General features: G+C 62.3%; 54 protein-coding genes and 1 pseudogene (2 of these 55 cut by a window edge). 25 read left to right on the top strand and 30 right to left on the bottom strand.

The window, feature by feature from the left end; all coding sequences use genetic code 11:
* Window positions 1-180, top strand: the 3' portion of a protein-coding gene (locus HU773_RS11700; protein ID WP_186626133.1) for an HIT family protein. Its footprint begins 315 nt before the window's first position; only the last 180 of its 495 coding nucleotides appear in the window; its start codon lies beyond the left edge, outside the window; it ends in the stop codon at window positions 178-180.
* On the opposite strand, the gene HU773_RS11695 is transcribed toward HU773_RS11700, so the two are convergent.
* Complete coding sequence (locus HU773_RS11695; RefSeq protein WP_128593766.1) at window positions 161-631, bottom strand: GNAT family N-acetyltransferase; 471 nt, start codon at window positions 629-631, stop codon at window positions 161-163. The genes HU773_RS11700 and HU773_RS11695 overlap by 20 nt on opposite strands.
* A gap of 192 nt (window positions 632-823) precedes the next feature.
* On the opposite strand from HU773_RS11695, the gene HU773_RS11690 reads away from it, so the two are divergent.
* A complete protein-coding gene (locus HU773_RS11690; RefSeq protein ID WP_057438669.1) occupies window positions 824-1,156 on the top strand; it encodes a hypothetical protein in 333 nt (110 codons plus the stop codon).
* Here the strand turns inward: HU773_RS11690 and HU773_RS11685 are convergent.
* Window positions 1,149-2,762 (bottom strand): ATP-binding response regulator, encoded by a 1,614-nt coding sequence (locus tag HU773_RS11685; RefSeq protein WP_076964888.1) that lies wholly within the window; start codon window positions 2,760-2,762, stop codon window positions 1,149-1,151. The genes HU773_RS11690 and HU773_RS11685 overlap by 8 nt on opposite strands.
* 110 nt (window positions 2,763-2,872) lie before the next feature.
* Between HU773_RS11685 and HU773_RS11680 the strand changes: the two genes are divergently transcribed.
* The 4 genes and pseudogenes from HU773_RS11680 to HU773_RS11665 all read left to right on the top strand — a co-directional run bounded on the left by HU773_RS11680 (window position 2,873) and on the right by HU773_RS11665 (window position 4,859).
* On the top strand, window positions 2,873-3,475 hold the full coding sequence (locus HU773_RS11680; protein ID WP_057438671.1) for a LuxR C-terminal-related transcriptional regulator: 603 nt from the start codon (window positions 2,873-2,875) through the stop codon (window positions 3,473-3,475).
* Window positions 3,476-3,503: 28 nt separating this feature from the next.
* Window positions 3,504-3,773 (top strand): annotated as a pseudogene (locus HU773_RS11675) (ASCH domain-containing protein); the annotation flags it as partial.
* Window positions 3,774-3,848: 75 nt separating this feature from the next.
* Window positions 3,849-4,286, top strand: a complete 438-nt coding sequence (locus HU773_RS11670; protein ID WP_076964903.1) for a GNAT family N-acetyltransferase — start codon at window positions 3,849-3,851, stop codon at window positions 4,284-4,286.
* A gap of 81 nt (window positions 4,287-4,367) precedes the next feature.
* On the top strand, window positions 4,368-4,859 hold the full coding sequence (locus tag HU773_RS11665; protein WP_057438672.1) for a GNAT family N-acetyltransferase: 492 nt from the start codon (window positions 4,368-4,370) through the stop codon (window positions 4,857-4,859).
* Window positions 4,860-4,873: 14 nt separating this feature from the next.
* Here the strand turns inward: HU773_RS11665 and HU773_RS11660 are convergent, their stop codons facing one another.
* The 3 genes from HU773_RS11660 to HU773_RS11650 all read right to left on the bottom strand — a co-directional run bounded on the left by HU773_RS11660 (window position 4,874) and on the right by HU773_RS11650 (window position 8,287).
* Window positions 4,874-6,085, bottom strand: a complete 1,212-nt coding sequence (locus HU773_RS11660) for a TPM domain-containing protein (RefSeq protein ID WP_076964887.1) — start codon at window positions 6,083-6,085, stop codon at window positions 4,874-4,876.
* Window positions 6,086-6,214: 129 nt separating this feature from the next.
* Complete coding sequence (locus HU773_RS11655) at window positions 6,215-6,592, bottom strand: type 1 fimbrial protein (protein ID WP_057959865.1); 378 nt, start codon at window positions 6,590-6,592, stop codon at window positions 6,215-6,217.
* Between the two features lie 129 nt (window positions 6,593-6,721).
* On the bottom strand, window positions 6,722-8,287 hold the full coding sequence (locus HU773_RS11650) for a L,D-transpeptidase family protein (protein WP_057959866.1): 1,566 nt from the start codon (window positions 8,285-8,287) through the stop codon (window positions 6,722-6,724).
* 37 nt (window positions 8,288-8,324) lie between these two features.
* Here HU773_RS11650 and HU773_RS11645 point away from each other — a divergent pair, with 37 nt between their 5' ends.
* Genes HU773_RS11645 through HU773_RS11635 form a run of 3 tightly spaced genes read left to right on the top strand, consistent with a single transcriptional unit; the run spans window position 8,325 to window position 10,140 of the window.
* A complete protein-coding gene (locus HU773_RS11645; protein ID WP_057438675.1) occupies window positions 8,325-9,023 on the top strand; it encodes a murein L,D-transpeptidase catalytic domain family protein in 699 nt (232 codons plus the stop codon).
* A 44-nt stretch (window positions 9,024-9,067) separates the two neighbouring features.
* Entirely contained in the window at window positions 9,068-9,817 is a 750-nt protein-coding gene (locus HU773_RS11640; protein ID WP_057959867.1) for a creatininase family protein, read from the top strand.
* A 47-nt stretch (window positions 9,818-9,864) separates the two neighbouring features.
* Window positions 9,865-10,140: a hypothetical protein gene (locus tag HU773_RS11635; RefSeq protein WP_057438677.1), complete on the top strand. Its 276-nt coding sequence runs from the start codon at window positions 9,865-9,867 to the stop codon at window positions 10,138-10,140.
* Here the strand turns inward: HU773_RS11635 and yfcF are convergent.
* Complete coding sequence (yfcF, locus tag HU773_RS11630) at window positions 10,115-10,732, bottom strand: glutathione transferase (RefSeq protein ID WP_178118167.1); 618 nt, start codon at window positions 10,730-10,732, stop codon at window positions 10,115-10,117. The genes HU773_RS11635 and yfcF overlap by 26 nt on opposite strands.
* A gap of 107 nt (window positions 10,733-10,839) precedes the next feature.
* The gene (locus HU773_RS11625; protein WP_120732583.1) at window positions 10,840-11,385 is read right to left on the bottom strand and encodes a DUF924 family protein; all 546 of its coding nucleotides are present in this window, start codon (window positions 11,383-11,385) and stop codon (window positions 10,840-10,842) included.
* Between the two features lie 134 nt (window positions 11,386-11,519).
* Between HU773_RS11625 and HU773_RS11620 the strand changes: the two genes are divergently transcribed.
* Window positions 11,520-12,683 carry an acetyltransferase domain-containing protein gene (locus HU773_RS11620; RefSeq protein WP_057959870.1) on the top strand — a complete coding sequence of 388 codons (1,164 nt, stop codon included), beginning with the start codon at window positions 11,520-11,522 and terminating at the stop codon, window positions 12,681-12,683.
* 537 nt (window positions 12,684-13,220) lie between these two features.
* On the opposite strand, the gene metE is transcribed toward HU773_RS11620, so the two are convergent.
* Window positions 13,221-15,509, bottom strand: a complete 2,289-nt coding sequence (gene metE, locus HU773_RS11615) for a 5-methyltetrahydropteroyltriglutamate--homocysteine S-methyltransferase (RefSeq protein ID WP_186626132.1) — start codon at window positions 15,507-15,509, stop codon at window positions 13,221-13,223.
* Window positions 15,510-15,628: 119 nt separating this feature from the next.
* Window positions 15,629-16,402 carry a M12 family metallopeptidase gene (locus HU773_RS11610; RefSeq protein WP_186626131.1) on the bottom strand — a complete coding sequence of 258 codons (774 nt, stop codon included), beginning with the start codon at window positions 16,400-16,402 and terminating at the stop codon, window positions 15,629-15,631.
* 285 nt (window positions 16,403-16,687) lie between these two features.
* On the opposite strand from HU773_RS11610, the gene HU773_RS11605 reads away from it, so the two are divergent.
* From HU773_RS11605 to HU773_RS11580, 6 genes are all read left to right on the top strand, one after another.
* Window positions 16,688-17,785 carry a carboxynorspermidine decarboxylase gene (locus HU773_RS11605; protein ID WP_186626130.1) on the top strand — a complete coding sequence of 366 codons (1,098 nt, stop codon included), beginning with the start codon at window positions 16,688-16,690 and terminating at the stop codon, window positions 17,783-17,785.
* Between the two features lie 29 nt (window positions 17,786-17,814).
* The gene (locus HU773_RS11600; protein ID WP_057438684.1) at window positions 17,815-19,059 is read left to right on the top strand and encodes a saccharopine dehydrogenase family protein; all 1,245 of its coding nucleotides are present in this window, start codon (window positions 17,815-17,817) and stop codon (window positions 19,057-19,059) included.
* Window positions 19,060-20,689: 1,630 nt separating this feature from the next.
* Entirely contained in the window at window positions 20,690-21,040 is a 351-nt protein-coding gene (locus HU773_RS11595; RefSeq protein ID WP_057959872.1) for a DUF6124 family protein, read from the top strand.
* Window positions 21,041-21,162: 122 nt separating this feature from the next.
* Window positions 21,163-21,669: a sigma-70 family RNA polymerase sigma factor gene (locus tag HU773_RS11590; protein WP_057438686.1), complete on the top strand. Its 507-nt coding sequence runs from the start codon at window positions 21,163-21,165 to the stop codon at window positions 21,667-21,669.
* Window positions 21,666-22,625: a FecR domain-containing protein gene (locus HU773_RS11585; protein WP_186626129.1), complete on the top strand. Its 960-nt coding sequence runs from the start codon at window positions 21,666-21,668 to the stop codon at window positions 22,623-22,625. The genes HU773_RS11590 and HU773_RS11585 overlap by 4 nt, the downstream gene beginning before the upstream one ends.
* A 100-nt stretch (window positions 22,626-22,725) precedes the next feature.
* Window positions 22,726-25,170: a TonB-dependent siderophore receptor gene (locus HU773_RS11580; protein ID WP_186626128.1), complete on the top strand. Its 2,445-nt coding sequence runs from the start codon at window positions 22,726-22,728 to the stop codon at window positions 25,168-25,170.
* Between the two features lie 72 nt (window positions 25,171-25,242).
* On the opposite strand, the gene HU773_RS11575 is transcribed toward HU773_RS11580, so the two are convergent.
* Both HU773_RS11575 and HU773_RS11570 read right to left on the bottom strand, forming a co-directional pair.
* Window positions 25,243-26,427 (bottom strand): sugar transporter, encoded by a 1,185-nt coding sequence (locus HU773_RS11575; RefSeq protein WP_057959876.1) that lies wholly within the window; start codon window positions 26,425-26,427, stop codon window positions 25,243-25,245.
* A gap of 87 nt (window positions 26,428-26,514) precedes the next feature.
* The gene (locus HU773_RS11570; RefSeq protein WP_076964780.1) at window positions 26,515-27,513 is read right to left on the bottom strand and encodes a bile acid:sodium symporter family protein; all 999 of its coding nucleotides are present in this window, start codon (window positions 27,511-27,513) and stop codon (window positions 26,515-26,517) included.
* A gap of 84 nt (window positions 27,514-27,597) precedes the next feature.
* Here HU773_RS11570 and HU773_RS11565 point away from each other — a divergent pair, with 84 nt between their 5' ends.
* Complete coding sequence (locus HU773_RS11565) at window positions 27,598-28,386, top strand: AraC family transcriptional regulator (protein WP_120732578.1); 789 nt, start codon at window positions 27,598-27,600, stop codon at window positions 28,384-28,386.
* A 547-nt stretch (window positions 28,387-28,933) separates the two neighbouring features.
* Here HU773_RS11565 and HU773_RS11560 read toward each other — a convergent pair.
* A complete protein-coding gene (locus HU773_RS11560) occupies window positions 28,934-29,962 on the bottom strand; it encodes a LacI family DNA-binding transcriptional regulator (protein ID WP_120732577.1) in 1,029 nt (342 codons plus the stop codon).
* A gap of 213 nt (window positions 29,963-30,175) precedes the next feature.
* On the opposite strand from HU773_RS11560, the gene HU773_RS11555 reads away from it, so the two are divergent.
* Window positions 30,176-31,507 (top strand): MFS transporter, encoded by a 1,332-nt coding sequence (locus HU773_RS11555; protein WP_186626127.1) that lies wholly within the window; start codon window positions 30,176-30,178, stop codon window positions 31,505-31,507.
* A gap of 13 nt (window positions 31,508-31,520) precedes the next feature.
* Window positions 31,521-32,876 (top strand): amidase, encoded by a 1,356-nt coding sequence (locus tag HU773_RS11550; RefSeq protein WP_186626126.1) that lies wholly within the window; start codon window positions 31,521-31,523, stop codon window positions 32,874-32,876.
* Between the two features lie 42 nt (window positions 32,877-32,918).
* On the opposite strand, the gene HU773_RS11545 is transcribed toward HU773_RS11550, so the two are convergent.
* From HU773_RS11545 to HU773_RS11515, 7 genes are all read right to left on the bottom strand, one after another.
* Complete coding sequence (locus HU773_RS11545; protein ID WP_076964775.1) at window positions 32,919-34,154, bottom strand: Zn-dependent hydrolase; 1,236 nt, start codon at window positions 34,152-34,154, stop codon at window positions 32,919-32,921.
* Entirely contained in the window at window positions 34,151-34,642 is a 492-nt protein-coding gene (locus HU773_RS11540) for an L-2-amino-thiazoline-4-carboxylic acid hydrolase (RefSeq protein ID WP_057438692.1), read from the bottom strand. Before HU773_RS11540 ends, HU773_RS11545 begins: the two co-directional genes overlap by 4 nt.
* 116 nt (window positions 34,643-34,758) lie before the next feature.
* Window positions 34,759-35,898: a branched-chain amino acid ABC transporter substrate-binding protein gene (locus HU773_RS11535; RefSeq protein ID WP_057959882.1), complete on the bottom strand. Its 1,140-nt coding sequence runs from the start codon at window positions 35,896-35,898 to the stop codon at window positions 34,759-34,761.
* An 84-nt stretch (window positions 35,899-35,982) separates the two neighbouring features.
* The gene (locus HU773_RS11530; RefSeq protein ID WP_186626125.1) at window positions 35,983-36,699 is read right to left on the bottom strand and encodes an ABC transporter ATP-binding protein; all 717 of its coding nucleotides are present in this window, start codon (window positions 36,697-36,699) and stop codon (window positions 35,983-35,985) included.
* Window positions 36,692-37,465 carry an ABC transporter ATP-binding protein gene (locus HU773_RS11525; protein WP_029292970.1) on the bottom strand — a complete coding sequence of 258 codons (774 nt, stop codon included), beginning with the start codon at window positions 37,463-37,465 and terminating at the stop codon, window positions 36,692-36,694. The genes HU773_RS11530 and HU773_RS11525 overlap by 8 nt, the downstream gene beginning before the upstream one ends.
* Entirely contained in the window at window positions 37,462-38,562 is a 1,101-nt protein-coding gene (locus tag HU773_RS11520) for an ABC transporter permease subunit (RefSeq protein ID WP_186626124.1), read from the bottom strand. The genes HU773_RS11525 and HU773_RS11520 overlap by 4 nt, the downstream gene beginning before the upstream one ends.
* Window positions 38,559-39,506 carry a branched-chain amino acid ABC transporter permease gene (locus HU773_RS11515; protein WP_057438696.1) on the bottom strand — a complete coding sequence of 316 codons (948 nt, stop codon included), beginning with the start codon at window positions 39,504-39,506 and terminating at the stop codon, window positions 38,559-38,561. Before HU773_RS11515 ends, HU773_RS11520 begins: the two co-directional genes overlap by 4 nt.
* A 198-nt stretch (window positions 39,507-39,704) precedes the next feature.
* Here HU773_RS11515 and HU773_RS11510 point away from each other — a divergent pair, with 198 nt between their 5' ends.
* The 4 genes from HU773_RS11510 (at window position 39,705) to HU773_RS11495 (ending at window position 42,383) form a co-directional block, all read left to right on the top strand.
* Entirely contained in the window at window positions 39,705-40,610 is a 906-nt protein-coding gene (locus tag HU773_RS11510; protein WP_057959883.1) for a LysR substrate-binding domain-containing protein, read from the top strand.
* A 229-nt stretch (window positions 40,611-40,839) separates the two neighbouring features.
* Window positions 40,840-41,292, top strand: a complete 453-nt coding sequence (locus HU773_RS11505) for a thiol-disulfide oxidoreductase DCC family protein (RefSeq protein WP_057959884.1) — start codon at window positions 40,840-40,842, stop codon at window positions 41,290-41,292.
* 67 nt (window positions 41,293-41,359) lie between these two features.
* Window positions 41,360-41,788 (top strand): hypothetical protein, encoded by a 429-nt coding sequence (locus HU773_RS11500; RefSeq protein ID WP_057959888.1) that lies wholly within the window; start codon window positions 41,360-41,362, stop codon window positions 41,786-41,788.
* A 151-nt stretch (window positions 41,789-41,939) separates the two neighbouring features.
* Window positions 41,940-42,383: a hypothetical protein gene (locus HU773_RS11495; RefSeq protein WP_186626123.1), complete on the top strand. Its 444-nt coding sequence runs from the start codon at window positions 41,940-41,942 to the stop codon at window positions 42,381-42,383.
* 104 nt (window positions 42,384-42,487) lie between these two features.
* On the opposite strand, the gene HU773_RS11490 is transcribed toward HU773_RS11495, so the two are convergent.
* The 11 genes from HU773_RS11490 to HU773_RS11440 all read right to left on the bottom strand — a co-directional run bounded on the left by HU773_RS11490 (window position 42,488) and on the right by HU773_RS11440 (window position 54,063).
* Window positions 42,488-43,465 (bottom strand): LysR substrate-binding domain-containing protein, encoded by a 978-nt coding sequence (locus tag HU773_RS11490; RefSeq protein WP_186626122.1) that lies wholly within the window; start codon window positions 43,463-43,465, stop codon window positions 42,488-42,490.
* A gap of 51 nt (window positions 43,466-43,516) precedes the next feature.
* A complete protein-coding gene (locus HU773_RS11485) occupies window positions 43,517-44,446 on the bottom strand; it encodes a peptidylprolyl isomerase (protein ID WP_169990490.1) in 930 nt (309 codons plus the stop codon).
* Window positions 44,443-44,919 (bottom strand): YbjN domain-containing protein, encoded by a 477-nt coding sequence (locus tag HU773_RS11480; RefSeq protein WP_057959892.1) that lies wholly within the window; start codon window positions 44,917-44,919, stop codon window positions 44,443-44,445. The genes HU773_RS11485 and HU773_RS11480 overlap by 4 nt, the downstream gene beginning before the upstream one ends.
* A gap of 22 nt (window positions 44,920-44,941) precedes the next feature.
* Complete coding sequence (locus tag HU773_RS11475) at window positions 44,942-45,568, bottom strand: hypothetical protein (RefSeq protein WP_057438705.1); 627 nt, start codon at window positions 45,566-45,568, stop codon at window positions 44,942-44,944.
* A gap of 17 nt (window positions 45,569-45,585) precedes the next feature.
* Entirely contained in the window at window positions 45,586-47,277 is a 1,692-nt protein-coding gene (locus HU773_RS11470; protein ID WP_057959893.1) for a putative porin, read from the bottom strand.
* Between the two features lie 40 nt (window positions 47,278-47,317).
* On the bottom strand, window positions 47,318-48,022 hold the full coding sequence (locus HU773_RS11465) for an energy transducer TonB family protein (RefSeq protein ID WP_169990487.1): 705 nt from the start codon (window positions 48,020-48,022) through the stop codon (window positions 47,318-47,320).
* Entirely contained in the window at window positions 48,019-48,438 is a 420-nt protein-coding gene (locus HU773_RS11460; protein ID WP_128593771.1) for an ExbD/TolR family protein, read from the bottom strand. Before HU773_RS11460 ends, HU773_RS11465 begins: the two co-directional genes overlap by 4 nt.
* Window positions 48,439-48,449: 11 nt before the next feature.
* Window positions 48,450-50,249 carry a DUF2341 domain-containing protein gene (locus HU773_RS11455; protein ID WP_186626121.1) on the bottom strand — a complete coding sequence of 600 codons (1,800 nt, stop codon included), beginning with the start codon at window positions 50,247-50,249 and terminating at the stop codon, window positions 48,450-48,452.
* Window positions 50,250-50,274: 25 nt separating this feature from the next.
* On the bottom strand, window positions 50,275-51,864 hold the full coding sequence (locus HU773_RS11450) for a ShlB/FhaC/HecB family hemolysin secretion/activation protein (RefSeq protein ID WP_057438710.1): 1,590 nt from the start codon (window positions 51,862-51,864) through the stop codon (window positions 50,275-50,277).
* Window positions 51,865-51,926: 62 nt separating this feature from the next.
* Window positions 51,927-52,529 carry a transposase gene (locus HU773_RS11445; protein ID WP_057438711.1) on the bottom strand — a complete coding sequence of 201 codons (603 nt, stop codon included), beginning with the start codon at window positions 52,527-52,529 and terminating at the stop codon, window positions 51,927-51,929.
* A gap of 1,054 nt (window positions 52,530-53,583) precedes the next feature.
* Window positions 53,584-54,063, bottom strand: coding sequence for an Lrp/AsnC family transcriptional regulator (locus tag HU773_RS11440; RefSeq protein WP_057959148.1), 480 nt, complete (start codon window positions 54,061-54,063; stop codon window positions 53,584-53,586).
* A gap of 160 nt (window positions 54,064-54,223) precedes the next feature.
* Here HU773_RS11440 and HU773_RS11435 point away from each other — a divergent pair, with 160 nt between their 5' ends.
* Together HU773_RS11435 and HU773_RS11430 are read left to right on the top strand one after the other, a co-directional pair.
* Window positions 54,224-56,038 (top strand): tyrosinase family protein, encoded by a 1,815-nt coding sequence (locus tag HU773_RS11435; RefSeq protein WP_057959147.1) that lies wholly within the window; start codon window positions 54,224-54,226, stop codon window positions 56,036-56,038.
* On the top strand, window positions 56,035-57,031 hold the 5' portion of the coding sequence (locus HU773_RS11430) for a DUF8225 domain-containing protein (RefSeq protein WP_057959146.1). It continues 737 nt past the right edge of the window; 997 of the gene's 1,734 nt are visible here — the first part of the coding sequence; its start codon is at window positions 56,035-56,037; its stop codon lies off the right edge, out of view. Before HU773_RS11435 ends, HU773_RS11430 begins: the two co-directional genes overlap by 4 nt.

Genomic DNA, 57,031 nt, shown 5'->3' with positions numbered 1-57,031 from the left:
CGGGTGCTGCAAGACTTCGGCACTGGCAGCGACGGGCAAGCGGCGACGGATGGGGCCGAACTCACCCTGTTTATCTGGCGCGAGTTCGGTGAGAACCCGACGCCACCCGCGACGGCCGGGCTCACGGTGCCGGACGTGATCGAGCGGCTGCGGGCGGCGTTCAAACAGTCAGGCGCTTGACCATCGGGATACACGCCAGCTCCAGCCCCGAAGGCGAATGATAGATGGACTGTTCGCAGCCTTCATAACCACGCCTGCGATAGAACTGCGCGGCATTCAACGTCGCGTCCAGCACCACCTCCTCAATCCCCAACTCCAGCGCCACTTGCTCCAGGTGCTCAAGCATCTGCCGGCCAAAACCGCGCCCGATAGAACCGGGCAGCACAAACAGCGCTCCCACTTCCCGGTGCGCCGGGTCAAGCATGCCCGTGGCGACCGGCTCGCCATCGACGCAGCCCAGGTAAAACGGCTTGGCCATTAGCGCGGTATAGCCGTCCTCGGCCGCGCCACGGGTCCAGGTCAGCATCTGTTCGGCGGTGTAGGCGCCGATGCATTGGCCGCGGATCGCCTGACGGCGAATGTCGAAGGCGATGGGGCCATCGTCGTCGGTGGCGCGTCTGATTTGCAGCATGCGAATCTCCCTGAATTAACTCTGTTTGCCGTGACCTCAAGGTGCCATTAGCACACTTGTGCTAATCGACCCCGCAGGCCCCCGGCGCTATATTCCCCGGTACTCCAATGCTCCCCGCCAGCACGTCGAACCCGCCGTGCAAGGGATCGTTGTGCGTTGAAAACACTAAAACAACCCCAAGGAAGACACGCCATGAAACTGCACTCCCCTGTCGCCCGCCTTGCCCTGTTGGGCGCCCTGATGCTCGGTGTTGCCGGTTGCAGCAATATCAAGCCCACCGAAGACCACCTCAAGACCCTCTCGGAAACCAACCTCGGCGAGCCGGTCAAGCGTGTCTCCAATGTCCGCAGCGACTCCATGACCACCTATTACATCGCCAGCACCGCCTCCGGTGACTACAACTGCTCCGTGCCCAGCGGTGCCAGCGGCGGGATGTTTGCAGTGGCCAGCTTTGGCATGATGAAACCCGCCGCCTACTGCCAACCCAAGGGCGCCCGGGGTAACGGGTTGACGCCGTTTAACTAGTAACCGGCCCCTGGCTGAGGTCGCGCAGGGTGCCCCGTAGTTCAGCGGGGCGCACTGGCTTGGACAAAATGGCGATCTGCCGGTCGTGCAGCGCCGCCTGGATCTTCTCCACCTCATGCCCGGTCAGAATCAGCGCCGGCACCGCCACGCCACGCTGTGCACGCAACCGGTCGATGCACTCGATACCGGTGGCGTGATTGCCCAGGTCATAGTCGGCGACGATGATGTCGCAATCGCTGACCAGGTTATGCCCGCTCGACTCCGCCTGCACCTGGCAGCCCCAACGCTCCAGCAATGCCTGGGTGGCCAGCAGCACGTTGTGGTCATCTTCCACCAGGCACACTTTCAAGCCGGTCAACAGCCCCGCCTGGCGTGCATCGTCGCGCACCGGGGGTTGATGGGGCGCGGTCGCCAGGTGCAACCCGCGCAGGCTGACGGACGTGCCATGGCCCACCCGGGAGCGCAGCACCACGTCCATGTCCATCAACTGCCCCAGACGCTTGACGATGGACAAGCCCAGGCCGACCCCTTCGACGTCCTTGTCGCGCAGGTGGCGGACGCGATAGAACTCCTCGAAGACCCGCGGCAGATGCTCCTCGGCAATCCCCCGGCCCTGGTCGTGAATCTCCACCCGCACCTCGCCGCCGCGCTGGCGCACGCCGATCAGTACCGGGCGCTGGCCGCCGTACTTGAAGCAATTGGAGAGCACGTTCTGCACCATCGTTGCCAACAGCGCCGGATCCACCCGCACCCAGTGGGCGCAGGGGCGCAGGCGCAGTTCTACGCCGGCCCAGCGTGCGGCTTCGGCGTTTTGCCGCAGCAGGTCGGCCAGCCACTCACCCAGATGCACCACCTGGTATTTGGGCAGCAGCCGGCCGTTATCCAGGGTGTAGAGATCGAGAATGGAGCGGAACAACTGCGAGACGTTGAGCAGCGAACGGTCGATATTGTCCACCAGCCGCCGCTCCTCATCGCCCAACCGCGCTTCACGCAGGCACGCCGTAAACAGGCCGATGGAGTGGATGGGCTGGCGCAGATCATGGCTGGCCTGGGCGAGGAAGCGCGACTTTTCCAGGTTGGCGGCGGTGGCCTCTTCAGACGCCTTGCGCGTGCGCTCCAGCAGCAGGTGGGCGTAGACCGGGATCACCGTGCTGGTAATCATCAGCATCAGCACCATAAAGGGCTGCGCCTGCCACAACGGGGTCAGCCGATACACAATCAGCAGCGCCAGCAACGCCAGGCCCGTGGCAATCGCCAGGTAGCGCGAGCCATAGCGCATGCCATTGCCCAGGTTGACCCAGACCATCACCGCATACAGCGGCAATGCCGCCTCGCCGCCGACTACCAGGCCGAACGAGGTGCCGGTGTAGTCGTGGATCATCCCGAAAACCCGTCGCGCCGGGTAATGCCCGGGCCAGCGTGCAATCACCTGACGCAGCACAACCGAGACCAGCAGAAACAGGCAAATATAAATAATCACCGGCACATAGCGGTCCATCGACTGCCCCGGCAAAAAGCCCAGCAGGCTGATGTACACAATGGCGCAGACGGCCACCACAATACGCAGGTTGGCTTGGTCCAGTTCGGCGTCTTTCACGAACTTCATGGGCAACGTCCTTGTACGGTCATCGTCTAAACTGTGCCCCCAGCAGGCAGGCGCTGAGCAGAGTGGTAAAGTAGCACGCCACACAACCTGGCCCCAGGGAGGAGCACACCATGACATGCCGGATCATCATCGCCGACGACCATCCCATGTTTCGCGAAGGCATGCTGCGCACCGTGCAACGCCTGCTGCCCGAGGCCCGCGTGGAACAGGCCGGCGATCTGGATACAGTGCTGCACCTGCTCAAGAGCGGCAGCGAAGTCGACACCCTGATCCTCGATTTGCGCTTCCCCGGCCTGACCTGTATCAGCCAGTTGGGCGAGCTGCGCCAGCAACTGCGGCGCACCACGCTAATCGTGGTGTCGATGGTCGATGACCCGGGGTTGATCGAACAGGTGATGGCGCTGGGCGCCGATGGTTTTATCGGCAAGAACATCGCCCCCGAAGAAATCGGCCAGGCCCTGCTCGCCATCCGCCAGGGCGAGGTGCTGGTCAAGTTCGCCCCCTCGGGGCTGTTGCCCCTGGACACCAACACCCTGACCGCGCGCCAGCAGGAGGTGTTGCGACTGATCGCCCAAGGCAAGACCAACAAGGAAATCGCCAAGGCCCTGGATATTTCGCCGTTTACCGTACGCATCCATGTGTCGGGGTTGTTGAGAAGTCTGAACGTGCCATCGCGGGCAGCGGCGGCAGTGAAGTACAACACCCCTCTTTAGGAGCAGCACCATCAAAGCCCTCTCCATCGTGCGCCCCAGCGGCAGCCGCATCGCCGCAGGCGAAAAAACCCTGGAAATACGCCGCTGGCAGCCACAACTGGAGCCGTCCCAGGACCTGCTGATTGTCGAGAACGGGCGCTTCCTGCATACCGATGGCGATGAAGATGAAACCGGCGTGGCCGTCGCCATCGTACGGGTAAAAGCAGTGCGTGCGTTCACCCCCGAGGACGTGCCAGCGGCCTGCGCCAGCTATTTCGAGGAAGGCTGGCTCGCCTGGGAACTGAGTGATGTACGGCCGCTCACCCGCCCCTTCACCGCCCTGGCGGCACGCGGGATCTACGACGTTGAATTCATGGATAACGGCGAGAACTGCATGAACAGCCCTATCAGAGTCGCCACCCCGGCAGATATCGACGCCATCTTCGACATTCGCACCAGCGTCAGGGAAAACCACCTGTCCCACGAGCAGTTGGCAGAAATGGGCATCACCCCCGATGCCATCCAACTAGCCATGCAGCAAGCGCCCTGCGTCTGGGTCGCCGAGGTGCAAGGTGTAGCGGTCGGGTTTGCCATGGCCGATATCGACGACGGCTGTGTATTTGCCGCCTTCATCCGCCCCGAATTCGAAGGCCGCGGGCTGGGCCGCAAACTGATGGAGCAGGCCGAAGCCTTGTTGTTCCAGCACCATCGACAGATCTGGCTGGAAACCGCCCAAGCGAGCCGGGCCAGTGGGTTTTACCAGCGCCTGGGCTGGGTGGAGGTTGAGCAATTGGCGGACGGGGATATTCGGATGGAGAAGCACCGGCAATAAGCCTGCCGCTGGGATTTTCGCCAGCGCACCGACCCCGCTATCATGCAGCCCCTCGTTCAATCGCCCAGCCCAGGAATCCCCATGCCCGCCCTCACCTTGCGCAACGCCACGCCGGCAGACGCCGCCCGCTGCTACGAGATCGAAATCAGCGCCTATGAGGGCGATGAAGCCGCGACCCTGGAGAAGATCGCCACGCGTATCGCCCTGTACCCGCAAGGCTTCCTGATTCTGGAAGCGGACGGTCAGGTAGTGGGCTTTATCAACGGCGGTTGCGCCCATGATGTGGTGATGTCGGATGAGGCCTTCAAGGAGTTGGTGGGGCACTCAGCGGATGCGCCGAATGTAGTGATCATGTCGGTGGTGGTGGACCCGGCGCACCAGGGCAAGGGCTACGCCACGCAATTGATGACAGCCTTTGTGCAGCGCATGCGCGGGATGGGCAAACAGACCATCCACTTGATGTGTAAGGAGCAGCATGTGCCGCTGTACACGCGCATGGGTTACCAGTATGTGCAGCCCTCGGCGTCAGACCACGGCGGGATGGCTTGGCATGAAATGGTGATGACGCTCTGAGCCGGCACGGGGCCTCACCAGCTCCCTGAGGCCCCACCACCGCCGCTGGAACCGCCGCCACCGGAAAACCCGCCACCGGAGCTTGAACTTGAACTGGAGCTGGAGCTTGAACGGTCGCTGGAACCGGAGCTCGACCCGCCCGTGCCCTGACCATAAATGAACAACGCCGCGAACGAGCTGATGGGCCAGGCGAACAACCAGCCATCAAGCCCCATCTCCAGCATGTACCCCGCCGCGCCATACACCCCCAGCACCATCACCGATTGCACGCAAAAACCCAGCCGACTGTGTTTCCAGGCGGCTTTCATCACCGCGAACAGGATCAGGTACAGGCCCAGCACCGCCAGCGCGGCCAGCGGCCATGCCAGCCAGTTCATAAAGGACACTTCAGTCAGGTAGTGATCCACCAACCCCAGGCCGATGCTGTAGGTCATCAGCCCCACTACGCAATAAAACACCGCCTTGGCCTGCCATAACGCGCCGAACAGGGCCGCGCTGATCGACATACAAAACGGCAGCGCCAGCACATAGATCGGCCAGGCCTTGCCATTGATCGCGGCCAGTGCCGTCAGCAACACAGTCAGCACCAGGCCGGCAATCAGGCCGCGGCGCCAATGCAGCTTGCCCGAGGCCAGCAGCACCCCGCCGACGGCCCCCAGAATCAGCGCCAGCAACACCGCAGTTTCATCCACTGTTTCCCGGGTCTGGTCTACTGCCGGCAAGTCCCCCCCCTCGACCAGCACGGTCAGGGCGTCCACGGCGCGCTGCACACCGCCAGCGTAATCGCCCTGGCGAAACGCCGGGTTCAGTTGCTCCTCGATAATCCGGTCGCTCAACAGGTCCGTGACCACCCCCTCCAGGCCGTAACCGACTTCGATCCGCACAGTGCGGTCGTCCTTGACCACCAGCAGCAAAATACCGTCGTCGATGCCCTTGCGCCCCAATTTCCAGGCGCGAAACAGTTGGGTGGTGAATGTTTCGAGGTCAGCATCGCCCGTACTCGGCAGCAGCATCACGGCGATTTGCGCGCCTTTGCGTTGTTCGAGGTCTGCCAGTTGCTCAGTCAGACGCTGCTGGGTCGAGGTATCCAGGGTATGGGTCAGGTCGATCACCCGCTGGTTCAGCGGCACATTCTCCAATGCCGGAGGCGCCGTTTGCGCCACGGCCAGCGTGGTGAACACCATGACCAGCAGGCCCAAGACCGATTGCCGTATAAACTGCCCCATAGTTTGTTACCTGACGTTTCATCCTGAAGACGCCGACTTTACCTGATCAACCCGCGTTGAATCTCCAGGCTGACGGGAAAAGTTCGTGGCAACACGCCCCTGCGAGCCGGACCTTCGACATCGCGACAATCAGGGATAACTCAGCGTCACCAGGTAAGCCCCTGAACGCAACGGTTTGCCTGCCGCATCGCTCAAGTTGTATTGCCGATCGAAGTAACGACCATCGCGCGTTTCAGTCACCATCTTGACCTTGACCACCGAGTGGTCCAAGGCACTGACGGTACGCACCGGCTCGACACCCTGGGCGCTGACGTTGCTTGCGGGTACAAACTGCGGGCAACCACTCAGGGCCAATGTCGCCCCCGCCCCATCGCCCGTAGTGCATGTTGCCTCGACGATGCTGCCGCGGAAATGGATAACACCGTGGCTCACGGGCGCCGCCTGGGCAGTGCCACTGACGAGCGCGAAAAACAGGCTGATACCGACTGCCAAACGTTGACTGCTCATATTGAACGCTCCTGGGTATGTACCCATCACGTCGGCAAGCTTGGTCGGTTTCTTGAGTGTTTGAGAAATGCCTGATGGTTAATTTTTCAAGGATGCCAACCGGGTCTCATATTGCGCCTCGCTGCGCACCTACAGGACCGCGCCCAGAGCCTTCAACAGCACGCCATCGCGGCCATAGATATCCGGCGCGTACAGCAACGCCCCCTGGCTATCCACCTGCACCGTCCAGTACCCCAGCAACACCGGGACCGGCGTAGCCAGGCGGAACTCATGGGTCAGCCCGGTCGCCAGCAATTCCTCGGTCCGCGCTTTTTCTGCCGGGTTCACCAGCAGATCGCGCAGCAGCATCGGCTGCTCCACCCGCACACACCCCGAGCTGAACGCCCGTGGCCCCTTGCTGAACAACGGTTGGCTGGGCGTATCGTGCAGGTACACGGAGAATGGATTGGGGAAGCGCATGACGATCTTGCCCAGCGGGTTGCGCGGGCCGGCGTCCTGGCGCAGGAGGATGTTGCCGGGGTGCGACCAGTCCACCTGCTCGGGCGACAGGGCGCGGCCTTCACTGTCGAGCACTTTGAGGTTCTGTTGGCGCAGGTACTCCGGGTTCAGGCGGATGGCCGGCAGTTTGTCCTCGCGCATGATGGTCGGCGGGATGGTCCAGGTGGGGTTGAGGGTCAGGCGTGTGATGCGCGACTTGAGCAGCGGCGTCTGCCGTTCGGCGCGGCCCACCTGCAGGCGGGTCTGCCACACGGGCACACCACCCTGGTAGACACTCAACTGGGCCGCCGCGACGTTGACCAGAATGCCATCCGGCTCCAGGTCCTGGGCCAGCCAGCGAAAACGTTCGAGGTTGACCCGCAGTTGCTCGCGGCGCACCGCCGGGCTGACGTTAAGCTCGGCCACCGTGCCCGGGCCGATCACCCCGTCGGCTTGCAGCGAATGGCTGGCCTGGAAGCGCTTCACCGCCGCCACCAGCTCATTGCCGTATTGATTGCCCTTGGGCACGCTCGCCAACTGGCCGCCACTGACCAGGCGTCGGGCCAGGGCCGGTACCCGTGGGTCTTCGCCGCCGGGACGCAGCAATGGGCCGTCGGCAATCACACCCCACTGCGGCAAGGGTTGCAGGCGTTGGGTGGCATAGGCCGCGCGCAGGCTACGATACAGATCGGCTGCGGGCCGGGCCTGGTCGAACGCCGCCGGCATATCCGCAAGCCCCGCGTTGGCCAGGGCCAGCACCGCAACGGCCGGATCCTCAGTTGGCGGCTGGGAATGCCACAGCGGCTCGTAATGGGCCTGCTGCAAACGGCCATAGTGCAAGTCATGCAGGGCCTGCAGGTAGTGCTGGCTGGTTGCGAAGTCGGTACACAGCACATTGCTGGTGGTTGCCACGTCGGGCAGCCGGTAGTGCGCCGGATCGAGGCCGTCGTCGGCCAGCAACAGCAACTGGCCCTGCAGGGCCGTTCGGCGATCGTCCACCGACCACAGGGCAGCATTGCCTTGTTGCTGGTAAAAAGCCTGCAGCCGCAGCTCGGCCGGTGTATCCAGTTGGGTCGCCAAATCGGGGCAAACACTCGACAACTGCCCAAGTGCCAGCTGTACTGGGTTTGGCGGCTCGACTGGCAGTTCATCGGCCATGGCGACCAATGGTGCTACGAGCAAGCAAAGGCTCAAGTAACATGCGTGTTTTTTGAACAATGGCTTAGCTCCAATCTACGGCGGAGATGCTTGATAAATGCTGAATATTTACTGCCGACTCGGCCTGATCGCCGCCACCCTGGGCGCGTTCTGTACGGGTGCCTTCGCAGAGAATGCCAAACCTCATACCTTGTATAACAGCCTGGCGCGCTCGGCTCCAGAACTCAATCCCACTGTACTTAAAAGTGCCCTCAGCGCGATGCAGTGTGCTGTCAATAACGGCCAGGAACGCTCTGAACGCCTGGCCGTGATCGACTACTCGCAACCTTCGACCGCCCGTCGCCTGTGGATTTTCGATCTGCGGCAAAAAAAACTGGTGCTACGCGACCTGGTAGCCCACGGGCAAAAATCCGGGGAAAACTTCGCCACCCAGTTCTCCAACAGCGAAGGCAGCCATCAATCCAGCCTCGGGTTGTTCCGCACCCAGGAGAGCTACCAGGGCACCCATGGCTACTCGCTGCGCATGGACGGCCTGGAGCCGGGGTTCAATGACCAGGCCCGCGACCGTGCCATCGTGATCCACGCCGCCGACTACGTCAGCCCCTTGTGGAGCAAGCGTGAAGGCCGCATCGGCCGCAGCCAGGGCTGCCCCGCCGTGCGTCCGCAGGTGGCGCGCCAGGTGGTGGACAAACTCAAGGATGGCCAGTTCATGTTTTCCTGGTACCCCGACCAGCGCTGGCTGAAATCCTCGCCCTACCTCAATTGCAAGCCGCGCCAGATCGCCAGCGCCGGTTGAGGTAGTATCTGGAAGGCCGAGCCTGACCAGAGAGAGAACCTCCAATGCTTTTGCACCAGTCAACGTGGATCGAGATAAGCCAATTTCTCGACCGTAGCCGCACCGTGGTGATTCCTATCGGTTCCAATGAACAACATGGCCCCACCGGCCTGTTGGGCACCGATTGGATGTGCCCGGAAATCATTGCCCATCACGCGCAAAAAGACGCCGATATCCTGGTCGGCCCGACCTTCAATATCGGCATGGCCCAGCATCACCTTGGGTTCCCCGGCACCATCTCCCTGCGCCCGTCGACGTTTATCGCCGCCATCGGTGACTGGACCCGCTCCCTGGCGGCCCACGGCTTCGAGAAAATCCTGTTTCTCAATGGCCACGGCGGCAATATCGCCACCATCGAAGCCGCCTTTTCCGAACTGTACGCCGAGGCCAGCTTCGCCCGTCGCCCTGCCGGCTTTGCCTTGAAGCTGTGCAACTGGTGGGACCTGGAAGGTGTTGGCGAACTGGCGCGCGCGCAGTTCCCGACGGGGCATGGCACCCATGCCACCCCTTCCGAGATTGCGATTACCCAATGGGCTTATCCGGACTTGATCAAGACCGCCGACTATTCACCACAGATCGCGTCTTCCGGCCCGATCCGCGAGGCCCAGGATTTCCGCGCCCGCCACCCGGATGGTCGGATGGGTTCCGACCCGGCCCTGGCAACGCCTGAGAAAGGTGCTGAACTGGTGGTGCTGGCCGCCAAGGGCCTGGTGTCCGCAGTGGAGGCTTTCAGCCGCGAAGCCATGCCACACTGACGGTTGCGACACCGGCACACAATAAAATCTATAAGAAGGACCTCTCCATGAAACCCCATCAGAAGACCTTTGATCGCATCCGCAACGCCGTCCTGCCAGAGTATCGCGAGCGCGTTGCCGACTATTTGATCGAGTACGAAAACGTCCTGCAGGACCCGACTGCCGATGCCGATCAGGCCAGCGCCGCCGCCCAGCAGTTGCGCGGCTACATACGCGGCCTGAACACCACCCGGGTGCTCGGCATGGAAGACTGGGAAGACCTCGACCGCCGAGTCGCGCAGGAATGGCCGCTGGGCGCTACAACGCCGGACGTGCCTGGTTGACCCAGGCCTGTACCGATGGCCGCTGCCACTGACGCTGGGCATATGCCACCAACCGCGCGGGCACCGGATCGCCATTGAGGATCAGCCGGTTGAGCATCACGGCCAGGTCCACATCGGCAATCGACCATTGGCCAAACAGGTAGTCGTCGCCCTCGGCCAACCATTGCTGCGCCGCCGCAATCAGCTTGTCGGCCGCCATCTGGGCCTGGGTTGATAACGGGCCATACTGGACCCCGCAAAACACCACCAGTGTGGAGCGTTCCTGGCGGATCGCCAGCAGGTCGCTGCGCAACCATGCCTGAATCTGCCGTGCCCGCGCACGTTGGCGCGGCTCCCTGGGATACACCGGCACCTGCGGGAACACATCCTCCAGGTACTCGGTAATCGCCGACGACTCGGACAAGGCAAACCCAGCCTGCTCCAGGGTCGGCACCCGCTGGGTCACGGACAGCCCGGTAAACACCGGCGACTGCTGCTCCAGCGCGTCAAGGTCGAGGGGGCGCACCTCGAACGGTAGGCCTTTTTCCCGCAGGGTCACAAACACCGACATTGCATACGGGCTGGTGAACAGGGCATCGACGTATAAGCGCATCGGCAGGTCAGTCACGGTGGCATCTCCTTGGGTGAGCAGCCACGCTACGAGATGTGCGGCGATAAATACAATGTCGCTTTTTTATCGGCCCATTCCCGCGAGGAATACTAGCCAGAAAATCCGCCGCCCGTGAGGAACGCCTGCTCCTGCTCAGTCGTCACCCGGCCCAACGCCGCGTTGCGGTGCGGAAAGCGACCGAATCGCTCGATGATCTCGGCGTGTTCCTTGGCCCAGTGATAGGTACTGGCGTCGAGCTGCTTGTTCAAGGCCAAAGACCGTTGTTGGTCCTCAGGGCTTTCGGAATGTTCGAAAGGCAAATAGCAAAACGCCCGCAATGCCGGATCAATCAGCCGATCCATCCCGGCGTCGATCATACGTGCGGCATAAGCCCTGGCCAGTGGATCGGTCGCGAACATATGGGCGGTACCCCGGAAGGTATTGCGCGGGTATTGATCGAGCAGGATCAGCAGCGCCAGCGCGCCTTCGGGCTCGTCCATCCAGTGTTCCAGTTCGCCCCTGGCTGCCTGGAAGTGCGCCTCGTGGAAGCGGGCGCCAAACTCGGCATCGAACTGTGGATCTTTCTTGAACCAGCGTGATGGGCCCGCCGCCGTCCAGAATTGCACGACAGCCTTGATATCAACGGGGACGCTCATAAGTCACTCCAGGGTGGTCAAAGTCTGCGCCCTACCCTAGCACTTGCAGGGCCCGATTCCGACTGAGAAATCCACAGCGGCCGACCAATGTTATAAGATAACCGCCCCTACATTCCCGCCGGCGACCCTGCACCATGACCGACGCTGTTCCCGCTGCCCGTTTACGCCAACGTCTGCTCTCCATCGACGCCCTGCGCGGCCTGGTGATCCTGTTCATGTTGCTCGACCACGTGCGCGAGACGTTCCTGCTGCACCGCCAGGTCAGTGACCCGATGAACATCGACAGCACGGAGCCGGCGCTGTTTATCAGCCGCACCCTGGCCCACTTGTGTGCGCCGGTGTTTGTGTTGCTGACCGGCTTGTCGGCGTATCTGTACGGCGAAAAGTACCAAGGCCGTGGCGATGTTGCGGCGTTTCTGTTCAAGCGCGGGCTGTTCCTGGTGGTGCTGGAATTTACCCTGGTGAACTTCGCCTGGACCTTCCAACTGCCCCCCAGCGTGATCTATATGCAGGTGATCTGGGCCATCGGCGTGAGCATGATCGCCCTCGCCGCGCTGGTGTGGCTGCCCCGCCCGCTGCTGATCGGCCTGGCGCTGGTGATCATTGGCGGGCATAACCTGCTCGATGGCGTGCATTTCGCGGCGGGGTCGGCGTGGCATATTTCCTGGACGATCCTGCATGAGCGCAGCTGGATCGAGGTGAGCGACACCCTGCGCCTGCGCACGACCTACCCGGTGTTGCCGTGGATCGGGGTGATTGCCCTGGGTTACAGCCTCGGCCCGTGGTTTTCCGGGGCGATGCCGGCGGCGCGGCGTCAGCGGTATCTGTTGCTGGCGGGCATTTGCGCGCTGGTGGGCTTTGGGGTGCTGCGCGCGATCAATGGTTACGGTGAGGCGCCGTGGCACAACTATGACAGTCCGGTGCAGACCTGGATGAGCTTCTTCAACATCACCAAGTATCCGCCGTCATTGCTGTTCCTGGCGCTGACCCTGGGCGTGGGGCTGGTGTTGCTGCTGGCCTTTGAACGCGCCGGGCAGCGGCGCTGGATCGACATACTGGCGGTGTTCGGCGCGGCGCCGATGTTCTTCTACCTGCTGCACCTGTATGTGCTGAAGGTGTTGTACGTGATGGGTGTGGCGCTGTTTGGCCTGAATCAGGGGACGCACTTTGGGTTCGACAGCGTGGGGGCGGTGTGGCTGGTGGCGTTGTTACTGCCGCTGGCGTTGTACCTGCCCGTCCGCTGGTTTGCCCGGCTCAAGGCCCGGCGGCGGGATATAGCGTGGCTCAAATACCTCTGAGCACAAAGATCCACATGTGGGAACTGGTTTGCCTGGGATGGCGGTGGGTCAGTTGCCAGAAGTGGTGACTGGGCTGCCGCTATCGCGGGCAAGCCCGCTCCCACAGGGGATCCGCGCGTGGTAGAGAATTTGGGTATCGCCACAAATCAAATGTGGGAGCTGGCTTGCCTGCGATGGCGGTGGGTCAGTTGCCAGAAGTGGTGACTGGGCTGCCACTATCGCGGGCAAGCCCGCTCCCACAGGGGGGTCTGCGCGTGGCAGAGAGTTTTGGTGCCGCCACAAATCAAATGTGGGAGCTGGCTTGCCTGCGATGGCGGTGGGTCAGTTGTCAGAAGTAGTGACTGGACTGCCGCTATCGCGGGCAAGCCCGCTCCCACAGGGGGGTCTGCGTGTGGTAGAGAATTTGAGTACCGCCACAATTCAAATGTGGGAGCTGGCTTGCCTGCGATGGCGGTGGGTCAGTTGTCAGAAGTAGTGACTGAACTGCCGCTATCGCGGGCAAGCCCGCTCCCACAATGGGATTTGTGTCAGCCGCAGTTACGCCCATTCAGCGCGCAATTGCCGGGCAGCTGTAACCATGTGAATCAACGCCGCTTCCGTCTCCGGCCAGGCGCGGGTCTTCAGGCCGCAGTCGGGGTTGACCCATAGGCGCTCGGCCGGGATGCGCTGGGCGGCTTTGCGCAGCAGGTTGGCCATTTCCGAGGCGTCGGGCACCCGGGGTGAGTGGATGTCGTAGACCCCCGGGCCGATGTCGTTCGGGTAAGCGAAGGCTTCGAACGCATCCAGCAGTTCCATGTCCGAACGGGAAGTCTCGATGGTGATCACGTCGGCATCCATCGCCGCGATGGACTCGATCACGTCGTTGAATTCGCTGTAGCACATATGGGTATGGATCTGGGTTGCGTCACGCACACCCGAGGCGCACAGGCGGAACACTTCGGTGGCCCAGTCCAGGTAGTGCTGCCACTGGGCCCGGCGCAGGGGAAGGCCTTCACGGAACGCCGCTTCATCAATCTGTACGATCTTGATGCCCGCCGCTTCCAGGTCCACCACTTCGTCACGGATCGCCAGCGCCAGTTGCCGGGCCTGCACTTCGCGGCTCACGTCTTCGCGGGGGAATGACCACATCAGCATGGTCACCGGGCCGGTCAGCATGCCCTTCATGACCTTGTCGGTCAGGCCTTGGGCGTAGCGGATCCACTCCACGGTCATGGCTTTCGGGCGGCTCAGGTCGCCGAAGATCACCGCCGGTTTCACGCAGCGAGAGCCATAGCTCTGCACCCAGCCAAAGCGGGTAAATACATAGCCGTCCAACTGTTCGGCAAAGTACTCGACCATGTCGTTACGTTCGGCTTCACCGTGCACCAGCACGTCCAGGCCAAGGTTTTCCTGCACTTCAACGGCGTGCTTGATCTCGCTGTGCATCGCCTCGACATATTCGGCTTCGCTTAACTTGCCGGCCTTGAACGACTGGCGCGCCAGGCGGATCGACGCGGTCTGCGGGAACGAACCTATGGTGGTGGTCGGGAACAGCGGCAAGTCGAGGCCGGCGCGCTGCTGGGCGATGCGCTGGGCAAACCGCGACTGGCGCTGGCTGTCCTTGGCGGTGATAGCCGCCACGCGGGCCTGGACCGCCGGCTTGTGGATACGCGGCGAGGCCCCGCGGGCCGCTTGCACGGCGCGGCTTTGGGCCAAGGCAGCAAGCACCTTCGGCGCTTCGGGCTGGTTGATGGCCTGGGTCAGCACCGCGACTTCTTCACACTTTTGTACGGCGAAGGCCAGCCAGCTTTTCAGCTCGGCGTCGAGCTTGTCTTCACGCCCCAGATCCACCGGGCTGTGCAGCAGCGAACAGGACGGCGCCACCCACAGGCGATCACCCAGGCGTTCATGGGCGTGCTGCAAGGTAGCCAGGGCATTTTCCAGGTCGCAGCGCCAGACGTTCCGCCCGTTGACCACCCCCAAGGACAGCACCTTATAGGCCGGCAGACGGTCGAGAATCGTCGGGTACTGGTCAGGTGCACGCACCAGGTCAATGTGCAGGCCATCGACCGGCAAGTTGGCCGCCAGGCCGAGGTTTTCTTCGAGCCCGCCAAAGTAAGTGGCGACCAGTTTTTTCAGCGGGTCACGCTGGATCAGGTTGTAGGCGCGTTCAAACGCGTTTTTCCAGTCCTGGGGCAGATCCAGCACCAGGATCGGCTCGTCGATCTGCACCCATTCCACGCCCAGGTCCGCCAGGCGCTGGAAGATCTGCCCGTACAGCGGCAGCAGGCGGTCGAGCAGGTCGAGCTTGTCGAAGTCACCGCCCTTGGCCTTGCCCAGCCACAGGTACGTCAGCGGCCCGATCACCACCGGCTTGACGGTGTGCCCCAGGTCGCGGGCCTCCTGGACTTCTTCGAACAATTGGTCCCAGCCCAGGTGGAACTGCTGGTCCGCGCTGAATTCAGGCACCAGGTAGTGGTAGTTGGTGTCGAACCACTTGGTCATTTCCTGGGCGTGGGCACCGCCGCAGCAGCTGTCGCTGACGCCACGGGCCATGGCAAACAGGGTCTTGAGGGTGGCATGCCCGTCAGCCGGGCGGAAACGCTCGGGGATCACACCAAACATCAGCGAGTGGGTCAGCACCTGGTCGTACCAGGCAAAATCCCCAGCCGGCAGCAACTCGATGCCGGCCTGTTTCTGCAAGTCCCAGTGGGTCTTCCGCAATTCACGGCCGACGGCGCGCAGACCGGCTTCGTCCAGCTCACCCTTCCAAAACGCTTCCTGCGCTTTTTTCAGTTCACGATCGCGTCCAATGCGCGGAAATCCAAGGGAATGAGCGACAGCCATGACAAAAACTCCAATGTGTTGGTATGGGAGCTATTGTCGGCAGCGGGTCATAATGAGACAAACTCATTTTACTGTAGATGATCACGAATCTTGCTCATGATCGGCCTGCCCCAGGCTTTTTATGGAGACGGCTGAACGTGACGGAAGTCCCACCAACTGGCAGAAACTGGTTTTTTCTTGACCTCGGGTGGATAGAGCGAGCGGACAAAGTGGATATCACCCTCGGAGAGCTCATTGTTGTCCCCAATAGCATCTCCACTGTTGAGCCAGGATGAATTGAAACCATAATGCATGATGGATTTACGATCATAGTCAGATGACACAACATCGGAAACCAACGGCCCAAAATTCGCTTTTAGTTCTTTCTCCCCACCTTTATCCATGTAGGTTTTCTTGACTTCGGACCAATTGATATCCAAATCATTGTTTTCGTGCTGATGTTCATGTTGCAACCCCAAAACATGACCGAACTCATGCTGGATCGTACCGGCGTTATAAGCATTCGGCCCACCCTTGAGGCCGATGACCATTGTAGGTTTGTCGGGCGGTACATAGAGCGAGCGGGTACCCAAGTACGAATGCCCACCGGAAGTATCGTTGTCTGCGGCAATCCGGATATCCCCGTCGGCGGCGTCAGTGAACTCAAAGTGCAGATTGACGTGAGGCGCCCATTTATTGATGTTGGCTTTGGTAAATTCTTCTTGCGCTTTACTCATGCCCATCAGGGAAATTCTTATGACTGAGTGTTGTGGCCATAACGCCGAAGCTGACGCCACCCCACGCTTTTGCCTGGAAGACGCAGCAACCTCCCCCTTGGCAGTTTGATCGGCGTTCTCGTTGGGCAGGTAGTCCGGTGGATAGACAGATAAGTGAGCGTTCAGTTGGACAGTCAAAGTCGTAGCTCCAGCAGCGATGTATTTCCCATTCCGTCGTAATTCGGCGCTATAGGTTCCACTGGGGCCATGACAAGGGTTTACGCGTGACGATCAAGCGTGCGCCTGGCGACTAAACCACTGCCTGACCGCCTGGCCACAGGGTTATGCACCCATTTGCTGACCAATACCTGAGTGGCCTGTAGGCCCAAGCCTGCAAATTCCGCTGACTAACCTTTCGATCCTGAGCAAGTGCGGGCACAATGCCTGTCCTTTTTTGGCAGGCTCCGCCGCAGGCTCTGAAAAATGATCAAAACCCCGTATTACCTCATCGACAAACAGAAGCTTCTGGTCAACATGCAGAAGATCGCCTACGTGCGCGAGCAGTCCGGCGCCAAGGCGCTGCTGGCGCTCAAGTGCTTTGCCACCTGGTCGGTGTTCGACCTGATGCAGGAATACATGGACGGCACCACGTCCTCGTCGCTGTACGAGCTCAAGCTCGGTCGCCAGAAGTTCGAAGGTGAAGCCCACGCCTATAGCGTGGCCTGGGCCGACGATGAGATCGAGGAGATGCTCGACAACTGCGACAAGATCATCTTCAACTCCATCAGCCAGCTGCAGCGCTTTGCCGAGCGCAGCGAGGGCAAGACCCGCGGCCTGCGCGTCAACCCGCAAGTGAGCAGCTCCGACTACCTGCTGGCCGACCCGGCGCGTCCCTTCAGCCGTCTGGGCGAGTGGGATCCGGTGAAGATCGAAAGCGTGATCGAGCAGATCTCCGGCTTCATGTTCCACAACAACTGCGAGAACGGTGACTTCAACCTGTTCGACCAGATGCTGAACACCATCGAAGAACGTTTCGGCGCACTGCTGCACAAGGTCAACTGGGTCAGCCTCGGCGGCGGCATCCACTTTACCGGCGAAGGCTATGCCATCGACGCGTTCTGCCAGCGCCTCAAGGCGTTCTCGCAGAAGTACGACGTGCAGGTGTACCTGGAACCCGGCGAAGCGGCGATCACCAACAGCGCCTCCCTGGAAGTGACCGTGCTCGACACCCTGTACAACGGCAAAAACCTCGCCGTGGTCGACAGTTCCATCGAAGCCCACCTGCTGGACCTGCTGATCTATCGCCTCAATGCCAAACTGGCGCCGAGCGATGGCGAACACACCTACATGGTGTGCGGCAAGTCGTGCCTGGCCGGTGATATCTTCGGCGAATATCAATTTGATCAGCCGCTGGCCATCGGCGATCGACTGTCGTTCATCGACACGGCAGGCTACACCATGGTCAAGAAAAACTGGTTCAACGGCCTGAAAATGCCGTCCATCGTAGTGAAACAACTCGACGGTACAGTCGAAGTGGTTCGTGAATTTGGTTACGACGACTACCTGTCCAGCCTTTCGTAAAGCGGACAGATAAAGGAGAGATAAAGCAATTGAAAAAGAACGTTCTTATCATTGGTGCAGGAGGTGTCGCCAAGGTGGTGGCCCACAAGTGCGCGCAGCACAACGACGAACTCGGTCGTATTGCTATCGCGTCGCGCAACATCTCCAAATGCCAGGCCATCATCGACAGCGTCAAGGCCAAGGGTAGCCTCAAGGTACCCGCGCAGATCCAGGCCTTTGCCCTGAACGCCCTGGACGTGGAAGCGACCAAGGCACTGATCCGCGAAACCGAATCGCAGATCGTCATCAACGTCGGCTCCGCCTTCCTCAACATGTCGGTACTGCGTGCCTGCATCGATACCGGCGTGGCTTACCTCGACACCGCCATCCACGAAGAGCCGGGCAAGGTCTGCGAGACCCCGCCGTGGTACGGCAACTACGAGTGGAACCACCTGGAGGAATGCAAGCAGAAGAACATCACTGCGATCCTCGGTGTGGGTTTTGACCCAGGAGTGGTCAACGCCTATGCGGCGCTGGCGCAACAACAGCATTTTGACCGCATTGATTCGATCGACATTCTCGACGTCAATGCCGGCAGCCACGGCAAATATTTCGCCACCAATTTCGACCCGGAAATCAACTTCCGCGAATTCACCGGGCAGGTGTGGAGCTGGCAGAACAGCCAGTGGACCAGCAACACCATGTTCGAAGTAAAACGTACCGACGACCTGCCGGTAGTGGGTTCACAGAACCTGTACCTGACCGGCCACGATGAAGTGCACTCGTTGTCGAAAAACCTCGACGTGCCCAACGTGCGGTTCTGGATGAGCTTTGGCGAACACTACATCAATGTGTTCACCGTACTGAACAACCTCGGCCTGCTCTCCGAGAAACCGGTCACCACCGCCGAAGGCCTGGAAGTGGTGCCTTTGAAACTGGTCAAGGCCGTGCTGCCTGACCCGTCCTCGTTGGCACCGGGCTACACCGGCAAGACCTGCATCGGCGACCTGGTCAAGGGCACCAAGGATGGCCAGCCACGCGAGCTGTTCATCTACAACGTGGCCGACCACGAAGACGCCTTTGCCGAAACCGAAAGCCAGGGCATCTCCTACACCGCCGGCGTACCACCGGTAGCCGCTGCGCTGCTGGTGGCCCGTGGCGAGTGGGACGTGCAACGCATGGCCAACGTTGAAGAACTGCCAGCCGAGCCGTTCCTCAAGGCACTGGACGTGATGGGCCTGCCGACCCGTATCAAGGACGAAAAAGGCGACCGCGCCTGGGATGCTATCGCCTGATAGCGTCTTGATTGACGGATCGCTCCCACGTCCTGTGGGAGCGATCAAAAACATTGCCCGGATCGTTGCATGGGCGGATATCAATGTTGCCAGTGCCTAAGCTATCGCAGGCAAGCCAGCTCCCACAGGGGTTATCAGTGTTTGCGGGATCTGCGCACCTTAACGTGGGCGTCCTACAGCGAACACGCAATGCCATCTGGCCCAAAACAATGTGGGAGCTGTCGAGCCCCAGCGAGGCTGCGATGGCGGCGGGATTGCTGGTATTGATGCTGGCTGACCCACCGCTATCGTAGCCTCGCTAAAGCTCGACAACTCCCACAGGGTTTGTCGGTGTTTGCGGGATCTGCGCACCTTAACGCGGGCGTCCTACAGCGAACTCGCAATGCCATCTGGCCCAAAACAATGTGGGAGCTGTCGAGCCCCAGCGAGGCTGCGATGGCGGCGGTACTGCTGGCATTGATATTGGTTGACCAACCGCTATCGTAGCCTCGCTAAAGCTCGACACCTCCCACAGGGTTTATCGGTGTTTGCAGGATCTGCGCACCTTAACGTGGGCGTCCTACAGCGAACTCGTTATGCCAGCTGGCCCAAATTAATGTGGGAGCTGTCGAGCCCCAGCGAGGCTGCGATGGCGGCAGTATTGCTGGCATTGATGCTGGCTGACCCACCGCCATCGTAGCCTCGCTAAAGCTCGACAACACCCACAGGGTTTATCGGTGTTTGCGAGATCTACGCACCTTAACGCTGGCGTCCTACAGCGAACACGCAATGCCAACTGGCCCAAATTAATGTGGGAGCTGTCGAGCCCCAGCGAGGCTGCGATGGCGGCAGTATTGCTGGCATTGATGTTGGCTGACCTACCGCTATCGTAGCCTCGCTAAAGCTCGACAACTCCCACAGGGTTTGTCGGTGTTTGCGAGATCTGCGCACATTAACGTGGGCGTCCTACAGCGAACTCGCAATGCCAGCTGGCCCAAATTAATGTGGGAGCTGTCGAGCCCCAGCGAGGCTGCGATGGCGGCAGTATTGCTGGCATTGATATTGGCTGACCCACCGCTATCGTAGCCTCGCTAAAGCTCGACAACTCCCACAGGGTTTATTGGTGTTTGCGGGATGTGCGCACCTTAACGCTGGCGTCCTACAGCGAACACGCAATGCCAACTGGCCCAAATTAATGTGGGAGCTGTCGAGCCCCAGCGAGGCTGCGATGGCGGCAGTATTGCTGGCATTGATGTTGGCTGACCCACCGCTATCGTAGCCTCGCTAAAGCTCGACAACTCCCACAGGGTTTATTGGTGTTTGCGGGATGTGCGCACCTTAACGCTGGCGCACCAGATGCTTCCTACATCCGTTTCAGGTTGTCCCTCGGAAAGGTGCTGACTAACCTTCCCGTTGCCGCTGCCAAATCAGCGACCGGATTTGACCGTCCGACCAAACCAGTACGCTACAGCACCCCAGACCTATTTCAGGCGTTTTTCTTATGTCTGATGTATCGTGTCGCGGCAGCTGTGCGCGGGATACCTTCGGGTATGCCGGAATCACTGGTTTCCGGTCGGTCAACCCGCGTACAGCTGCCACCCTACTCGTTTGACCGCGAACGGTGGCAGCTCCACCTACCAGGAGCTTCACCATGATCAAACACAGCCCCAACCCCCCACCCAGCTACGATGCCAGTCTTCTGCGCGATGCGGCGGATCGTGCGATCAACCACTATCTGCACCCCGAGCCCCCCACCCCAACCGCTCAACCCAGCGACCCGGCGTCAGCAGCATTGTTTACCGTGCGCACCGACCTGGACGCCGAAACCCTGCTGATCAATGCCTCGCAAGACCTGGCGTCGATCAACGTGATCGCCACGCACCTGGCCTTTGAAGTCGACGGTACGCACCGCAGCGTGGCGCTGGGCCTTTGCCGGATGCTCGAAGGCGTGCAGCTAATGGTCGACCAGGCGCTGGATGGCTGCGCACAACCGGCCCTGTAGAGCTGGAATGCCGTTTTATGTAGGAGCGAGCTCGCTCCTACAACTACCGGTTGTTGCACCCCCCCTCGCACAAAAGGTAGTATTGAGAACGATTCACAATACCACCCTGAGAAAGTCGACCCGTGCAGTCACCTCCAATCCGCAAGCTGGGCTTCTTTTTCAACGACCATCACCGTTGGCTGCTGCAACATATCCAGCATCGCGTGCGTAACCATGCCGATGCCGAAGACACCGCCGCCGATACCTTCTGCCAGATGCTCGCCGCCCGGGTCGACCCCGACAGCATCGAGCAACCCCGGGCCTATCTCTCGACCATTGCACGCCGGCTGATTTTTGATCGTTACCGCCGTAGCCGTCTGGAAACCGCCTACCTGGAACGCCTGGCCGCTGCCCCCGAAGCCTTGGCGCCCTCCCCCGAAGACCAATTGCAACTGATCCAGGCCCTGGTGGCGATTGACCGTGCCCTCGACGGCTTGCCGCTGATCGTCAAGGCCACGTTCCTTTATAGCCAGCTGGACGGCATGAGTTACGTGGCGATTGCGCGCAAGTTGCAGTTGTCCGAGCGCACCGTCAGCCGCTACATGAAACAGGCCCTGCGCCAGTGCTACCTGGCCGAGCTGGCCCCGTGAGCAAGGCGCGCCTGGACCCGGTCAGCGAGCAGGCCATCGACTGGATGGTGCGCCTGCGCGCCGGCAAACCGGATGCGCGGATGCAGGAGCGCTTCAATGCCTGGCTGGCCCTGGACCCGGCTCACGCCCAGGCCTGGGCCCGTTTGCAGGAGCGCCTGGGCGGCTCGTGGAACACCCTGCGCACCCTCGAAAAACGCCTGCCCGGTGAAGCGCGGCAAGTGCTGTTGCAGCCCCATGGTTCGCGGCGTGACGTGCTGCGCGCCATCGGCGGCCTGGGACTGCTGGGCGGCGGCCTGTGGCTGGCGGCGCGCAGCCCGCTGGGCGACAACCTGTTGGCCGACCTGCACACCGCGCGCGGCCAGCGCCAGACATTCACCCTGGCCGATGGCAGCCGCCTGAGCCTGAATGCGCAGAGCGCGGTGGATGTGCAATTCGACCAACACCAGCGCCTGATCATCCTGCGCCACGGCGAACTGGTGATTCAGGTGGCGGCCGATGCGCAAAGGCCGCTGCGCGTGCGCACTGCCCAGGGCAGCATCCAGGCCCTCGGCACGCGCTTCCTGGTGAGCCAGGAGCCGCAGGCTACACGGCTGGTGGTGCTGGAACACTCGGTGCAGGCGACCCTGCGCAACGGCGTGCAGCGCACCGTGCTGGAGGGCCAAGCCGTAATGCTGCAGGCCGATCGCATCGAGCCGCTGGCCGGCAACCAGGGCTTCCGGGCCGACTGGCTCGCCGGGCACCTGAGTGTGCTGGACGACTCCCTGGTACAGGTGGTCAACGCCCTGCGCCCGTACAGCCGTGGTTTTGTGCGCGTCGATCCTCAGGTGCGCGACTTGCGCGTGCAGGGGGTGTTCCCCCTCAACGACCCGCACCGCGCCTTCGGCGCCCTGGCCGAAACCCTGCCGATCCGGGTCGATCACTACAGCCCCTGGCTGACCCTGATTCGCGCCAAATAACCCGGGCAACATTTTTTATGCAAATAACTCTTATTTGTGTCCGGTTTTCATTTTTCGTCCCACCTATCTCCTGACACGTCCACACCTTCAGGAGAATGCTGTGCTCAACCCTTGGCCCCACGCCCTTTCTGTCGCCGTTGCCCTGGCAACCCTGGCGAGCCCTGCCCTGGTGCAGGCGCAAAGCCTGTCTTTCAACCTGCCGGCCGGCCCGCTGGCGCAAACGCTGAACGCCATTGCCAGCCAGAGCGGGCGCATTGTGTCCCTGGACCCGGTGCTGGTGCAGGGCAAGCAGGCCAATGCCGTGATTGGCCAGATGCCGGCCGAACAGGCCATGGACCGTGCGTTGTCGGGCAGCGGCTTGCAGTTGCGCATCACCGAGCAAGGTAATTTCAGCGTCGAGCCTGCCACCGACACGGGCAGCGCGCTGCAATTGGGCGTGACCTCGATTGTCGAGCACAGCATCGACCCCACCACCACCGAAGGCAGCGGTTCCTACGCCGCACGCGCGGTGACAATCGGCAAGGGCACCCACACCCTCAAGGAAATCCCCCAGTCGATCACGGTGATGACCCGCAAGCAAATGGATGACCAGGACCTGGTCGACCTCAAGGACGCCGTCAACCACACCACCGGCCTGGTGGGCGTGCAAGGCGTGGGCAAAGGCATGATCATCACCTCCCGCGGCTTCCAGATCGACGACTGGCAGTACGACGGCGTGCCGATTCCGCGCAATACTTACGCCCTGGGCAACTGGGCGACCCAGGACATGATTTTCTTCGACCGCCTGGAAGTACTGCGTGGCGCCTCCGGCCTGCTGCAGGGCACCGGCAGCCCCGGTGGCGCAATCAACCTGGTGCGCAAGCGCGGGCAGACGGCGCCCACCGTGGCCCTTACCGCCAAGGCCGGCAGTTGGGACCACTACGGCCTGCAACTGGACGCCGGCGGCCCGCTGAACCAGAGCGGCACGATCCGTGGGCGGATGGTGGCTGACGAAGACCAGAGCGATTCGTTCATCGACTACGAATGGAGCAAGACCCACTCGCTGTACGGCGCCCTGGACTTCGACCTGCAGGAAGACACCACCCTGGGCCTGGCCGTCAGCCGCACCAATGCCGAGTCCCGGCCGATGCTGCGGGGCCTGCCGCGCTACAGCACGGGCAAGTCGATTGACCTGTCACGCTCCACCTTCAGCGGCTCGCGCTGGAACCACTCGCAGATCGACGTCACCACCCTGTATGCCGACCTGGAGCATCGCTTCAACGACGACTGGAAGTTCAAGGTCGGCGCGGTGCGCATGAGCGAAGAAAACACCTCCACCCACCAGCGCGTGCAGAGTACCGGCAACGGCATCAACGCCGACGGCACCGGGTTGACCTATGCCGATTGGTACACCGATTTCGACGGCACCAAGATCGGCCTGGACACCCACCTCACCGGGCGTTTCGAAGCACTGTCCATGGCCCAGGAAATTACGCTGGGCGGCAACTATTCCAAATACACGTCCAACGACATCATTGCCCGGACCTTCAATAAAAGCACCGACAACATCTTCGACATCGACAACAACCGCCCCGAAATCAGCTACGAGGGTCTGATGAACACCCCCGGCGGCAGTGCAACACCGAGCAAATACGACATCCGCCAAAAAGGCCTGTATGGCAGTTGGCGCGTCAAGCCCATCGACCCGTTGACCCTGGTACTCGGCGCCCGTGTCAGTTGGTATGACTACAGCTATACCTCCTCGGGCATCAAGGCGGTGACCCACGCCACCACCGTCAACGACCCCAGCACCACCAACGAAACCGGCGAAGTCACGCCCTACGCCGGGATCGTCTACGACCTGAGCCGCGAGTGGGCGGTGTACGCCAGCTACACCGACGTGTTCGAGCCACAGACCCAGCGCAACCTCAGCGGTGCGGTGGTCAAGCCGGTGATTGGCAGCAACTACGAAGTCGGGCTCAAGGGCGAACTGCTGGACGGGCGGGTCAATACCTCCCTGGCGCTGTTCCGCTACGACCAGGAAAACCGTGCGATCACCGACTACTCCCTGGGTGAAATCTGCGGCGGCACGTACTGCGCCACAGGCTCAGGCAAAGTCCGCAGCCAGGGCCTGGAAGCTGAAATCAGCGGTGAAGTGTTGAGCGGCCTGCAACTGTTTGCCGGCTATACCTACAACACCACCAAGTACCTTGAGGACCGGGATAACAAGGGCAAGGTATTCAGCCAGTGGACGCCCAAGCATATGTTGCGGGTGTGGGGCGACTACCAGTTCAGTGGCGACTGGAGCAAGGTCAGCGCCGGGTTGGGCTTTACCACCCAGAGCCATACCCTGGGGTATGAGTACAACTATGACGTGGCGGGCTACACGGTCTGGAACGCGCGGCTGGCGTATCAGATGACGCCGGAGGTGGGCTTGGCGGTCAATGCCAACAACCTGCTCGACAAGACCTACTACGCCTCCGGGTACAACCAGTTGAATGGCAACAACTTCTACGGTGATCCGCGCAATGTGATGTTCAGTGTGAAGTACACGCCGCAGTTCTGATGGGCTGACACAGCGATGGCGTTCCTGTGGACGCCATCGCTGGCGGGCTGGCTGCTGCGGACGCCGCTCACCTTATTCGCGTGGTCCACCCTGCCCAAACCGATAGATCGACAGGCAGTACAACCCCAGCGCCGCCACCGCCAGCAAGCCCCCCGCCGCGCCGATCCAGGCAAAGCCAAAATGCCCGCCGACCCAACTGCCCAGCAGCGCGCCGCCGCCGATGCCGATGTTGTAGATCCCGGAAAACATCGCCATCGCCACATCGGTCGCGTCCGGTGCCAGCACCAAGACCTTGGACTGCAGCGCCAAGCCAAAAGCCATGATCGCCATGCCCCAGAACACGCTCAGCACCACCAGGTACGAAACGTCACCACTCAACGGCAACAACAGCCCCAGGCACAGCGCCAGCACCGACACAGCCACCAGCAGAAAGCGGTAAGGGTTGAAACGGTGCAGCAAGCTGAACAGTAACGACCCCATGATCCCCGCCCCGCCAAACACCAGCAGCACCAGGGTCACCGCATTGCCCCCCAGGCCCGCGACGCGTTCGACGAAGGGTTCGATATAGCTATAGGCGGTGAACTGGGCCGTGACCACCATGGCCGTCAACACGTACAGCGCCACCAGCGCCGGGCGCTTGAACAGCATCGGCAGGCTGCGCAGCGAGCCGGAGTTCTGGCTCGGCAACAGCGGTAAGGTGCGCGCCAGCCAGAACACCAGCACAGCGGCGAATCCGGCGATCACAATAAAGGTGGTGCGCCAGCCCATGGCCTCGCCCAGCAGACGGCCCAAAGGAATGCCCAGGACCATCGCCAGTGAGGTGCCCGTGGCCAACAAGCCCAGCGCCTGCACCTGCTTGCCCGGCGGCGCCAGGCGTACCGCCAGGGAGGCGGTGATCGACCAGAACAGCGCATGGGACAAGGCAATGCCGATGCGACTGACCATCAACAAGCCAAAACTGTTGGCCACGCTGGAGAGGATATGGCTGGCGATAAACATGCCGAACAGCACAATCAGCAACTTGCGCCGCTCGACGTTGCGGGTCAGCAACATCACCGGCAGCGACGTCAATGACACCACCCAGGCATAGATGGTGAGCATCAGGCCGACCCGGGCGATCGGCATGTCGAAGCTGGCGCCGATGGCACTGAGCAGGCCGACCGGGACGAACTCAGTGGTGTTGAACACAAAGGCCGCCAGCGCAAGGGCGATGACCGGCTGCCAGTTGGCTTGAGGTGTGGTGGTGGAAGTACTCATCGACAGGTCGTTTTACTCAGTTGCGCGCCGATCCTGACGGCCCGATGCCTGCCCTTGAGCGGCGCCGAAAAATAGTAACACGATGGCTCAGGGATCGACTTGCGCCATGATCTCGGGAATCGACTCCGGGCGCTTGGCATAGCGCTGGGCCAGTACCGCGCAGACCATCAACTGGATCTGGTGGAACAGCATCAGCGGCAGGATCAGCACGCCCATGGTGCTGCCGGCAAACAACACCTGGGCCATTGGCACCCCGGTGGCCAGGCTTTTTTTCGAGCCGCAGAACAGGATGGTGATGCGGTCTTCCTGGTTAAAACCGAACGCCTTGCCCAAGAGCGCGGAAGCCATCAGCACCAGCGCCAGCAGGATGCAGCAGGCCACCACCAGGCCGCCCAGCTCCCACAGGGGGATCTGGTGCCAGATGCCTTCGTTGACCGCCTCGCTGAAGGCGCCGTAGACCACCAGCAGGATCGAACCCTGATCGACGAATTTCAGCCAGTTTTTATTGCGCCCGACCCACGCACCGATCCAGCGTCGGGCGATCTGCCCGGCAATAAACGGCAGCAGCAATTGCACGCTGATCTTGAGAATCGCATCCACCGTGGAGCCGCCGTCGCCATGCACATTGAGCAACAAGGCCACCAGCAACGGCGTAAGGAAGATACCGAACAGGCTGGACGCCGCCGCGCTGCAAATCGCCGCCGGGATATTGCCCCGGGCCAGGGAAGTGAAGGCAATCGCGGACTGCACCGTGGCCGGTAGCGCGCATAAGTAGAGCATGCCCATGTACAGGTCTTTGCCGATCATCGGCGACAACAGCGGCTTGAGCGCCAGGCCCAGCAGCGGGAACAGCACGAAGGTCAGGCTGAACACCAGCAGATGCAAACGCCAGTGCCCGGCACCGGCGACGATGGCCTGGCGCGACAGCTTGGCGCCATGCAGGAAAAACAGCAGCGCGATGGCCAGGTTAGTCACCCAGCCAAACGCCACGGCGGCCTGGCCGCTGACCGGCAACAAGGAGGCGAGGACCACCGTGGCAATCAGGATCAGGGTGAAGTTATCGGGTAAAAACCGGGGGCGTTTCATTAGCTGTTCTTCCAGGGGTTGCCAGGGCGTCGTGGCGACTCTAACGTAACGGCTGCCTACCGACTAACGCCAATGAGCCAGTAAATGCCGCCAAAAGGACATGAAAAGGCCGTTCGCCGCAGCATCCCCGGGCTCGCCAGCCTGCCGCGCCCGGTGTATGGCCGCACCGAATCCCTGCCCAACCGCGCCCTGACCCGCCGCCATAGCCACCCGTGGGTGCAGTTGTCGTACGCGATCTGCGGGGTACTGGAAATCCACACCAGTGCCGGGCGCTTTGTCGCCCCGCCACAGCGCGCGGTGTGGATCCCGGCGGGGGTGCCCCACCGCGTGTTCAGCTCGCCCCACACCGAAATGCGCAGCCTGTACCTGGACTGCAGCGTGACGAGCTGGGCCGTGGAACGTTGCCAGGTCCTGGCGGTAAGCGACCTGCTGCGCGAGTTGATCCGCCGTTTCAGCGAACTGCCGGTGGAATATGCCGAAGACGGCCCGGACGGGCGCCTGGCCCAGGTGCTGCTGGACCAGTTGGCCGCCGCGCCGCAGGTTGACCTGATGCTGCCCCTGCCTGTGGACAGCCGGCTGCGACAGATCTATCGCAGCTTGAGCCTGCACCCGGAACAGGCGACGACCCTGGGGCAGTGGAGCCAGAAGTTAGGGGTCAGTGAGAAAACCTTGAGCCGGTTGTTCTTGCGCGATACCGGCCTGACCTATCGCGCCTGGCGCCAACGGCTGCGACTGCTCAGCGCCCTGCCCGACCTGGAACGCGGGGAACGGGTGACGGATGTAGCGCTGGGCTGTGGGTATGAATCGGTTTCGGCGTTTATCGCAGCGTTTCGCCAGCAGTTTGATGCGACGCCAGGGGAGTTTTTTCGCTGATTGAATACCGCGGCTTTTGACCGTCCACAATCCCCCTGTGGGAGCGGGCTTGCTCGCGAAGACGGTGTGTCAGTCGATAAATTCAGTGACTGAACCACCGCCTTCGCGGGCAAGCCCGCTCCCACAGGGGATCTTGGCCGGGCACAGCGTTTTGGCCACACCACCCATCAAATGTGAAAGCTGGCTTGCCTGCGATGGCGGTGTACCTGTCATCAATGAGAGTGGCTGGACCACCGCTATCGCGAGCAAGCCCGTTCCCACAGGGGATCTTGGCCGGGCACAGCGTTTTGGCCACACCACCCATCAAATGTGGGAGCTGGCTTGCCTGCGATGGCGGTGTACCTGGCATCAATGAGAGTGACTGGACCACCGCTGAATCGCGGGCAAGCCCGCTCCCACAGGGGATCTTGGCCGGGCACAGCATTTTGGCCACACCACCCGTCAAATGTGGGAGCTGGCTTGCCTGCGATGGCGGTGTACCTGTCATCAATGAGAGTGACTGGACCACCGCTGAATCGCGGGCAAGCCCGTTCCCACATTTTTGACGTCAGCGCAACAAAGACGAACTCGCCCGCACCTGCAGCTGCGGCGCCACCTTGATCGACTCGACAGCCTCGCCCTCGATGCGTTTGAGCAGCAGTTCAACCGCATGGCGGCCCATCTCTGCCAAGGGCAGGCGCACGCTGGTCAGGGGAACCATCAGTTCATTGGCCAGCGGTATGTCATTGAAGCCCACCACGGCAATGTCCTTGCCCGGCATCAAGCCCTTGTCACGCGCGGCGCCCATCAGGCCGATGGCCAGGAAGTCATTGACCGCAAAAAACGCCTGGGGCCGTGGGTTCAGGCTCAGCAGATACTCGCCCTGGCGATGCCCGGTCAGGCTGTCAAAAGGACCATTGAGCGTCCACTCCGGGCGTAGCGTGATGCCTTGCTCACGGTAATAGCGGGTAAACCCACGGGTGCGATCCGCCCCGGTCGAGGCGTGCCGCTCACCCGCCAGAATGGCCACATCGCGACAGCCCAATTGGTACAAGTGCTCGGCCGCCAACCAACCGCCCAACTCATCGTCACTGCACGCCGCCAGATGCCCGGCAATCTGCCGGCTGACCAACACGTAGGGGATGTGCTTGCGCGCCAACAGGTCGAGCAGCGGCTGGCTTTCGCCCACATGGGAGTCGCCGACGATCAGCCCGGCCACCGAGCGGCGCAAGGCGTGCTCGGCACGCGCCATCTGGCGTGGCTGCTGGTCGTCGGTATTGGAAACGAAGGTGAGGTAGCCGGCCTGTTCGGCGGCACTGTCGATGCTGTCATAAATGGTCGCCATCACCAGGTCGGTGAGCCTGGGCATGAGCACACAGATTTCCTGGCTTTTGCGCAACTTCAGGCTCGATGCCTGGGTGTTCGGCCGGTAATCCAGCTCTTTGGCCAATGCACGAATGCGCGCCACCACTTCAGCCGAGGCCGCTCGCTCGACCCCGGCCGGGTCGCCATTGAGTACCCGGGACACCGTGGACACATGCACACCCAGTGCGGTCGCCATGGATTTCAGGGTGGCTGGGCGAGATGGGCTCGGCATGGTGGAGAGGCTTCCAACTGTCTGATATTTAGCGCGCAGATTCTACCCGAACGGGCGTGTCGCAGCCGCAGGTAAATTTTTACCCAAACGTTTGACTAAAATTTTTACGAGCCTTACATTTCGCCAACCCAAACGTTTGGGCAAACAATAAAAAATACGCCGGACGCGGCCGACTTTTTGACTTCTGCCATCATTTTGAAGAGTCAGATCCCTATGAACAGCCCCGCTATTCCGTCTTTCCGCTACCAGATTTTCTTCCTGATCATGCTGATGGCACTGCTCAACTACATCGACCGCGGCGCGATTGCCTATGCGTCGGCGAGCATTCTGCCCGAGTACGGTTTCGACAAGGCCGACTGGGGCAACGTGCTGGGTTACTTCGGCTACGGCTACATCCTGGGGGCATTGGTCGGTGGCATTCTGGCCGACCGTTTTGGTGCCAAGCGCATCTGGCTGATCGCCGGCGCCACGTGGTCGATCTTTGAAATTGCCACGGCCTTTGCCGGTGACTTCGGGCTGGCGTTCCTCGGCGGCTCGGCCATGGCCGGTTTCGCCACGATCCGCGTGATGTTCGGGTTTGCCGAAGGTCCGGCGTACTCGGTGATCAACAAGAGCGTGGCCAACTGGGCCACGCCCAAGGAGCGCGGTTTTGTGGTTTCGGTCGGCCTGCTCAGCACCCCCTTGGGGGCACTGCTCACCGCACCGGTGGCCGTGGGCCTGCAAACCCTGACCGGCAGCTGGCGCAGTATGTTCGTGGTGCTGGGCGTGGCCAGTCTGGCGCTGCTGATCTATTTCATGACCCGTTTCACCAACACCCCGGATGAAAACCCGCGGGTGTCCAAGGCCGAACTCGACTTCCTGCGTAAAGAGCGCGCCGAAGCCTCTAATGCCTCGACCCCCACCACCAGCGTCGCGCCGGTCTGGCACTTCTTCAAGAACAAGGACCTGCTGCTCAATGCCGTCGGTTACTTCTCGTTTGTGTACGTGACGTTCCTGCTGCTGACCTGGACCCCCAAATACCTGCAGGATGAGTTCCACTACAACCTGTCGTCGCTGTGGTACATGGGCATGATCCCGTGGACCGGCGCCTGCTTCACCGTGCTGCTGGGCGGCAAAATATCGGACTGGCTGCTGCGCCGCACCGGCAACCTGAAAGTCGCCCGCAGTTGGCTGGCCGCGACCTGCCTGCTGCTGACAACCCTGTGTTTCATCATGGTGTCCCAGGCCCAGACCGTCTGGGGCGTGATTGCCTTGATGACGTTGGCCAACGCCTTGAACGCCCTGCCCAACTCGGTCTACTGGGCCGTGGTGATCGACACTGCGCCGTCCAATCGGGTTGGCGCCTACAGCGGCATGACGCACTTTATCGCCAACACCGCTTCGTTTATCGCCCCGATGCTCACGGGCTACCTGACCGTGCATTACGGCTATTCGTCGATGTTCGTGGCCGCCGCAGTGGCCACGGCGCTGGGCATGAGCGCAATGCTGATGGTGCGCCCAGGCGGTCGCCAGGTCGCCCCACCCTCTGTACCCGCAGCTGTTTGATGGAGTTGTTTATATGAGCCTGGTGAAGCCTACCCACGCTGGATATTTTTGCGGTCAGTCGATCATCACGCTGGCCGCGCGCCTGCGGGCTGGCAGCGTGACCAGTGTCGAGCTGACGCAAGCCGCCCTGGACAGCATCGAGCGCTTGAATCCGCGGTTAAATGCGTTCGTTCAAGTCGATGCCTGCGTCGCCCTGGCCCAGGCGCGCAAGGCCGACGCGCTGTTGGCCCAAGGCCTGGACCTGGGCCCGCTGCACGGCATGCCGGTCGCGGTCAAAGATAACATCGACACGTTTGACTACATCACCACCTACGGCTCCGCGCATTTCGAGGGTTTCCAGCCGGACCGCGATGCCCTGTGCGTACACCGGGTGCGCGAAGCCGGGGCGGTGATTATCGGCAAGACCCTGACCCACGAATTCGCCTACGGCCCGACCGGCGACCGCTCGTTGCAAGGTGCTGCACGCAACCCGTGGGATGCCCGTTGCATCACTGGCGGCTCCAGCGCCGGCAGTGCCGCGGCGGTGGCCAGCGGCATGGTGCCGCTGGCCCTAGGCACCGACACCGGCGGCTCGATCCGGATCCCTTCGGCCTTGTGCGGCACGGTCGGTTTCAAGCCCTCGTTTGCCTGCGTGCCGGTGGACGGGGTGTTCCCGCTGTCATCGAGCCTCGACCACGTAGGCCCCATCGCCAACCATGTCGAAGATGCGCGCCTGTTGTTCGAGGTGTTGGCCGGACGCGCCGGTACGCCTGCAACCCACCCGCAGCCGCTGCGGGTGGGCTGGATGACTTGCCCCAGCTTCGGCCCGGTCGACGCCGACGTGCATCAGCAGGTCTATGGGGCGGCGCAGCAGCTGTTTGGCGACGCACTGCAGGAGACCGACGAACTGCACCACCTGGCGGCGGGCATGAAAGACACCCTGCTGACACTGCAACGTGCCGAGGCCTTCGAGGTGCATGCCGAACGCATGCGGGATGCGCCGCATAAGTTTGAACAGGAGGTACGCGAGCGTCTTGAGGTATCGGAGGAAGTCAGAGGCTGGCAATACATTCGCGCACAGGCCAGCCAGGCGCGGTACAAAGCGGCGATGGCGCGCCTGTTCGAACAGTATGACTTGCTGGTTTCGCCCAGCGTGCCGATTACCGCGACCGAGGTGAATGCACGCAAGGTGCGGGTGGGCGAACAGGACATTGATGTACGCGCCGCCGTGCTCAGCTATACCAGTGCCTGGAACCTCACCGGCCTCCCCGCGCTCAGCCTGCCGGTGGGGCACGTGAGGGGCATGCCGGTGGGGTTGCAGGTGATTGGCGCCGCTGGCGCGGATGATCGGCTGTTGCAACTGATGAGCAGGCTGTTTGTGCGGGAGTGAGGGCAAGACCCCACAGGTTGAATGTGGGATCAGGTCTTCAGCCTATTCGCCTGACGAAGCCAGAATCGCCTGCAACAACACATCCGCCCCCGCTGTGGACCAGTGCGGATGGATCTCTTCCGCCTCGTTATGGCTCAAGCCATCCACACACGGCACAAAAATCATCGCCGTCGGCGCGACCTGGTTCAGGTAGCAGGCATCATGCCCGGCTCCGGAAATCATGCGCCGATGGCTATAGCCCAAGGCCTCGGCCGCAGCCTGCACCACGTCCACGCAGTCTTTGTCGAAGGCAATCGGTGCGTACTGGAAGATCTGCTTGACGCTGGCCTGCAAGCCAATCCCCTCGGCGATGCGCGCCACTGCTGCGTGCAGTTGCTGATCCTGCACGGCCAGCACCGCTTCATCGGGATGGCGGAACTCGACGCTGAAAAACACCCGCCCCGGCACCACGTTGCGTGAGTTGGGGAAGATATTGGCCATGCCCACCGTTGCCCGCCCTTCGGCGCCTTGGGCCAGGCCGATCTGGTTGACCGCCTCCACCACCCGGGCAAAACCCAGCAGTGCATCCAGGCGGTGATCCATGGGCGTGGTGCCGGCATGGGCACTGCGCCCGCTCAGCTCGACTTCATACCAACGCTGGCCCTGGGCGCCGGTGACCACACCGATGGTCAGGTCCTGGGCCTCAAGGATCGGGCCTTGCTCGATATGCAGTTCATACGCCGCATGCACCGCCTGGCCGCCCACAGGGTGCGGGCCGGCGTAGCCGATCTGTTGCAGTGCCTGGCCGATGCTTACACCAGCCTTGTCTTCGCGGGACAAGCCGTACTCCAGGTCGAACACCCCGGCATACACCCCCGAAGCAATCATCGCCGGGGCAAAGCGCGAGCCTTCTTCGTTGGTCCAGTTGACCACCTCGATCGGCCGGTCGGTCTCGATGCCCAGGTCGTTCAAGGTGCGCAGCACTTCCAGGCCGGCGAGTACGCCGTAGATGCCATCGAACTTGCCGCCCGCCGGTTGTGAGTCACCGTGGGAGCCGGTCAGCACCGGGGCCAGGTGCTCATGCCGGCCGGCGCGGCGGGCGAAGATATTGCCCATGGCGTCCACACGGATGCTGCACCCGGCCGCCGTGCACCAGGCCACGAACAGGTCGCGGCCGCGCCGGTCTTCGTCGGTCAGGGCCAGGCGCGAGACGCCGCCCTTGGGCGTGCCGCCGATCTGCGCCATTTCCATCAGCGAGTCCCACAGGCGCTCGCCGTTGACCCGGGCCAGGGCGCTCACGAGCGCGGCTCCCGGGGCTTGGCGTGGTAGCGGAAGTCACAGCTTGGCGCGCCGCCCATGATGGTCTGGGTGCGCGTCAATTCAATATTGGGGTTGTAGCCGACGATAAACAGCTCGTCGCGGTTGCACGACAACAGGTGGCCGATCTCGCCCAGGCCCATCTCATGGTACATCTCGGCATAGCGGCAGCGCTTGACGTCATAGTCGTAATGCTCGGCGTCGCTGGCGATGATCTCGACTTTCAGCGCGTCGTCCTTTTCCCACAGCACTTGCAGCTCAACGAAGCTCTTGAGGTCGGCGCCCTGCTCTTCCTGGGCGGCAAAATGCTTGCCGGCCTGGATCGCGGCGTTGCCCACCGCTTCGCCAATCACCGCTGCGGCAAAGGCCTTGCCCTGCTCGCGCACGAGGATTTCGTAGATCGGCTTGATGATCTCGGCTTCGATGCGCCGGCGGGCCAGGATGCCCAGTTCACCTTCGAGTTTGCTCATTGCGTGCCTCATTCAAATGGCTACGAAGATCCAATGTTGGTGCTCCACATGGGGGAGCTGTCTCGCCGGGTGAGACAGCTCCCACTTGGGACGCTCCTACGCTTAGATCCAGCGCGTTACTTTTTGCCGCCAGCCACGCTTACCGGCTGCCATTGATTGGCCTTGACCTGGTAAACGGTGAACGACGGGTTCTGTAGATTGCCCTGGGCATCGAACGCGAGGGTCCCGGTCACGCCCGGATAGCTGATGGCGCGTAGGACCGGCAGGTACTTCTGCGAGTCGGTGGAGTTGGCCTGTTCGATGGCGGCGATCAGCACGCCGACACCGTCATAGGCAAACGGCGCATGCAGCTCGATATTGCTCTTGAAACGCGCCTTGTAGGCGTCTTCAAAGGCCTTGCCACCCGGCATCTGTGCCACGGCCAGGCCCGGCTCCAGGGCGATTACGCCCTCGCCTTCGTTCTGCGCCAGTTGCAGGAAGGTCTGGCTGACAAAGCCGCCCGCGCCCATCAACGGAGCCTTGATCCCCAACTGCTTGATGCGTCGGGCCAGCGGTGCAGCCTGGGAGTCGACGCCGCCAAAGAAGATCAGGTCGGGGTTTTGCCCACGGATATTGGTCAGCACCGCACTGAAGTCGATGGTCTTGTCGTCCACGTATTCACGGGCAACCACCTTGGCGCCACCGGCCTCGATGGATTTGACGAACTGGTCCGCCAGGCCCTGGCCGAATGCGGTGCGGTCGTCGATCACGGCGATACGCTGCGCCTTGAGGGTCTTGAGCGCGTAGTCGCCGGCGACCTGGCCGCCGTCATCGTCATGGCCCATGATCCGGAAACTGGTGTCGAAACCTTGCTGGGTATAGGCGTGACCGGTGGCCACTGGCGCGACTTGGGCAATCCCGGCGTCATGGTAGACCCGCGCGGCCGGGATGCTGGTGCCGGTGTTCCAGTGACCGACCACGCCGACTACGCCTTCGTCCACCAGGCGCTGGGCCACGGTGACGGCGGTGCGTGGGTCGGACTGGTCGTCTTCGGAGACCAGTTTGTACGTGACCGCTTCGCCGTTGATTTTCGGATGCTTGGCGTTGGCCTGGTCAATGGCCAGTTGCGCACCGTTTTCCAGGTCTTTGCCGATCCGCGCCGACGGGCCGGTCAAGGGCCCGGCCAGGCCGATCAGGACCGTCTGGTCGGCCTGGGCCACACCGCTCAGGGCCAGGCTCAACAACAGTACGCGTTTGAAGGGGGCAGTCTTGTTCATCAGTTTTTCCTGTTTCTCATCAGGCCCTCATGGCCTGTGGGGTGGGCGAAACACGCCGGGCGTCCGGTGGCGTTTGTTATGGGGTTATTCACCGAGGTAGGCACTGCGCACCTCGGGGTGGTCGAGCAATTGCGCGCTGGCGCCACTGAGGCTGATGCGCCCGGTGTCCATCACATAGGCGCGGTCAGTCACTTGCAGCGCAAGGCGCGCATTCTGCTCTACCAGCAGCAGGGTCATGCCCTGGCGGCAGACATCATCAATCACCTGGAACAGCTTTTCGACCATGATCGGCGCCAGGCCCATGGATGGCTCGTCGAGCACCAGCAACCGCGGCTTGGACAGCAGCGCACGGGCCAGGGCGAGCATCTGCTGCTCGCCCCCGGAGAGCAAGCCGGCCGATTGCTGCAAGCGTTCTTCCAGGCGCGGGAAGTGCTCGAACAACTGGCGGATTTCCAGGTTCACCTGGTGCGGGTCGCGGCGCAGGAACGCCCCGGCCTGGAGGTTTTCCAGCACGCTCATGCGCGCAAAAATGCCGCGCCCTTCGGGCACCATGGTGATGCCCAGGGTCAGGCGCTCATGGGGCGCCAGGCTGAGGATCGAGCGCCCGGCAAAGCGGATCTGCCCCGCAGCGGCCGGCAGCAACCCGGTCAGGGCCTTGAGGCTGGAGCTTTTGCCGGCGCCATTGGCACCGATCAGCGTCACCCGTTCGCCTTCATTGATATGCAGGTCCAGGGACTTGACCGCCTCGATGGCGCCGTAGCGCACCTTCAGGCCGTCAATCTGCAACAACGCTTCAGACATGGGCGCCGGCTCCCAGGTAAGCCTGGATCACTTGCGGGTGGCGGCGCACTTCGGCAGGCGCGCCCACGGCGATCACGCGGCCGTAGTCCAGCACGCTGATGCGGTCGCACACGCCCATTACCAGCTTCACGTCATGCTCAATCAGCAGCAGGGTGTGGCCGTCGTCGCGGATCTTTTCCAGCAGGCTGCGCAGCTGCACTTTCTCGCTGGCATTCATCCCGGCAGCCGGCTCGTCGAGGGCCAGCAGGCGCGGCTCGGTGGCCAGGGCGCGGGCAATTTCCAGGCGCCGCTGATGGCCGTAGGACAGGCTGTCGGCGCGGTAGTGGGCAAACCCGGCGAGGCCGACATAAGCCAGCAGGCGATGGGCATGGGCGCGGGTCTGCGCCTCTTCCTCGCGCCCACGCGAGTGCCCGCTCAAGGCCGCCCACACGCCGTTATGGGTGCGCACATGGCGCCCGACCATGACGTTTTCCAAGGCGCTCATGGCGTTGAACAGGCGGATATTCTGGAACGTACGCGCAATGCCGGCGCGGGCCACCTGGTGCACCGCCGTGGGCTGGTACTCCTGGCCGTCGAGTTGAAAGCGCCCGGAATCCGGGGTGTACAGCCCCGTCATCACATTAAAGAAGGTGGTCTTGCCGGCGCCATTGGGCCCGATCAGGCCGTAGATTTCCCCGGCCTCGATACTCAGGCTCACGTCATCGAGCGCAGCCACGCCGCCAAACTGTTTATTGACCTTCTCGATCTGCAATAACGGATGATTCAAGGTGCACCTCCTGTGCGGCTCGGCCAGAGGCCGGCGGGTCGATACAGCATCGCCAGAATCAGCGCCAGGCCGTAAAACAGCTGGCGGATAATCTCCGGGTCCACCAGCACCTGGCCAAACAGCGCCTGCTGCAAGGGGCCCATGCTGGCGCGTAACGCTTCGGGCAGGGCTGCGAGCAACACGCAGCCCAGAATCACCCCGGGGATATGCCCCATGCCGCCGAGCACCACCATGGCCAGCACGGCGATGGACTCGTTGAGGGTGAAGGATTCCGGTGAAACAAAGCCCTGGAACGAGGCAAACAGCGCCCCGCTGATACCGCCGAACGCCGCGCCGATGGCAAATGCCAGCAGCTTCAGGCGCAAGGTATTGAGGCCCATGGCCTGGGCCGCCTCTTCATCCTCGCGGATCGCCATCCAGGCGCGGCCGATGCGCGAGCGCTCAAGGCGAATGCAGGCAAACAGGATCAGCACCACCAGCGCGGCGAACAGGTAGTAATAGAGGTAGACCGAGGGCAAGCGCAGGCCGAACAGTTCCTGGGTACGCCCCAGGTTGACCCCCAGTAGCGTCACCGGGTCGACCTGGGCGATGCCCTTGGGGCCATTGGTGAGGTTCACCGGGCGGTCGAGGTTGCGCAGCAGGATGCGGATGATTTCGCCAAACCCCAGGGTGACGATGGCCAGGTAGTCGCCGCGCAGGCGCAGGGTCGGCGCCCCCAGAATCACGCCTAACCCGGCCGCCAGCAGCGCGGCCAGCGGCAAGATCAGCCAGATCGAGGTGTGCATGCCCTCCGGCAGCAGCGCCAGCAAGGCCGGGAACTGTTGCACCAGATGGGGCGATGACAGCAAGGCCGCCAGGTAGGCGCCCACCGCGTAGAAGGCGATAAAGCCCATGTCCAGCAAACCGGCATAACCCACCACGATATTCAGGCCCAGGGCCAACATGATGTACAGCAGGGCAAAGTCCAGGGTGCGCACCCAGGTATTGCCGCCGGCATGCCCGACAATCCAGGGGGCCAAGACCAGGGCCAGGGCGAACAGCAGCAGCCCCAGGCTGGCGCGTTTGCTCGAAGGGCTCACAGCGGTTGCCAGGCTCATGCGCGGGTCGCCAATCGTTCGCCCAACAACCCCTGGGGCCGCAACACCAGCACCGCGATCAACACGATAAACGCGAACACGTCCTGGTAGTTGCTGCCGAACACACCGTTGGTGGCAGCCCCCAGGTAGCCGGTGCCGAGGGCTTCGATCAGCCCCAGCAGCAGGCCGCCGAGCATCGCGCCCTTGAGGTTGCCGATGCCGCCCAGCACCGCCGCGGTAAACGCTTTGATCCCGGGCAAAAAGCCCATGTAGAAATGCGCGCTGCCATAGTTGCTGGCCATCATGATGCCCGCCAGCGCGGCCAGGGCGCCGCCGATGGCGAAGGTCATGACGATGATGCGGTTCGGGTTGATGCCCATCAGGCTCGCCACTTGCGGGTTCTCGGCCACGGCGCGCATGGCCCGGCCAAAGCGCGTGCGCTCTACCAACAGCAACAACCCGAGCATCAGGCTTAACGCCACGCCAATGGTGGTCAATGCGGTGGCATTGGTCACGGCAGCGTGGGTGGCATCGCCAGCGAGTACTTCGATAGGTTCCAGGGGCAGCAATTGCGGGAACATCTGCGGGTTACGGGTCCAGACCAGCATCGCCACGGTCTGCAACAACAGCGACACGCCGATACCACTGATCAACGGTGCCAGGCGCGGCGCGTTGCGCAAGCGCCGATAGGCAACACGCTCGATCACCACCGCCAGCACCGCACAAAAGGCCATGGCGATCATCGCCGCCGTCAGCAGCAACAGCACCGGCGGCATATCCGGCCAGGCTGCCTGCAGCACGCGGATCACCGACAGGCCCACCAGTGCGCCGATCATCAACACATCGCCATGGGCAAAGTTGATGATGCGCAAAATGCCGTAGACCATGGTGTAACCCAAGGCGACCAACGCGTAGAGACTGCCCGACAGCAAGCCGTTAAGCAGTTGCTGGATAAACGCATCCATGAGAACCATCAACTCCCTTTACAAAAAACGTCGTGGCCAAGGCGCGCCGACTAAAAAGCCCGAGCGCGGAACACTAGTTATTTATTCTGTTTTTATCAAATATCTGAAGGGAATATGGTTATACCAACTACAAAAGCCCCTATACACGGGACCTTTTTGCGCTTTATTTATCTTTTTACTTAGTATTTAATTCAATACATGAATAATTTAGAACAGTTAGCCAACGATCCGCCTCTACGGGCCGTGCGTACTTTCGAGGCCTTTGCCCGCCACGGTGGTGTCAATGCCGCCGCCCGCGAGCTGGGGGTGTCGCCCTCGGCTGTCAGCCATCAGTTGCACTTGCTCGAGAGCTTCCTGCAACAGCCGCTGACGATGCGCCAAGGCCGCAACCTGGGCCTGACCGAAGAAGGCCGCGAGTACTACCGGGCGATTCGCTCGGCATTCGCGGTACTGCGCAGCGCCACCGAACACGTGCGCGAGAAAAGCGCGACACGCCAGGTCACCATCAGCCTGATCCCGATGTTCGCGACCAACCTGTTCATCCCGAGCCTGGCGCAGTTTTTGAGCGCCAACCCGGCGCTGGATATCAACATCACCTACGCCAACCACCGCAGCTACCCCAGCGATGCCGCCGACCTGTCGATCCGCTTCGGCACCGGGCACTGGCCGGGTTATCACAGCGAGCCCCTGATCAGCGGCGCGGTCACGCCGTTCTGCAGCCGCGAATTCCTCCAGCGCCACGGCCCTATCGACAGCCCCCAGGCCCTCAGCGAACTGCCCCTGCTGCACGACGAAGAGCGTGGTACCTGGGGCCAATGGTTCGATGCCGCCGCGATCAGCCACAGCAACACACACAACGGCCTGCTGCTGGAGGACGGCCAGTTGACCCTGGTCGCCACCCGCACCGGCCTGGGCTGCTCGCTGCTGCGCGCGCCGTTGGTGGCGCCACTGGTGGCTACGGGTGAGCTGGTGCAATTGTTTGACCTGCAGGTGGATGACGGTCGCCAGTATTACCTGTGCCGCCGAGCCACCAGCGAGCTGTCGAGCGAGGGCAATAACCTGTATGACTGGATCAAGGACCGCTTGGGCCATAGCCCCGTGTAGGAGCACCTCATGCACGAACGGCATCCCTGTGGCGAGCGGGCTTGCTCGCGCTGGGTCGCGTAGCGGCCCTAAAAATGGGACTGCTGCGCAGTCCAACGCGGGCAAGCCCGCTCGCCACACTTTATTTGTGCTTACCAACTGAACAGCATCGCGTTTTCCGGCCCGTGTATCATCAGTGCGGGCTCGCCGGTATGATCCGAGGCTCCAGAGCCTCATTGGACCCACCCTTATGCCCGGCGCCTTTACCCGCCCCACTCCCGCCCCCTTGCTCAGCCAGGGCGAGACGGTGGTGCTGTTCGACGGGGTCTGCAAACTGTGCAATGGCTGGGTCAGGTTCCTGATCCGCCATGACCGCCACCGGCGTATTCGCCTGGCGGCCGTCCAGTCGCCCGAAGGCCAGGCACTGCTCGCCTGGGCCGGCTTGCCCCTGGATCAATTCGACACCCTGGCGGTGATTCGCGACCAGCACTACTGGGTCCGCTCCAACGCAGTCCTGCAGATCATCGCCCTGCTGCCCATGGCCTGGCGGCCGCTACAGTTGCTGCGGGTACTGCCACGGGTACTTCGTGACTGGGCCTATGACCGCATCGCACGTAACCGCTATCGGCTTTTTGGCCGGTACGACAGCTGCCTGCTGCCCGATCCTGATCATGCGCAACGCTTCTTGAAAACCCCGCGATGAGTACGGATCGTGCTGGTATGATGCCGCGCTTTGAAAAACCAGCTGTAGACCTGCGAGGAAATGCACCTTGAGTAACGACGCAAAAATGACCGGCGACCTGTTCGAAGTGGACAAGCGCCTGTCGCTCAAACCCGTGGTGGACTTCAATAGCTACCTGCAGGCGGCTTTTGGTGATGGCCCTTGCACCTGCACGCGCTGCGTGGCCAGCGCGGGTGACGAGAAAGGCTACGAGTATCAGCACAGCTTCGACTTCCAGGGCCAGGTAACCCACCGCCGCTTTGCGCTGACCGCTGGCAGCGATGTGTTGCAGATGCTGAAGAAAGCCTGGCTGTCGTACACCAAGGCGGAACTGCCGGGTCACGGCGAGCTGGCGTTGGACACGGTAAAGGAGTTTGTCGAACCGCAGTTGCACAAGCGTCTGCTGCCGTTGTTGCTGGCCAGCGGGTTGGTCAAGGATGTCGAGGGTGGGTTGCACATTCAGCCTGTAGTCGCCTAGGGACCGACCCGGGATACACGCGCCCGGAACGACACCAGACCACTGAAACGATTTACTGTTAATAGTGACAGTAGATCCCTGGTACTCCTCAAGTTATTAATTAACCGTAAAGCCTCTACGAACGGTTTAAATCAACTCTGAGGATTCACTAATGCCAACCCCCCAACCGCACAATACAACCGGCCATTTAACAGCGGACATTGATGGCCGCGCCTACACCGCCGAGTCTGTTTCACTTAACCTTTATAGTTCATCCATTATTGCCGGCGGTCCGGTTGAAGGTATCTTGAAAGAGGGGATTTTCTTTACTTTCCCGGACCACATCAAGCCGGGCACATACGAAATGAACAGGGATACCCTTGTAGGTGCCTGGTACAACCCAGGGCAGAATCAGAATAGCTGGTACGCTGACAACAACGATGAGGACAAGATGGAGGTTATCTCTGTTTCATTGACAGCCGAGCCTTCATTAGAAATTTCTTTCAAGTTTTTTGCGGTCAATTCTGCGGACACGCAACAGCGTAAAAGAATTATCGGCGTCGCGAAGTTCGAAGGCGCCTCGCAACAAGGTACGGTGCAATACAAGACTCAATAACACTATGAGCGCCCAAGTCTGTCTATCGCTGGAATATCCCATTTGTAAAAAGGGCTGCGCTTATTAGCGCTTGCCCTTTTTATTGTTCGCGCCATTGAGCGGCGTCAGCCAAACCACTCCCGCCGCTCCTCAAAGGTGTTGACCACCATTGCCACAATCATCTGCACCTCCTGTGGATACGCCGCCGCGGCATTGACCGCCATCCACACCTGGCGCTGCATGTCCTGGGCAAACAAGCCCGGCAACGCCATCAAGCCCCGGTCGAAACAACTCATGTAACGCGGCAGCAAGCCAATGCACGCGCTGCAGCGGATCATCTCCAGCATCAGCGGATACGCCTGCACCTGCACCACCCCCGCCAAGCGCTGTTGCACCACTCGGTTCCACGGCGCCAATGCCTCGACCAAGCCGTCAGGCTGCCATTGCACCAGCATGTAGTCCGCCAAGTCATCCACACTGTCCGGGCGTGCGGCCAGGCGTGAGTAGCGTTTGGCGATATGCGGCAGGTAATCCAGGCAGGCCAGTGCCTGCGGTGGATGGGTCGCAAAGCCCGGCCCCGGCTGCGGCGAGTCGACGCCCGCCAGCCACAGCACCACGTCGGCTTCCACTGTCTGCACGGCCTGCGGACTGTCGATACAGACAATCTCCAGGCGCACACTGGCATTGCGGCGCAGCAGGGAGATCAGGTCGCGCCCGAGGATGTCATGCAGGATGGTCTCGGCCACTGCCAGCCGAATCAACGGTTGTTCCTGCACCGGCACCCGCCGTTCATTGGCCAGGGTCACCAGCCGCGCCTGGAGCTGCAGGCCGTCACGGCTCAGCGCCAGGACATTGCCCTGGTAGCTGAACAGTGAACGGCGCATCTGTGCTTCCAGTAGCGCCAGGCGTTTGCGCAGCAATGTGGCCTTGATGTTCAGGCTGCGGGCCGCCTGCATGAAACAGCCGCAGCGGGCGCTGATCAGGAAGTAGCGCGCCACCTCCGGGTCGATGCCCGCAGCCAGGGCCAGCCAGGCTTCCCGGGGTTCGCCGGGCGCGCGGTAAGGCGTCATGCCGTGGGGTGCTGCAGGTTCTAGATAGTCCATGGGGGGAACTCCCTGTCTTATTGGGTCTGTGCATCCATGCGTACAGCCTGTTTATTCCAGTACTTTGTTCAGTTGCGCCCCGTCGATGCTCAAGGTCGCGGTGTTGAGCATGCCCTCCAGATAGGCCTTGGCGATCTGCTCCTGGCGCTGGGCGCGCAGGGCCTCGGTCAGGCGTGGGCGCAGTTCGTCGAGGCTGGCGGTGCGCGCCGGTTGGTGCTCGGTCAACTTGAGCACATGAAACCCCGCCGCGCTGTGCACCGCATCCGATACCGCACCCGGCTTGAGCCGCGCGACCACGTTGCGCACCTCTGGTACCAGTTGCTGCAAGGGTTGCAGGCCCGAATCACCGCCGCGCCCGGCGCTGCCGGCGTCCTGGGAGTGCTGGCTGGCCAGCTCGGCAAACTCCGCCGGGGCCGCCTGGGCCCGGCGGCTCAGTTCCTGGGCCTGGCGCCGCACGGCCTCGGCATTTTGCGGGTTGTCCACGGCGAGGAAGATCTGGCTGACCCGGTACAGCGGCGGTGTCATCCACTGGGCCTTGCCGCTGTCATAGGCCTGCTGCAACTCGGCGGCGCTGGGGTAGTCGGCCGGCACCTGGCTGACCGACAGCAGGTAGTCGCGAAACACGATCTGCTCGGTGGCGGCGCGGGTCTGTTGCTCGACGTCCGGGCGTTGCCGCCAGCCCTGGGCATCGGCCTGTTCGAGCACGGCCTTTTGCGCCAGGCGCGAGCGGATCCAGGTTTCCAGGGCACCCCGATTGGCGCGCAACTGCTCGCGCGATTCGGCCGGCAAGGTGGCCAGCAATGCCTGCAGTTCCGTCACGGCCACCTGTTGATTGCCCAGGCGTGCCACCGCCGGGCCCTCTGCGCCGATCACCGGGGCCGGTTGCTGGGCCGCGACCGGGTCGCTGCCCGAGCGCAGGCCCAAGCCCACCGCCACCCCCAACAGGGCCAGCGCAGCTACCACCAGGGTTGGTTTTTTCACAGCGCCGGCGCCTCTTCGCGGGTTTCAACCTCAGGTACACCCTGGGCTTGCAGGTGCGCGGCGGTCTGGCTGTATTCACGCAGGTAGACGATAAATTCCTGCAACAGCCGATCCCACAACTCCAATTGGCTGCGCAGGTACAGGGCACCGACGCCAGCCACCATCACGTCCATCTCCATCAGCAGGAACTCCCCCTGCACCGACAGCCGGGCAAAGCGCCGCGAGGTGTTCCAGACCGGGGCCAGGCCTGCGGGCAACTCGCCCTGGACCCGCAGCGCGCAACTGTAGGTGAAATCCACATAGGCGCCCTGCTCCGCCGCCGGGTTGCCGAAGCGCACGGCAAAACCGATGCCCTGGCTGGCGCTGAGCAGTTGCACGATGCCGTTCTGCTCGCTCTGGTTGACCCGGTAGCCGGCCTCTTGCAGCAACTCGGTCAGGCGCTGGGGGGTCACGCTGCTCATCAATTCGCTCATGGTTAACTTCTTCCTTGGTTGATCAGTGATTAAGCGCCGCCTGGGGCGCATCGAAACGGCTGTTGTACAGGCCATCGCCAAAACCCTGGGCCAGTTCTTCGAACTTGACCCGCGCGCCGCTGGCGAACGGTTGGCGAATGCTCATGACCTCGGCCACGTCGATTTTTTCGTAGGCCGCGAGCAACGCTTGGGCCACGCCATACATCTGTTGATTCTTGGCTGAACATTGCTGCACTTGTGTGTCACGTTCAGCCAGTTGCGCCTGCAGGCGCGCGCGCTCGGTTTCTTTGCCACGGGCCAGCACCAGCAGGTCGTCATACGCCTTCTTGAACTTGCCGGTCTGCTCGGCACTCGCCGCCACTTGCGCCTGGGCTTGGCTGTGCAGGCTCTGCTGCTGGCCGGCCAGTTGCTCGGCCACGCCTCGGGCCTTGTCCAGCTCCAGGCTCAACTGCTTGATCTGCACCTGGGCCTGCTTGGCCTGGTTTTCGGCGGCAATCCGTGCAGCGGCGGCCTGGGCCTGTTCGCTTTGCAGTGCCTGCAGCTGCGCGGTGGTGCTGCGCAACTGGGTGCGCAGGCGCTCCTCCATGCCTTCGGCCGAGGCGCCGGTGGCGACCAGGGCCAGGACCAGTCCGCAAATTCGCATGTTCATGGGTATCTCCCGGCGCGTCAGAAGCGCGTATTCAGTTCCAGTTGCATCACATCGACTTCAAACGGCGCGCCATACACCTCTGAGGCGCTCAGCCAACGGGCGCTGGCGTAGATGTTCTTGTCGATGCCGTAGTTGCCGCCAATGAAGTAGCCCTTGGCGTTGGTGCCGCCGAGGTGGAAGGACGAGTCGTTGAAGCCATCCGGCAAGGCATCCGGCTGGATGTACTTGTAGCCAGCCAACAGGTTCCAGTCGCCGGCCTTTTTCATCTCCAGGGCACTGCCGAGGGTGAACTGAACCATCAGCGCATTGCCGCCACTTTCAAACTGGCCCTTGCTGTTGATGTTGTTGACGATCTCGCCTTCGCTGCGCTTGAGCATTTCGCCCTTGTCGTAGGCTAGGTTGTGAATGAAGTTGGCCTGGCTGCGCAGCCTGAAGTCTTGAGGCAGTTCGCTGTCCCACACCAGGTTCAGGTCCAGCACATCGAACTTGGAGGCCAGGCCCACGTATTGCGGTTGCGGGGTCAGGCCCGGGGTTGCCGGGTTGGCGTTGATATTGCGCAGCAGGAATACGCTGTTGCCCTTTTGCATAAAGGCCACGCGCGAGCCGTCGGTGTCGCAGCCCGGCGCGCCGGCCCATGGCGAGCAAGGGCTGGAGCGCTGGCCTTCGATGTCGTCGAAGCGGTAGTAGGCCAATGCGCCCTTGAGGCTGTTGCTGCGGTTGATCTTCCAGTTGGCGCCGATCTGCCCGCCGAACAGCCATTTGGTGTCGCTGTCTTCCTTGTCGAAACCGTTGCTGCTGGCGGTGTCGGAGGTGTACTCCACCGGGAACGCGCCCAGCGTGCCGAACAGGCCCCATTCGTTGTTGAGGCTGTGGTTGAAGATCGCCGCCACGCCGTCGAAGTTGAGGTCGCTGGAGTACATCAGGTCGGTGGAATAGAACGGGTTGGCGATCCGCCCGCCCGTCAGGGTCAGGTCCTGGGTGGCCTTCCAGGTCAGGTAGCCCTGGTCGAGCCAGATATCTTTCTTGCCAAAGCCGCCGCCCAGGGTCTGGGTGGTGGACACCGGGTTGTTGTCGGAGCCGGTGCCGATGCGGATGCCTGCGGTCCATTCCGGCGAAATGATCGCCTTCATCCCCAGGCGTGCGCGTAGGCGGAACAGGTTCTCGCGGTCTTCACGGGTGTTGAGCAATGGCGGCAGGCGGGTGTTGGTGTCTTTGTTAACGTCGTAGGGACCGTTCTCGTTGAGCTTGGCGTAATCGACGATTTCGTTGCTGTTGTTGCCAGAGAAGAACCGCGACTCGTCACGCAGGCGGATATCGCCATCGAAGCTGATACGCGAGACCCAATCCGGGAAGGTGTTGGGCTGGGCCCAGTTTTCCTGCTTGGCAGTGGCCATGACTTCGGCCTTGACCTGGTCGCGGATCTGATCACGCACGGCGGCCGGCACGTACTGCACCCGCACATCCCCAGGGGCCGCCGCAGGCCCGGTGGCGGCCACTGCGGTCTGGCGCGCCTGCACCGCCTCTTTCTCGGCCTGGGCGATCAGCCCCTCGGCCTGTTCCTGCTTGAGCACACCTTGCTGCACCAGCAGGCGGATCAGGTTGATCGTGGCGTTTTCCGAAGGCCCGGCCGGGGCGGCCGTTGCCTGGCCGACCAGGGTCGCGATGACCATGCCGACCGCCAGGGTCACTCGATTCACGTGGGAAATCATCTGCACACAACTCCTGTAGAAAACTGCAAAAAAGGTTGGCTCACTCCGGGCGTCGGCCCTTGAGGGACAGGCGCACCGGCAACGTCAGGGAGGCCGGTGTGCGTTCTTTCAAACGGGGCGTGGCCCGCAGTGCCGCCAGTACCTGGGCGTCGGTGTCGGCATCGCCGCTGGACTGGGCCAGCTCTACACGCGTGACCTCGCCATCGCCGCTCAGCCACAGGTCGGCCTGCACCGCATAGGCCTTCTTGCGCAACTCCGGGTCTTCGCGCAGCAGGCGCTGGAACACCCCGGCCAGGTACTGCTTGAACGTGCCCGTGCCCAGGCCGCCCCCACCGGAGCCGGCCATGCCGCCGCCCTTGCCGGCCCCCACGTTGAAACCGTCGTTACCGGCCTGGGCATCACCGTCGATCTGCATCGGGTTGGCCAGGTCGTCGGCGGGACTCGGGGGTGCCTCTTGCTCCGGCTTGATCTCCTCCGGCGCAGGTGTGGGCTCAGGCTCGGGGATCTTTTCCTCGACCTGGGGCTCGGGCTCCTTGGGCGGTTCCGGGGGCGGCGGCGGTGGTGGCGGCAACGGGATAATCATCGGCACCTTGGGCGCTTCGCGGCGCACGCCGCTCATGTCATTGGCCCACTGCCACAGGAACCACGCGGCCACGGCGCCCACCAGCAGGCCGGCGCCCCACTTCAGCGGGCGCAGCGGCGACTTCTTCACGGGCGTGGGTGGGATCGGCATCTGTGCGGTCATGATGGTTTGCCAGTGACCAGGCCGACCTGGGACAGCTCCAGGCGGCGCAGCAAATCAAGCACCTCGATGACCTTCTGGTACTGCACCGTGGCATCGCCGCGCACAATCACCGGAAACTCCGGGTTCAGGGCCTTCTCGATACGCAGGCGTTCTTCCAGTTCCCCCAGGGTTACCGGGTAGGCGTCGAGGAATACCTGGCCGCCGTCATTCACCGAAATCGCCTTGGTCTTGGCCTCGGACAACGACACCGAGGCGCTGGCCTTGGGCAAGTGGATCTGGATCCCCGAGACCTGGGCCGTGGCGGTGAGGATAAACATCACCAGCACCACCATCAGCACGTCCACCAGGGGCGTGATGTTGATGTTGTCGACGGCGGCGTCTTCGTCATCGTCGTGGGAGGCATTCACAGAAGCCATGCTGATTCTCCTCAGGCCGGTACGTGGGCTGGCTGGGCGCGCCGATGCCCGGCTTCGCTGGACTGGCTCTCGCCGTGCATCTCGGCCAGGCGGGTGATGAACTCATCGACGAACACCCGCATGTCGGCACTGACCTCCTTGTTGCGGGTGATCAGGCGGTTGTAGCCAAACAGTGCGGGGATCGCGACAAACAGGCCCATGGCGGTGGCCAGCAACGCAGCAGCCATGCCCGGGGCGATCGCATTGATGTTCACGTCGCCGGCCATGGCCGTGCCGAGGAACACCACCATGATCCCCAGCACCGTACCGAGCAGGCCGATATACGGGCCGCCGGCAATGGCGTTGGACAGGGTCGAGAGCTTGGCGCTGAGCTGCTGGTTTTCCCGGGTGCGCACGCCGTCCATGGAGCAACGGATGGCTTCGATGGTGGCTGCCGAGACCGAGCTGGTGTCGGCGCCCTGGGCGCGGCGGGTGCGGATTTCCTGGACGGCGACGCGGTACAGGCGCCATAACGACGAGTGGCTGAGGCGCTCGGCCAGGATCTGGTCGTCGTAGTACATCTCCAGGCGGGTGCCGATCTGCGCGAACTGCTCGCGGAAGATCTCGTTGGCACTGCTGACGCGGCTGACCATGCGGTTCTTGCGGAGCATGATGACCCACGACTGGACCATCATCGCCACCAGCACCAGGATGATCACCCAGGCGTCGATAGGCACGGCCTTGAGCAAAAAGCCCAGGCTGCCGAAACCAAAGCCCGACTGTTCTTCATCCACGCCATAGGCCAGCAGTTTCGACTCAGAACCCTGGGCGCTGGCATCGGCCAACAACGCCCCCGCCGGGCGTGCGACTTTGGACAGGCGCAGCTCATCCATCGCCCCGGCAAAGGGCAGCAGGCCGCCGGTGGACTCCGGCAGGTCGGCGCCAATGGCCAGCTGGGAATTGAACGCCGGCATCGCCAGCGCCAGGGTCGCGGTTTCGCGGCCGTTGACATACAGGGTCACGGCGTTGCCAGCGGCCGTAAAGGCCAGGTGTTGCCATTGGCCGGGGTTCAGCGGCTGGGTCGATACCGCACGCTGGCCGTCGATCTCGACAAACGGCATGCCCTGGTTCAGGCCCAGCACCAGGCTGCTGCTGCCTTCACGGCGGGCCAGCACCACTTGCTCACCGGCGGCCTGGTCCAGGCGCAGCCAGGCACTGAAAGTAAAGGCGCCGCTGGCGGTGTGTTGCAACGACGGACTGGCCGGCAACAGCAACGGCTGGCCGCTGAACTGCAAGGCCCGCCCGATCACGCCGTCGATGCTCGCACCGGTGGCGTTCAGCGCGGTGTTGCCATAGGCCGTGGTGTCACGGGCCGGCGTGCCGTTGGCGCCCTCGAAATGGTAGAGCGCGGTGTAGCTCGGATCGAACGTCAGTTGGCCGTTGCCGGTCGCCGGGGCCTTGTCGTTGCCGTAGTACATCCACAGGTCCTGACGCTGGCCGCCCTCGATCTTGGGCACATCGACCCAGATCAACGCCATGCCCATCAGCGGGTCGAAGCTCTCGATCTGGTGATTGAACACGGTCTTGTCGTCGGCGCTGACAAAACGCAGGTCGGCGCCGTCTTCCTTGACCCCGTCGAAGGTGAAGTTGCCGGTGTGCAAGCGCACCAGCAAGGCAGTACGGCCCAGCGCCTGATTGATCGCGGCGCCTTGGGGGGTGGTGTCCAGCGAGATCTGTTTACGGTAGTGCCAGTCGTCCTGCCACCAGGCTTGGGCGGTGGCCGGGAGCACGAAGCCCAGGCAGATCAACAGGCTCAGAAATAGGCGTTGCATGTGAAGGGTTCTCCGGAAAAAAGGGTCAGAAAGTCGCCTGCACACTGAAGTGCAGTCGCGAGTCCTGTTTCTGGGTGTTCGGTCCATCGAGCAGCGGGTAGCCCCAATCCAGGCTGCCGGACAACCACTTGCTCAAACTGGCACGGGTGCCGAGGCCGACGCTGGCCAGGCTGTATTCGTCTTCCTGCTCGGGCAGCGGGTCATGCAGGCGCAGGCGCGCGCCTTCGGCAAACGCGTAGAAGCGCCACTCCTGCACATAGCTGCCGAGGAACTTGGCCAGGGATGGCGTACGCAATTCCTGGGAGAGCAAGTAGCCCTCATCCCCGGTGCGTTCGGCGGCCAGGTAGCCACGGATCGACGTGGCGCCACCGGCCGAATACTGCTCGTTGGAGACCAGCGGGCCAGACGCCAGTTGGAACGCGGTCTTGGTCGCCGACTGCCAGTCGCCGGTGAAGGTGTAGGTGTAATTCAGGTCGCCCTTGAGCACGGCAAAGCTGGGGCTGGCCTGGTCGCGTTTGTACTGGAATTCTTCGGCGTCGCTGCCGTAGCCAAAAAACGCACGGGTGCCGACCACCAGGTTCAGGCCCAGGCCCAGTTGCGCCTGCTCGGTGTAGCGGTAGCCGTTGTAGCCGAAGGTCAGCGGCGCGTACTTGAGCGGGATCTGGTCGCGGCTGGCGCCGAACTGCATCTGCTCCTCGAAGTCCTTGAAGTCCACCCCCACCGATAACGAGTTGGCCCAGACACCACTGGCCGGCAGGTTGTAGATCGCCGAGACGCCGTAGGAGTGCCCCTTGCCCAGCACGTTGCTGCCGCCGATGGTGGCGATATTGCTGTCGGACTGATAACCGGAGAACTGCACGGTCCAGCGCTCGTTGAGCGGCGCGCTGTAGGCGCCGGACCAGACCTTGGCGTTTTCGCTGTCCTGGGGCGCAGTAAAGAAGGTCAGGGACACGCTGTGGCCCAGTTGCCAGAGGTTGTCGTAGCCCAGGGTCGCGACACTGCGCAGCTTCTCGGTGTCGGCACTGTAGTCGTTGTTCAGGCCGAGGCTGGCGTGCCAGGGGTTCTGGTCCTCCACTTGCAGGTCCACATCCATGGTGCCGGGGCGCTGGCCCTCGCGCACCAGCGGCGTGACCTGGCGCCCTGCCCCGCGATTGAGGCCGGCGAGCTGGGTCTGCACCGTGGCAAAATCCGGCACCGCCCCCTCCTTCAGCGCCGAAACTTCTTCGCGGATCTCTACCGGCGAATAGTGCTTGGCCCCCACCACCCGCACTCGGCCGACCTTGGTCTCGCTGACTTGCAGGTAGACGATGCCGTCATCGACCTTCTGCTCGGGCAACTCGACAAACACCGACTGATAACCGCGCGCCTGGTAGATCTTCTGCAAGGCATCGCGGGCGCCTTCGATATCGCTCAAGGTCTTTTGCGGGCCCAGGAACGGGTACACCGCCTCTTCGATCGCCCGAGCGTCGAGCACCGTATTGCCGCGCACAAAGTACTCATTGACGTCCACCCGCCGCACCGCGGCCTCGGACGCGCCACCTGGCTCATCGGCTGACACCGGCAGCGCCAGTGTCAGCCAGCACAGCGCCAGCGTTGATTTGAACAGATGCGTCACACCGCCCCCTGGATTACTCGAATGGCTGGCCTTCACGGTTGTTGGCACCACGTTCGGCCGACTCAATTGCTGGATGTCGAGGTATTGGCATGCCGTGCCAGCCAGGTATGCAGCAGCGCGAAGTTCAAGGAGAACTCCGGCATGTGCAGCAAGGCGCCACAGAACACTTCACCGATGATTTTCTGGATCAACTGCACCGCCCGTGGGTTGCCCAGGAGCGTGGCGATATCGCGCTGCAGAACGTGGATGCCCCACACCCGCTGGGTCAGGTCGAGGCCGACGAACCAGCGGAACAGCAGGTTGTAGTTGAGTTGCTCGTGCAGTTGCTGTTCGCTGGGCACCGAATAGAGCAGTTGCAGCAGCAGAATCTGCAGCACCGTGCGCGGGGCGATAAGCATGCCAGGCTCGGCATTCAGGGCCTGCAGCAAGTCGTGGTGCTGCTCCAGCACCTCGTCGATCTGCGGGCGCAGCAACACCAGGGAGTGACCGGCAGGTATATAGCTGGACACCTCTTTCAAAGCGCCTTGCCAGTCCTCCTGGGACACGATCCAGACCCAGGGCGCGCCATAGCGATAGACCGACACCGGCTTCTTGCGGGCGGCTTCGACGATCTTCGACAGGCGCTGATCGAGTTCCTGCATGCCTACTTTCGAGTAGCGTTCCATAGTTCCCATCCGCCCCACTCCTGGCCTGTTTCGCGTGCTTGAGCGCGTTACATAGGCAAGACGGAGGGACGGGGGGACTACCGAACTTTTGTCATAAAAGCTTCATTCCGCAGGGCTGATTGTCGGGCGTCGTCAGCAACCTAATGTGGGAGAGGGCTTGTTCGCGATGGGCGTAGGTCGCTACACAGCTCTTTGGTGGTTCTTTGGGGTTGTGTACATATCCGTTGCTGCGGTCATGGCGGCTATTGGTTCCGCTCTTACAGCGGGTCACTTTTGGAAAAGAGCCCGGAGTGCCGGCCCAGCCAAAAGTAACCAAAAGGGCTCTTGCCCCACCACTCGGCACCTCGCCCAGGCTCGGTGTGCCCGTCATCCGACATTGATTTGGGGGGCCGCCGCGATGGGCCATCCATGGCCCAGCGCGGCTAACCCGGCGTCCTGCCGGGTTACCCCCCAAATCAATATCGGATGACGGCCAGCGTGGTTTAACGGGGCGCCTAAGATCAAAATCACAAGCAAAGCGAGGCGGCCTGACAGCCGACCTGATCGTCGAGGCGTACGCGTACCTCTGTGGGAGCTGGCTTGCCTGCGATGACGGTGTATCAGTCGATAAATGTATTGGCTGATGAACCGCCATCGCAGCGATGCGGCGACCCGACAAGCCAGCTCCCACAGGGGAATGCAGCTTCGCGCTCTGGCTTTGCTGTTGCTCTGCTTTTGATCTGGCTTTTGATCTTAGGCGCCCCGTTAAACCACGATGGCCGCAGGCAGGTATTGCGCAGTGGGCACCCCGGCATGGATGCCGGGGTAGCCGCGACACGGCCAGGGATGGCCGATCGCGGCGGGCCCACGGAGCAATGCCTGACTGCGGGCATGCCGAGCCTAGGCGAGGCACCGAGTGGTGGGGCAAGAGCGTTTTGCTTACTTTGGCGCTCTTCAAAGTGAGCCGCCGTAAGGGCGGAACCCTAAGTGGCCGTAACCGCAGCAACGGATATGTACACACCCCCCAAGAACCACGAAAGAGTTTATGTAGATACCTATGCCACAAACCGCGCGTCTACAGATCCGGAGGCAAATGCTGCACACCCTGCAGCGGCAGCTCATAAGACTTCTTCACCGTACGCACCACCAGCGTCGACGAATAAGTGCGAATCGGAATATCGCGGTAAGTGTCGAGAAACCGATAGATATATTCGGTGTACTCCGTGGCATCGCGAAACTTGGCCACCATCACAAAATCGAACTCCCCGGTCATCAGGTAGCAGTCCTGAATCTCCGGGCGGGTGGCCAGGATGTGTTGCATCTTGCGATCAATGTCGTTGCTGTCCTTGTCGAGCTTGATCAAAAAGAACGCCGTGACCTGGATCCCCAGCTTTTTTTCATCCAGCACCGCGACTTTCGCCTTGATGATCCCCGCGCTCTCCAGGCGCCGGATGCGCCGGTAACAACTGGTCGAGGATAGCCCCACGCTGTCGCTGAGCAGGTCCAGGCTCTGGGTACAATCCTTCTGCAATTTGCCGAGAATTTTCAAATCCATGGCGTCTGTCATTATTTCCACTTCTTCCTTGAGAAAACTGCAATGAATCCGCCGTAACGGGCGGCCAATTTGCACAAATCACTGCACAGTGGCCCGTTACTATCAATTCCAGCTTAGCAGCCCCGAAAGATCCAGCATGGGGCGGCGTGAGAGGGATCTTATGATAGTTGCGAAACCGACATGGACCGCTGATATCCAAGGGCTTTTCACCGCGCCTTACTGGATACCGCCCGCCGAGCGCGGCCAGGTCGCAGGCTCGTGGGTGCGTTGCATGAATGCCTACGACGTGTTCCTGGAAGACCCCGATTCGGTCAAGACCTGGTCCGAAACCATCTACCAGCACCTGGCCTCACGCAACATGCCGCTGACCCTGGATGACCGGCAGTTCTGGCCGATCGACGCCCTGGAAACCTTCCGGTTGTGGGTCAACCAGGGCTGGCGCCTGAACAGTTTTTCGCCGTTCGATATCGCCGAGCGCATCCCGCCGCCAGACCTGCCGCACCCGGTCAGGCGCGTGCGCCAGGACATCCGCGCGTTGAGCCAGGAACAACTGGATCTGTACCGCGCGCGGCTCGATGACGTGATGCAGATCGGCAACCCGGACAGTGGCTCGCCGTGGCAGCGCTATGCCTATATCCACAGCAACTGGTGCCTGCATTATCAGGAGGCCTTTGCCCTGTGGCATCGCGCTTACCTGCTGTACCTGGAAGCCTTGATTGACTACCCGATCCCGTACTGGGACTGGATGGCCGAAGACGCCAGTGTCGATGGCAGCCCCCAGGCCGGTTTGCCCCAGGCGTTTCTCGATGAAACCTATGTGCATCCCCGCAGCGGCGAAGTACGGCCCAACCCATTGCGTTATGCGGCGGCCAAGGATGGGCGCTCGAAGGTGTGTGCCTCGGGCAATGTCGAGGGCGTGGATTGCCGCTTTGTGCAACGCAACCCGCTGTTCTACACCCAGGGCGACTCACAACGCGTCAAACGCACCCAGTTGTATGGCATGAGCCGGATTTTCCAGCAGCAGGTGGTGGATGCCTTGACGTTCAAGACCTTCAGCCAGCCCCAGGGCGTGCCGGGGTATCCCTGGGCCAATATCACCGAGTTCGATCCGCCGCAAAAAGACGAGTTGTACCCCAATCGCACACTGAATTTCGATGGCCTGTACGAGCAGCCCCACGACAACTATCACGGCTGGATCGGCGGCGATATGGCCGATAACGCCTACACCGCGTTTGACCCACTGTTCTGCTCTTACCACGCCAATATCGACCGCGTGCTGGAGATCTGGATCCGCGCCAACCCGGCGGCGCAGTACACCACCCAGTGCCTGCTCCAGCCGTTTGCCGGCAACCAGGCCGAGACGGTCACGTTCACCAGTGCCGATGCCTGGCGCTACACCACCCTGGGCGATATGGCCCAGGACAGCCGGCACATCGGCTACGACTACGGCACCCCGGTGGCGCCGCCGTTCGGTGCACGACGCGCCAGCGCAAAAGCGTGCTGCCCGCACAGTGCCGCGCCTGCCCAGGAGCAGGCCCAGGCCAGCGGCCCGTGGGTAGTGTTCGACCATGTGCGCTGCACCCACGACACCTACCTGATCGACGTTTTCCTCAACCAGGCCGACGCCACGCCCCAGCAGGTCAGCGCTGAGAACCCGCACTACGTCGGGCGCTTCAGCCGGATCGGCATGGGCCTGGTGGATGACAAGGGGCGCTGCATCCCCCATGGCGTGTGCCGCGCGCTGAATGCCGCGCGCAGTGTCACGGCATTGCACCTTGGCCCCACGGACGAGCTGCAGTTGAGCCTGCTGGTCACCCATCTCGATAGTGGCCGGGTATTGGCGCCGCAAGAGTATGCGCCGCTGCCTGGCTTTATCGCCCAACTGGTGTGGGACGACCCGCGCCAGACCGTTGCCGACCCTCCCCCGAGTGCCGGTTGCTGCTCCGTTTCTACCCCCCATGGAGATCTGACATGAGCACGCCCTTCAAGCAATTCACCTCCCCCGCCGGGCAAGCGCCAAAGGACTACAACAAGCTGGGCCTGGAAGACCAGTTGCCGCAATTTGAAACCGACTGGAACAACGACGTCACCGGCTGGACCGAAGCGGCGATCATCGGCAACCCATGGTCGGGCCTGTACGACGCGCCACGCTCGGGCTATTACAACCCGCTGGTCGAGGGCTATGGCGACACCACCCCGCCGGCGATTACCTGGCAACCCTTTCCCAACCGGCTGTGGACGTTTTTTTATAGCAACGGCACGGCGGTGATTCCGCAACTGGGCGGCAAGGCCATGACCCTGCAACAGGTCATGGAACTGACCGACAATGGCCAGATCACCATCAACGACACCCTGTACACCCTGTACGACCCGGACAAAAAAGGCACCCTGCTGCAACTGCCGGTGACCCGTTGCCCGAGTATCGACTGGAACGGCAAGTACAAGGACTTCTCACCCTCGGGCCCACGGGGCTGGCTGGACGAGTATTGCGAGTGGTCGATTGTCCGCGATGCCAATGGCGACATGCGCAAAATCACCTTCACCAGCGAAAACCCGGCGTACTTCCTGGCCATGTGGCGCATCGACCCGAATGCCGTGCTGGGGCTGTATCGCGACTACATCGACCCGAACGTCCAACTCGAAGACCTCTACCTGCGCTACGCCACCAACTGCCCGACCGGCAATGCCGGGGATCCGGTGATTGACCCGACCACGGGCCTGCCCGCCTACGACACTGTCAACAAATGGAACGCCGGCACCGCCTGTACGCCCGGCCAGTTCGGTGGCGCGATGCACCTGACGTCCGGCCCCAACACCCTCAGCGCCGAGGTGTACCTGGCGGCGGCGGCCACGATCATGCGGCCCCTGAAAAGCAGCCAGAACCCTCAGTCGCTGATCTGCTGCGCGCAATATGGGCAGAACTATCGCAACTCCGACCCGCATATCGGTTTTGCGGCCAATGAGGCGG

The organism is Pseudomonas shahriarae, from assembly GCF_014268455.2.
GTDB classification, from domain to species: Bacteria; Pseudomonadota; Gammaproteobacteria; order Pseudomonadales; family Pseudomonadaceae; genus Aquipseudomonas; species Aquipseudomonas shahriarae.
This window is presented reverse-complemented; position numbering and strand designations above follow the sequence as displayed.

Excerpts from the sequence above, each read along its gene's own strand:
- HU773_RS11460 (WP_128593771.1), bottom strand. The coding sequence starts at position 48,438 with ATGGCTTCTGTGAATGCCTCCCACGACGATGACGAAGACGCCGCCGTC.
- HU773_RS11510 (WP_057959883.1), top strand. The coding sequence starts at position 39,705 with ATGAATAATTTAGAACAGTTAGCCAACGATCCGCCTCTACGGGCCGTG.
- HU773_RS11435 (WP_057959147.1), top strand. The coding sequence starts at position 54,224 with ATGATAGTTGCGAAACCGACATGGACCGCTGATATCCAAGGGCTTTTC.
- HU773_RS11665 (WP_057438672.1), top strand. The coding sequence starts at position 4,368 with ATGCCCGCCCTCACCTTGCGCAACGCCACGCCGGCAGACGCCGCCCGC.
- HU773_RS11565 (WP_120732578.1), top strand. The coding sequence starts at position 27,598 with ATGCCGCCAAAAGGACATGAAAAGGCCGTTCGCCGCAGCATCCCCGGG.
- HU773_RS11690 (WP_057438669.1), top strand. The coding sequence starts at position 824 with ATGAAACTGCACTCCCCTGTCGCCCGCCTTGCCCTGTTGGGCGCCCTG.
- HU773_RS11455 (WP_186626121.1), bottom strand. The coding sequence starts at position 50,249 with ATGCAACGCCTATTTCTGAGCCTGTTGATCTGCCTGGGCTTCGTGCTC.
- HU773_RS11535 (WP_057959882.1), bottom strand. The coding sequence starts at position 35,898 with ATGAACAAGACTGCCCCCTTCAAACGCGTACTGTTGTTGAGCCTGGCC.
- HU773_RS11495 (WP_186626123.1), top strand. The coding sequence starts at position 41,940 with ATGCCAACCCCCCAACCGCACAATACAACCGGCCATTTAACAGCGGAC.
- HU773_RS11685 (WP_076964888.1), bottom strand. The coding sequence starts at position 2,762 with ATGAAGTTCGTGAAAGACGCCGAACTGGACCAAGCCAACCTGCGTATT.
- HU773_RS11605 (WP_186626130.1), top strand. The coding sequence starts at position 16,688 with ATGATCAAAACCCCGTATTACCTCATCGACAAACAGAAGCTTCTGGTC.
- HU773_RS11620 (WP_057959870.1), top strand. The coding sequence starts at position 11,520 with ATGACCGACGCTGTTCCCGCTGCCCGTTTACGCCAACGTCTGCTCTCC.
- HU773_RS11560 (WP_120732577.1), bottom strand. The coding sequence starts at position 29,962 with ATGCCGAGCCCATCTCGCCCAGCCACCCTGAAATCCATGGCGACCGCA.
- HU773_RS11505 (WP_057959884.1), top strand. The coding sequence starts at position 40,840 with ATGCCCGGCGCCTTTACCCGCCCCACTCCCGCCCCCTTGCTCAGCCAG.
- HU773_RS11625 (WP_120732583.1), bottom strand. The coding sequence starts at position 11,385 with ATGAGCGTCCCCGTTGATATCAAGGCTGTCGTGCAATTCTGGACGGCG.
- HU773_RS11695 (WP_128593766.1), bottom strand. The coding sequence starts at position 631 with ATGCTGCAAATCAGACGCGCCACCGACGACGATGGCCCCATCGCCTTC.
- HU773_RS11515 (WP_057438696.1), bottom strand. The coding sequence starts at position 39,506 with ATGGATGCGTTTATCCAGCAACTGCTTAACGGCTTGCTGTCGGGCAGT.
- HU773_RS11475 (WP_057438705.1), bottom strand. The coding sequence starts at position 45,568 with ATGAACATGCGAATTTGCGGACTGGTCCTGGCCCTGGTCGCCACCGGC.
- HU773_RS11635 (WP_057438677.1), top strand. The coding sequence starts at position 9,865 with ATGAAACCCCATCAGAAGACCTTTGATCGCATCCGCAACGCCGTCCTG.
- HU773_RS11440 (WP_057959148.1), bottom strand. The coding sequence starts at position 54,063 with ATGGATTTGAAAATTCTCGGCAAATTGCAGAAGGATTGTACCCAGAGC.
- HU773_RS11480 (WP_057959892.1), bottom strand. The coding sequence starts at position 44,919 with ATGAGCGAATTGATGAGCAGCGTGACCCCCCAGCGCCTGACCGAGTTG.
- HU773_RS11655 (WP_057959865.1), bottom strand. The coding sequence starts at position 6,592 with ATGAGCAGTCAACGTTTGGCAGTCGGTATCAGCCTGTTTTTCGCGCTC.
- HU773_RS11520 (WP_186626124.1), bottom strand. The coding sequence starts at position 38,562 with ATGAGCCTGGCAACCGCTGTGAGCCCTTCGAGCAAACGCGCCAGCCTG.
- HU773_RS11530 (WP_186626125.1), bottom strand. The coding sequence starts at position 36,699 with ATGTCTGAAGCGTTGTTGCAGATTGACGGCCTGAAGGTGCGCTACGGC.
- HU773_RS11555 (WP_186626127.1), top strand. The coding sequence starts at position 30,176 with ATGAACAGCCCCGCTATTCCGTCTTTCCGCTACCAGATTTTCTTCCTG.
- HU773_RS11595 (WP_057959872.1), top strand. The coding sequence starts at position 20,690 with ATGATCAAACACAGCCCCAACCCCCCACCCAGCTACGATGCCAGTCTT.
- HU773_RS11670 (WP_076964903.1), top strand. The coding sequence starts at position 3,849 with ATGAACAGCCCTATCAGAGTCGCCACCCCGGCAGATATCGACGCCATC.
- HU773_RS11470 (WP_057959893.1), bottom strand. The coding sequence starts at position 47,277 with ATGATTTCCCACGTGAATCGAGTGACCCTGGCGGTCGGCATGGTCATC.
- HU773_RS11680 (WP_057438671.1), top strand. The coding sequence starts at position 2,873 with ATGACATGCCGGATCATCATCGCCGACGACCATCCCATGTTTCGCGAA.
- metE (WP_186626132.1), bottom strand. The coding sequence starts at position 15,509 with ATGGCTGTCGCTCATTCCCTTGGATTTCCGCGCATTGGACGCGATCGT.
- HU773_RS11445 (WP_057438711.1), bottom strand. The coding sequence starts at position 52,529 with ATGGAACGCTACTCGAAAGTAGGCATGCAGGAACTCGATCAGCGCCTG.
- HU773_RS11575 (WP_057959876.1), bottom strand. The coding sequence starts at position 26,427 with ATGAGTACTTCCACCACCACACCTCAAGCCAACTGGCAGCCGGTCATC.
- HU773_RS11570 (WP_076964780.1), bottom strand. The coding sequence starts at position 27,513 with ATGAAACGCCCCCGGTTTTTACCCGATAACTTCACCCTGATCCTGATT.
- HU773_RS11540 (WP_057438692.1), bottom strand. The coding sequence starts at position 34,642 with ATGAGCAAACTCGAAGGTGAACTGGGCATCCTGGCCCGCCGGCGCATC.
- HU773_RS11640 (WP_057959867.1), top strand. The coding sequence starts at position 9,068 with ATGCTTTTGCACCAGTCAACGTGGATCGAGATAAGCCAATTTCTCGAC.
- HU773_RS11660 (WP_076964887.1), bottom strand. The coding sequence starts at position 6,085 with ATGGGGCAGTTTATACGGCAATCGGTCTTGGGCCTGCTGGTCATGGTG.
- HU773_RS11465 (WP_169990487.1), bottom strand. The coding sequence starts at position 48,022 with ATGACCGCACAGATGCCGATCCCACCCACGCCCGTGAAGAAGTCGCCG.
- HU773_RS11645 (WP_057438675.1), top strand. The coding sequence starts at position 8,325 with ATGCTGAATATTTACTGCCGACTCGGCCTGATCGCCGCCACCCTGGGC.
- yfcF (WP_178118167.1), bottom strand. The coding sequence starts at position 10,732 with ATGCGCTTATACGTCGATGCCCTGTTCACCAGCCCGTATGCAATGTCG.
- HU773_RS11490 (WP_186626122.1), bottom strand. The coding sequence starts at position 43,465 with ATGGACTATCTAGAACCTGCAGCACCCCACGGCATGACGCCTTACCGC.
- HU773_RS11550 (WP_186626126.1), top strand. The coding sequence starts at position 31,521 with ATGAGCCTGGTGAAGCCTACCCACGCTGGATATTTTTGCGGTCAGTCG.